The 57,671-nt window shown below is 70.4% G+C and carries 36 protein-coding genes (1 of these 36 running past the window's edge); 20 read left to right on the plus strand and 16 right to left on the minus strand.

Features of this window, described 5'->3' with window-relative positions; translation table 11 throughout:
• Positions 1-663: 663 nt before the first annotated feature.
• Positions 664-1,731: a uroporphyrinogen decarboxylase gene (hemE, locus tag AMK11_RS34845; RefSeq protein ID WP_073732143.1), complete on the minus strand. Its 1,068-nt coding sequence runs from the start codon at positions 1,729-1,731 to the stop codon at positions 664-666.
• A 204-nt stretch (positions 1,732-1,935) separates the two neighbouring features.
• Here hemE and AMK11_RS34850 point away from each other — a divergent pair, with 204 nt between their 5' ends.
• From AMK11_RS34850 to AMK11_RS34870, 5 genes are all read left to right on the plus strand, one after another.
• Positions 1,936-2,571 carry a DUF3000 domain-containing protein gene (locus tag AMK11_RS34850; RefSeq protein WP_241847151.1) on the plus strand — a complete coding sequence of 212 codons (636 nt, stop codon included), beginning with the start codon at positions 1,936-1,938 and terminating at the stop codon, positions 2,569-2,571.
• A 292-nt stretch (positions 2,572-2,863) separates the two neighbouring features.
• Complete coding sequence (locus AMK11_RS34855) at positions 2,864-3,526, plus strand: response regulator transcription factor (protein ID WP_003972894.1); 663 nt, start codon at positions 2,864-2,866, stop codon at positions 3,524-3,526.
• Between the two features lie 163 nt (positions 3,527-3,689).
• Positions 3,690-4,976 carry a ribonuclease D gene (locus AMK11_RS34860; protein WP_073732145.1) on the plus strand — a complete coding sequence of 429 codons (1,287 nt, stop codon included), beginning with the start codon at positions 3,690-3,692 and terminating at the stop codon, positions 4,974-4,976.
• 149 nt (positions 4,977-5,125) lie between these two features.
• On the plus strand, positions 5,126-6,343 hold the full coding sequence (locus AMK11_RS34865) for a thiolase family protein (RefSeq protein ID WP_073732146.1): 1,218 nt from the start codon (positions 5,126-5,128) through the stop codon (positions 6,341-6,343).
• Complete coding sequence (locus tag AMK11_RS34870; RefSeq protein ID WP_073732147.1) at positions 6,340-8,469, plus strand: 3-hydroxyacyl-CoA dehydrogenase NAD-binding domain-containing protein; 2,130 nt, start codon at positions 6,340-6,342, stop codon at positions 8,467-8,469. The genes AMK11_RS34865 and AMK11_RS34870 overlap by 4 nt, the downstream gene beginning before the upstream one ends.
• A gap of 99 nt (positions 8,470-8,568) precedes the next feature.
• Here the strand turns inward: AMK11_RS34870 and AMK11_RS34875 are convergent, their stop codons facing one another.
• Positions 8,569-9,585: a hypothetical protein gene (locus tag AMK11_RS34875; protein ID WP_073732148.1), complete on the minus strand. Its 1,017-nt coding sequence runs from the start codon at positions 9,583-9,585 to the stop codon at positions 8,569-8,571.
• A gap of 70 nt (positions 9,586-9,655) precedes the next feature.
• Between AMK11_RS34875 and AMK11_RS34880 the strand changes: the two genes are divergently transcribed.
• Complete coding sequence (locus AMK11_RS34880) at positions 9,656-10,033, plus strand: NTP pyrophosphohydrolase (protein WP_073732149.1); 378 nt, start codon at positions 9,656-9,658, stop codon at positions 10,031-10,033.
• 99 nt (positions 10,034-10,132) lie between these two features.
• Here AMK11_RS34880 and AMK11_RS34885 read toward each other — a convergent pair whose 3' ends face one another.
• The 9 genes from AMK11_RS34885 to ngcE all read right to left on the minus strand — a co-directional run bounded on the left by AMK11_RS34885 (position 10,133) and on the right by ngcE (position 22,305).
• Positions 10,133-11,662 carry an amino acid permease gene (locus AMK11_RS34885; protein WP_241847152.1) on the minus strand — a complete coding sequence of 510 codons (1,530 nt, stop codon included), beginning with the start codon at positions 11,660-11,662 and terminating at the stop codon, positions 10,133-10,135.
• A gap of 150 nt (positions 11,663-11,812) precedes the next feature.
• Positions 11,813-13,741, minus strand: a complete 1,929-nt coding sequence (gene dxs, locus AMK11_RS34890; RefSeq protein WP_073732150.1) for a 1-deoxy-D-xylulose-5-phosphate synthase — start codon at positions 13,739-13,741, stop codon at positions 11,813-11,815.
• Between the two features lie 252 nt (positions 13,742-13,993).
• On the minus strand, positions 13,994-15,286 hold the full coding sequence (locus AMK11_RS34895) for a sugar ABC transporter permease (protein WP_073732151.1): 1,293 nt from the start codon (positions 15,284-15,286) through the stop codon (positions 13,994-13,996).
• Positions 15,283-16,074 (minus strand): ATP-binding cassette domain-containing protein, encoded by a 792-nt coding sequence (locus AMK11_RS34900; RefSeq protein ID WP_073732152.1) that lies wholly within the window; start codon positions 16,072-16,074, stop codon positions 15,283-15,285. Before AMK11_RS34900 ends, AMK11_RS34895 begins: the two co-directional genes overlap by 4 nt.
• A gap of 163 nt (positions 16,075-16,237) precedes the next feature.
• Positions 16,238-17,341 (minus strand): ABC transporter substrate-binding protein, encoded by a 1,104-nt coding sequence (locus tag AMK11_RS34905; protein ID WP_073732153.1) that lies wholly within the window; start codon positions 17,339-17,341, stop codon positions 16,238-16,240.
• Positions 17,342-17,474: 133 nt separating this feature from the next.
• On the minus strand, positions 17,475-18,686 hold the full coding sequence (locus AMK11_RS34910; RefSeq protein WP_073732154.1) for an ROK family transcriptional regulator: 1,212 nt from the start codon (positions 18,684-18,686) through the stop codon (positions 17,475-17,477).
• Between the two features lie 232 nt (positions 18,687-18,918).
• A complete protein-coding gene (locus AMK11_RS34915; protein WP_073732155.1) occupies positions 18,919-19,827 on the minus strand; it encodes a carbohydrate ABC transporter permease in 909 nt (302 codons plus the stop codon).
• Positions 19,824-20,885 carry a carbohydrate ABC transporter permease gene (locus AMK11_RS34920; RefSeq protein WP_073732156.1) on the minus strand — a complete coding sequence of 354 codons (1,062 nt, stop codon included), beginning with the start codon at positions 20,883-20,885 and terminating at the stop codon, positions 19,824-19,826. Before AMK11_RS34920 ends, AMK11_RS34915 begins: the two co-directional genes overlap by 4 nt.
• A gap of 7 nt (positions 20,886-20,892) precedes the next feature.
• The gene (gene ngcE / locus AMK11_RS34925; RefSeq protein WP_079187891.1) at positions 20,893-22,305 is read right to left on the minus strand and encodes an N-acetylglucosamine/diacetylchitobiose ABC transporter substrate-binding protein; all 1,413 of its coding nucleotides are present in this window, start codon (positions 22,303-22,305) and stop codon (positions 20,893-20,895) included.
• A 612-nt stretch (positions 22,306-22,917) separates the two neighbouring features.
• On the opposite strand from ngcE, the gene AMK11_RS34930 reads away from it, so the two are divergent.
• A complete protein-coding gene (locus tag AMK11_RS34930) occupies positions 22,918-26,721 on the plus strand; it encodes a GH92 family glycosyl hydrolase (protein ID WP_073732158.1) in 3,804 nt (1,267 codons plus the stop codon).
• A gap of 156 nt (positions 26,722-26,877) precedes the next feature.
• Entirely contained in the window at positions 26,878-27,408 is a 531-nt protein-coding gene (locus AMK11_RS34935; protein WP_073732159.1) for a hypothetical protein, read from the plus strand.
• Between the two features lie 73 nt (positions 27,409-27,481).
• On the opposite strand, the gene acnA is transcribed toward AMK11_RS34935, so the two are convergent.
• The gene (acnA, locus tag AMK11_RS34940; protein WP_073732160.1) at positions 27,482-30,196 is read right to left on the minus strand and encodes an aconitate hydratase AcnA; all 2,715 of its coding nucleotides are present in this window, start codon (positions 30,194-30,196) and stop codon (positions 27,482-27,484) included.
• Between the two features lie 307 nt (positions 30,197-30,503).
• Between acnA and AMK11_RS34945 the strand changes: the two genes are divergently transcribed.
• Together AMK11_RS34945 and AMK11_RS34950 are read left to right on the plus strand one after the other, a co-directional pair.
• Complete coding sequence (locus AMK11_RS34945) at positions 30,504-30,713, plus strand: DUF4236 domain-containing protein (RefSeq protein WP_073732161.1); 210 nt, start codon at positions 30,504-30,506, stop codon at positions 30,711-30,713.
• 85 nt (positions 30,714-30,798) lie between these two features.
• Positions 30,799-32,328: a helix-turn-helix domain-containing protein gene (locus AMK11_RS34950; protein WP_073732162.1), complete on the plus strand. Its 1,530-nt coding sequence runs from the start codon at positions 30,799-30,801 to the stop codon at positions 32,326-32,328.
• Between the two features lie 117 nt (positions 32,329-32,445).
• Here the strand turns inward: AMK11_RS34950 and AMK11_RS34955 are convergent, their stop codons facing one another.
• Positions 32,446-32,964, minus strand: coding sequence for a transglycosylase SLT domain-containing protein (locus AMK11_RS34955; protein WP_073732163.1), 519 nt, complete (start codon positions 32,962-32,964; stop codon positions 32,446-32,448).
• A gap of 1,112 nt (positions 32,965-34,076) precedes the next feature.
• Between AMK11_RS34955 and AMK11_RS34960 the strand changes: the two genes are divergently transcribed.
• The 5 genes from AMK11_RS34960 to AMK11_RS38895 all read left to right on the plus strand — a co-directional run bounded on the left by AMK11_RS34960 (position 34,077) and on the right by AMK11_RS38895 (position 49,888).
• Positions 34,077-40,457, plus strand: coding sequence for a protein kinase domain-containing protein (locus tag AMK11_RS34960; RefSeq protein ID WP_073732212.1), 6,381 nt, complete (start codon positions 34,077-34,079; stop codon positions 40,455-40,457).
• Positions 40,458-40,500: 43 nt separating this feature from the next.
• Entirely contained in the window at positions 40,501-43,476 is a 2,976-nt protein-coding gene (locus tag AMK11_RS34965) for a DEAD/DEAH box helicase (protein ID WP_073732164.1), read from the plus strand.
• The gene (locus tag AMK11_RS34970) at positions 43,476-47,651 is read left to right on the plus strand and encodes an Eco57I restriction-modification methylase domain-containing protein (RefSeq protein ID WP_073732165.1); all 4,176 of its coding nucleotides are present in this window, start codon (positions 43,476-43,478) and stop codon (positions 47,649-47,651) included. Before AMK11_RS34965 ends, AMK11_RS34970 begins: the two co-directional genes overlap by 1 nt.
• A gap of 201 nt (positions 47,652-47,852) precedes the next feature.
• A complete protein-coding gene (locus AMK11_RS34975) occupies positions 47,853-48,173 on the plus strand; it encodes a hypothetical protein (RefSeq protein ID WP_241847154.1) in 321 nt (106 codons plus the stop codon).
• A 728-nt stretch (positions 48,174-48,901) separates the two neighbouring features.
• Positions 48,902-49,888 (plus strand): hypothetical protein, encoded by a 987-nt coding sequence (locus AMK11_RS38895; protein ID WP_241847155.1) that lies wholly within the window; start codon positions 48,902-48,904, stop codon positions 49,886-49,888.
• Between the two features lie 59 nt (positions 49,889-49,947).
• Here AMK11_RS38895 and AMK11_RS34985 read toward each other — a convergent pair whose 3' ends face one another.
• A complete protein-coding gene (locus AMK11_RS34985; protein ID WP_073732167.1) occupies positions 49,948-50,139 on the minus strand; it encodes a DUF397 domain-containing protein in 192 nt (63 codons plus the stop codon).
• The gene (locus tag AMK11_RS34990) at positions 50,136-51,017 is read right to left on the minus strand and encodes a helix-turn-helix domain-containing protein (RefSeq protein ID WP_073732168.1); all 882 of its coding nucleotides are present in this window, start codon (positions 51,015-51,017) and stop codon (positions 50,136-50,138) included. Before AMK11_RS34990 ends, AMK11_RS34985 begins: the two co-directional genes overlap by 4 nt.
• Positions 51,018-51,174: 157 nt before the next feature.
• On the opposite strand from AMK11_RS34990, the gene AMK11_RS34995 reads away from it, so the two are divergent.
• From AMK11_RS34995 to AMK11_RS35015, 5 genes are all read left to right on the plus strand, one after another.
• On the plus strand, positions 51,175-51,621 hold the full coding sequence (locus AMK11_RS34995; RefSeq protein WP_073732169.1) for an ATP-binding protein: 447 nt from the start codon (positions 51,175-51,177) through the stop codon (positions 51,619-51,621).
• Between the two features lie 158 nt (positions 51,622-51,779).
• Positions 51,780-53,582 (plus strand): hypothetical protein, encoded by a 1,803-nt coding sequence (locus AMK11_RS35000; protein WP_073732170.1) that lies wholly within the window; start codon positions 51,780-51,782, stop codon positions 53,580-53,582.
• On the plus strand, positions 53,579-53,905 hold the full coding sequence (locus tag AMK11_RS38060; RefSeq protein WP_073732171.1) for a hypothetical protein: 327 nt from the start codon (positions 53,579-53,581) through the stop codon (positions 53,903-53,905). Before AMK11_RS35000 ends, AMK11_RS38060 begins: the two co-directional genes overlap by 4 nt.
• Positions 53,902-54,540, plus strand: coding sequence for a nucleotide exchange factor GrpE (locus tag AMK11_RS35010; protein WP_073732172.1), 639 nt, complete (start codon positions 53,902-53,904; stop codon positions 54,538-54,540). The genes AMK11_RS38060 and AMK11_RS35010 overlap by 4 nt, the downstream gene beginning before the upstream one ends.
• 79 nt (positions 54,541-54,619) lie before the next feature.
• On the plus strand, positions 54,620-57,121 hold the full coding sequence (locus AMK11_RS35015; RefSeq protein ID WP_073732173.1) for an Hsp70 family protein: 2,502 nt from the start codon (positions 54,620-54,622) through the stop codon (positions 57,119-57,121).
• Between the two features lie 64 nt (positions 57,122-57,185).
• On the opposite strand, the gene AMK11_RS35020 is transcribed toward AMK11_RS35015, so the two are convergent.
• Positions 57,186-57,671, minus strand: the 3' portion of a protein-coding gene (locus tag AMK11_RS35020) for a hypothetical protein (RefSeq protein ID WP_241847156.1). It continues 147 nt past the right edge of the window; the window shows 486 of its 633 coding nt (coding positions 148-633); the start codon falls outside the window, past its right edge; it ends in the stop codon at positions 57,186-57,188.

Genomic DNA, 57,671 nt, shown 5'->3' on the forward strand with positions numbered 1-57,671 from the left:
CTCACCTGTTCAAGCACCCAGCAGGCGTGTCACCAACGTCGCGGGACAGCACAACTAGACCAAGTGGAAGTGTCAACAGCCGTAGTGAGCCGCCCAGTTGGCGCCGAGGTGCCGACAGGCCTCCTCTTGACACGTCTGGTTAACCTGGCACGCAACAGCTTGGTCTATACCAAAGCCCCGATCCGAAAGGCACGGTCGATGCCCTCCAGCAGGCCCAGCGGCGAGTCGGCGCGACATAGCGGCCCGGCACGCCTGGATGGCCTGCGCGCTCACCGGCCTCACCGCGGCACAACCGGACACGATCGCGACGGAGACGGGCCCGCCGGGCACCTACGGCACCGGAACGGCCCGGATCTTCACCCACGGCGCGAGTGCCGCTTCGGGGGTGGACGCGGCGTGAGCCGGGCGCGGGACGCGAACGGGCCGCGGGGAGGCCGCCCGCAACCGCGAGGCCGGTCCGGGACACGCTCGGCCTACCGCCCCCGAGTCACGGAACGCCGCGCGCGTCATCCGCTCACCGACCGGGATCGCGGCGGCTGCCCGAGGTCCCGCGGCCCGCGCGAGTGCACGGTCGGGGCGCCGTGCTGCCGGACCCCGGGTGCCGGACGGGCCGCTCGGAGTGTGTCGCCGCCGGGCAGGTTCGGTGCCCGCGTGCCCGCGTCCTCAGCGCGCGGTCTGCGTGTGCACGTACTCCACGAGGCGGCTCAGCGCGTCCGGGTCCGTGTCGGGCAGGACGCCGTGGCCGAGGTTGAAGACGTGGCCCTCCAGGCCGGCCGCCGCGTCCAGGATCTCGCGGGTCCGGGTCTCGACCGCCTGCGGGGTGGAGAAGAGGAGGGCGGGGTCCAGGTTGCCCTGGAGCGCCTTGCCGGGGCCGACGCGACGGGCGGCCTCGTCCAGCGGGACGCGCCAGTCGACGCCGACCACGTCCGCGCCGGCCTCGCCCATGTCGCGCAGGAGTTCGCCGGTGCCGACGCCGAAGTGGATGCGCGGCACGCCGTACCCGGCGACGGCCTCGAAGACCTTGCGGGAGGCCGGCTGCACGAAGCGGCGGTAGTCCGCGGGGGCCAGGGCGCCGACCCAGGAGTCGAAGAGCTGGACCGCGCTCGCGCCCGCCTCGATCTGCACCTTGAGGAAGGCGGCCGTGATGTCGGCCAGGCGGTCCAGGAGGTCGGCCCACAGCTGCGGGTCGCCGTACATGAGCGCCTTGGTGTGCTCGTGGTTGCGGGACGGACCGCCCTCGACGAGGTAGCTGGCGAGGGTGAACGGGGCGCCCGCGAAGCCGATCAGCGGGGTGGCGCCCAGCTCGCGGGTGAGCAGGCCGTAGGCCTCGGTGACGTACGAGACGTCCTCGGGGGTGAGGTCGCGCAGGCGGGCCAGGTCGGCGCGGGTGCGGATCGGCTCCTCGACGACCGGGCCGACGCCGGGCTTGATGTCGAGGTCGATGCCGATGGCCTTGAGCGGGACCACGATGTCGCTGAAGTAGATCGCCGCGTCCACGCCGTGCCGGCGCACGGGCTGGAGGGTGATCTCGGTGACCAGTTCCGGCCGCATGCAGGACTCGAGCATCGGGATGCCCTCGCGCACCTTGCGGTACTCCGGCAGCGAGCGCCCGGCCTGCCGCATGAACCACACAGGGGTGTGCGGCACCGGCTCACGCCTGCACGCCTTGAGGAACGCGGAGTCGTACGTGGCGGTCGGCTGCTTGCCCGCGGGGCTCTGTTCGGCACTCACACCGGCAAGTCTCGCATGCCCCTCGGACGGTGCCCGACCACGGGTGCGACCGCGCGCGAGCCGCGCGGGGGCGCCCGCACGGAACCGCGTGATCCGGACATCGCGCCCGCACGCGGGTGTCCCTCCCTGCGCCGGGGCGCTGTTCCGCTTAACCTTCCCCGCATGGCTGCGGCTCAGGGACGACTGTCGGACGGCGCTGGCGGAATGGACGAGAGGAAGGGTGCCGAGGAGGATTCCCGGCCTTCGGGGAGTACGGTTCCGCCGCCCTTCGCGGCCGCCGTCGAAGCGCTCAGGACCGCGCGGCTGCGGCCGCAGATCGAGGTCGAGGCGGTGCCGCCGCCGAAGCGGCTCGCCCCGTACGCGTACGCCCTGGAGGCGGCGGTCGTCGACGGCGACGAGGACCTGGCGGACGGACGGCTGGTGCTGCTGCACGACCCGGCCGGACACGACGCCTGGCACGGCACCTTCCGGCTGGTGACGCTGGTGCGGGCCGAGCTGGAGCAGGAGATGGCCGCCGACCCACTGCTGCCCGACGTCTGCTGGTCCTGGCTCACCGGCGCGCTCCAGGCACGCGGGCTGACCTACGGCGAGCCCAGTGGCACGGTCACGCGGGCGAGCTCCCACTACTTCGGCGGGCTCTCCGCGCGGCCGTCCGCCTCGCAGATCGAGATCCGGGCGTCCTGGACACCGCGCGAAGGGCTGGGCGGCGTCCCGGACACCGCCGCGCACCTGGCCTCGTGGTGCGATCTGCTGGCGCAGGTCGCGGGCCTGCCGCCGGCCGCGCCCGGGGACGCGTCGATCGTGACGCTGCCGCAGCGCCGCGGCCCGCAGTCGCGCTAGGCCCCGCCCGCCCCTCCACATGCTCCGTACCGGGGCCCGCTCCGGCCCGCGAAACGTTCCGTCACTTTGTCGACACGACCACTTTCGGCCCCGTATCGACAAAGTGCGAAACCGTTCGGTCTTCGAATGATCGACCGCGTGTCCGAATTGCTCGGATTGTTACTCACCAGATCGTGATCATTCTCTAAAGGCGGACGCGTTCGGTGCCGAAGACGACTGTGACCTTGAAAGCACGGTTCGTCCCGGCTTCGTCCCCCACGAGCCGGCCCCGTCCCGCACCCCAGGAGGCCTGGTGTCCGTTCTCCTCGAGCAGCCTGCAAGCCTGGTCGCCTACCGCCCGAACAAGCCGACCGCCATGGTGGTCGTGGCCGACCCGCGCGTCCGATCCACCGTCACCCGCCACCTGTGGGCGCTCGGTGTGCGCGATGTCATCGAGGCCTCGTCCGTCGCGGAGGCTCGTCCCCGCATCGGCAACCCCCGCGACATCTGCGTCGCCGACGTCCACCTCCCCGACGGCTCCGGCCTGACCCTGCTGTCGGAGACCCGCGCCGCGGGCTGGCCCAACGGCCTCGCCCTGTCCGCCGCCGACGACATCGGCGCCGTGCGCAACGCCCTGGCCGGCGGCGTCAAGGGCTACGTCGTCACCGGCACCCGCACCAACGTCGGGCTCCCCACCCGGCCGGGCGCCGCACCCATCGGCGCCGCCGCCGCCCGCCTGCACCGCCGCCCCCCGGGCGCCCCGAGCCACCCGGGCGGCTACCGCGAGCTCTCCGGCCGCGAGGTCGAGGTGCTGCGGCTGGTCGCGGAGGGCCAGTCGAACAAGGCGATCGGCGTCTCGATGGGCCTGTCCGCCCTGACCGTCAAGAGCCACCTGGCCCGCATCGCCCGCAAGCTCGGCACGGGCGACCGCGCCGGGATGGTCGCCGTGGCCCTGCGGACCGGGATCATCCACTGACCACTCCCCCCTCCACTCCCCGCACGCCGTGACCGCCGCCACCGTCCCCCTGAAGCCGATGGAAGCCGATCTTTCACTGACCTGACTGGTTTACGACCCTCCCGCGCCCGCCGACGGAACGTTCCGTCGGCGGGCGCGGTCGATCCACGGATACCCTTGACAGGTGACCGACGCCCACGAAACCGCAGCAGACCGTTCACTGCGAACCACCGGAGGCGCCCCTCCGGACGACGCCGGATCTTCTGCGAGCCAGGCGCCGACACCCTTGCTGGAACCACGCGAGGGCATTCCGCCGGTGATCGCCGACGCCGCGGCCCTCGCCGAGGTGACCGCCGCCTTCGCCGCCGGGCACGGCCCGGTCGCCGTCGACGCCGAGCGCGCCTCCGGCTACCGCTACGGGCAGCGGGCGTATCTGGTGCAGCTGCGCCGCGAGGGTGCCGGCACCGCGCTGATCGACCCGGTGGCCTGCCCCGACCTGTCCGCACTGGGTGCGGCGATCGCCGACACCGAGTGGGTGCTGCACGCGGCCACCCAGGACCTGCCGTGCCTGCGCGAAATAGGGATGGTGCCCACCCGCATCTTCGACACCGAGCTGGCGGGACGGCTGGCCGGTTTCCCGCGGGTCGGTCTCGGCGCGATGGTGGAGAACGTGCTGGGCTTCGTCCTGGAGAAGGGCCACTCGGCCGTCGACTGGTCCACCCGCCCGCTGCCCGAGCCCTGGCTGCGCTACGCCGCGCTCGACGTCGAGCTCCTGGTCGACCTGCGCGACGCGCTGGAGAAGGAGCTGGACCGGCAGGGCAAGCTGGACTGGGCCCGGCAGGAGTTCGACGCGATCGCCTCCGCCCCGCCGCCCGAGCCCCGCAAGGACCCGTGGCGCCGCACGTCCGGCATGCACAAGGTGCGCCGCCGCCGGCAGCTCGCCGTCGTACGGGAGCTGTGGCAGACCCGGGACCGGATCGCGCAGCGCCGGGACGTCTCGCCGGGCAAGGTGCTCGGGGACGCCGCCATCGTCGAGGCCGCGCTCGCGCTGCCGCCCAACGCGCACGCGCTGGCCGCGCTGAACGGCTTCGGGCGGGTCAACCGCCGGCAGCTGGAGCAGTGGCAGGTGGCGGTCGACCGGGCCCGTGCCCTGTCCGAGTCGCAGCTGCCGCAGCCCGGCCAGCCGGTGACCGGTCCCCCGCCACCGCGGGCGTGGGCCGACAAGGACCCGGCCGCCGCGGCCCGGCTCACCGCGGCGCGCGCGGCGGTGACGGCACTGGCCGAGCGGCTGAGCATGCCTCAGGAGAACCTGATCACCCCGGACACGGTGCGCCGGGTGTGCTGGGAGCCGCCGGCCGCCCTCGACGAGGAGTCGGTGGGCGCGGCCCTCGCCGGGCACGGGGCCCGGCCCTGGCAGGTGGAGCAGGTGACGCCGGTGCTGGTGACGGCGTTGGCCGAGGGCGTGTCGTAGGAGGGCGGCGCAATCCGGTGATGTGACCTTCGCCGCTCCCGCCGGGGGGACTGGGCAGCTACGTTACCCACAAGTAGCATGGGGCTGAGCGCGCGCTCAGTGCATGCGTGCCGCAGCAGTGCCATCCCGCACCCTGGAGGAGAGCCATCGTGCCTCGTACCGTCAGGGACGTCGTCTTCGTAGACGGCGTCCGCACCCCGTTCGGCAAGGCGGGCCCGAAGGGCATCTACCACGAGACCCGCGCCGACGACCTGGTCGTGAAGGCGATCCGGGAGCTGCTGCGCCGCAATCCCGGTCTCGATCCCAAGAAGATCGACGAGGTCGCCGTCGCCGCGACCACGCAGATCGGTGACCAGGGCCTGACCATCGGCCGCACCGCCGGCATCCTGGCGGGCCTGCCCACCTCGGTCCCGGGCTACTCCATCGACCGCATGTGCGCGGGCGCCCTGACCGCCGTCACCTCGGTGGCCGGTTCGGTCGCCTTCGGCGCGTACGACGTCGCCGTCGCGGGCGGTGTCGAGCACATGGGCCGCCACCCGATGGGCGAGGGCGTCGACCCGAACCCGCGGTTCGTCAGCGAGAAGCTGGTCGACGAGTCCGCCCTGTTCATGGGCATGACCGCGGAGAACCTGCACGACCGCTACCCCAGCATCACCAAGCAGCGCGCCGACGAGTACGCGGTGCGCTCGCAGGAGAAGGCCGCCAAGGCGTACGCCAACGGCCAGATCCAGGCGGACCTGGTGCCGGTGTCGGTGCGCCGCACCAACGAGGAGGCCGGTGAGACGGGCTGGGGCCTGGTCACCGCCGACGAGCCGATGCGCCCGGGCACCACGCTGGAGAACCTGGCCGGCCTGAAGACGCCGTTCCGCGTGCACGGCCGGGTCACCGCGGGCAACGCGGCCGGTCTGAACGACGGCGCCACCGCCTCCCTCATCGCGAGCGAGGACTTCGCCAGGGAGAACAACCTCCCGGTGAAGATGCGCCTGGTCTCCTACGCCTTCGCGGGCGTGGAGCCGGAGGTCATGGGCTACGGCCCGATCCCGGCCACGGAGAAGGCCCTGGCCCAGGCCGGGCTGTCCATCTCCGACATCGGCCTGTTCGAGATCAACGAGGCCTTCGCCGTCCAGGTCCTCGCCTTCCTGGAGCACTACGGCATCGCCGACGACGACGCCCGCGTCAACCAGTACGGCGGCGCCATCGCCTTCGGCCACCCGCTGGCCTCCTCCGGCGTCCGCCTGATGACGCAGCTGGCCCGCCAGTTCGAGGAGCAGCCGAACGTCCGCTACGGCCTGACCACCATGTGCGTCGGCTTCGGCATGGGCGCGACGGTCGTCTGGGAGAACCCGCACTTCGAGGGGGACAAGTGAGCACCACCGCAGAGCTTCTGAAGGGTGCGGCCGAGCTGTTCCCCGGCGAGGTCGTCACCAGCGCCCACGTGCGCCACTTCGACCTGCCCCTGGGCGCCGGGCGCTTCGCCCTGATCACCCTGGACAACGGCCACGACCACACCAAGCCGACCACGCTGGGCCCGCAGTCGCTGGCGAACATCGACGCCGCGATCGACCGGGTCGAGAAGGAGGCCGCGGACGGCGACATCGTCGGCGTCGGCGTCACCGGCAAGCCGTTCATCTTCGCGGTCGGCGCCGACCTCAAGGGCGTCGAGCTGCTGAAGCGGCACGAGGACGCGCTGGCCATCGGCAAGGGCGGCCACGACGTCTTCAAGCGGCTGGCGAAGCTGGCCGTGCCGACCTTCGCGTACTACAACGGTGCCGCGATGGGCGGCGGCGTCGAGATCGGCCTGCACTGCTCCTACCGGACGGTGTCCGCGGCCCTCCCCGCCTTCTCCCTCCCCGAGGTCTTCCTCGGCCTGGTCCCCGGCTGGGGCGGCTGCACGCTGCTGCCGAACCTGATCGGCGCCGACAAGGCCGTCTCGGTCATCATCGAGAACAGCCTCAACCAGAACAAGCAGCTCAAGGGCAAGCAGGTCTACGAACTCGGCATCGCGGACGCGATCTTCGAGGGCGCGGACTTCCTGGAGCAGTCGCTGATCTGGACCGCGTCCGTCCTCAAGGGCGAGATCGCGGTCGAGCGTCCGGCGATCGACCGCGGCGAGGCGTGGGACCAGGCCGTCGCGCGCGGCCGCTTCATCGCCGACGGCAAGGTGCACGGCGCGGCCCCGGCCGCCTACCGCGCGCTGGACATCATCGCCGCCGCCAAGAACGGCGACCTCCAGCAGGGCTACGACGCCGAGGACCAGGCCCTCGCCGACCTGATCATGGGCGGCGAACTGCGCTCCGGCATCTACGCCTTCAACCTGGTGCAGAAGCGCGGCAAGCGCCCCGCGGGCGCCCCGGACAAGTCGCTGGCCCGACCGGTCACCAAGGTGGGTGTCGTCGGCGCCGGCCTGATGGCCTCCCAGCTCGCGCTGCTGTTCCTGCGCCGCCTGGAGGTGCCGGTCGTCCTGACCGACATCGACCAGGAGCGCGTCGACAAGGGTGTGGGCTACGTCCACGCCGAGATCGACAAGCTGCTCGGCAAGGGCCGCATCAACCAGGACAAGGCGAACAGGCTGAAGGCCCTCGTCTCCGGCGTCCTGGACAAGGCCGAGGGCTTCGCGGACGCGGACTTCGTCATCGAGGCCGTCTTCGAGGAGATGGGCGTCAAGCAGAAGGTGTTCGCGGAGGTCGAGGCGGTCGCCCCGGCGCACGCGATCCTGGCGACGAACACCTCGTCCCTCTCCGTCTCGGAGATGGCGTCGAAGCTGAAGCACCCCGAGCGGGTCGTCGGCTTCCACTTCTTCAACCCGGTCGCGATCCTCCCGCTCCTCGAGATCGTGCGCGGCGAGCAGACCGACGAGGCCTCGCTGGCCACGGCGTTCGGCGTCGCCAAGAAGCTGAAGAAGACCGCGGTCCTCGTCAAGGACGCCCCGGCGTTCGTCGTGAACCGCATCCTGACCCGCTTCATGGGCGAGATCCAGAACGTCATCGACGAGGGCACGCCGGTGGACGTGGCGGAGAAGGCGGTCGAGCCCCTCGGCCTGCCGATGTCCCCGCTGGTCCTGCTGGAGCTGGTCGGCCCGGCGATCGGCCTGCACGTCTCCGAGACCCTGAACCGGGCCTTCCCGGAGCGCTTCACGGTCTCCCCCAACCTCAAGGCGGTCGTCGAGGCCGGCAAGCGCGGCTTCTACCTCTACGACAGCGGCAAGCCCGAGCTGGACCCGGAGGTCGCCGCGCTCCTCAAGCAGGGCGACACCGTCCTGACGGAGGAGCAGGTGCGGGCGCGGGTGCTCGACGCGGTGGCCCAGGAGATCGGCCTGATGCTCGACGAGGGCGTCGTCGCCGAGGCCCAGGACATCGACCTCTGCCTGATCACCGGCGCCGGCTGGCCCTTCCACCTGGGCGGCATCACGCCGTACCTGGACCGCGAGGGCGTCTCCGAGCGGGTGAACGGGAAGCGGTTCCTGGACACCGGGGTGGCTTCGGTTCCCGCGTAGCTCCGGCCTCCAGCAGACCGATGGGCCGTACCGGATTCGTCCGGTACGGCCCATCGGGCGTTCTGTCACTCGTGGTGCCGGCCTGCGCCGGCCCGGCCGTCACACCGCTTCCCACGCCCCCAGCGCCAGCCCCGCCTCGTCCTTCCGCCTCGCCAGCAGCAGCTGCCCGGTCGACGGCGACAGGATCGCGGCGACCACGCGGGCGTCGGTGTCCAGGGTGAGGGACACCGTCGCGTCGGCCGGCAGCACCGGACCCGACTCGGTCCACCAGGCGCCGGCCGACTCCTGTTCGCTGGGGTAGGCCGCGAAGGCGATCCGGCCGGAGGCCGAGCGCTGTGCCAGCAGCGTGCAGTCGTGCCCGTCGAGTTCGCAGCGGACGGCCGCGACCGGTCCGGGGCCCGCCGCGGTGACGAGGGCCACGGGCTCCGCTCCGGGCCGCCAGGCGCACAGAGTGCCGGACGCGTCGGTGAAGAACAGGGTGGTGTTCTCGTCGGAGGTCGCCAGGGCGCGCAGGGTGCCCGGACGGGCCTCCGTCTCCACCGAGTCCCCCATCCGGAACTCGGTGGCCGGCTTCTCCTGGAGCCAGTGGATGAGCCTCCCGGGGCGGTACGCGTAGGCCTCGATGCGTCCGGCCCTGCCCGCCACCGCGACGGGCGCGTCCTGGAGCTGCGCGCCCTTCAGGTCGCGCCACGGGCCCCAGCCGCCCTTCTGCTTCTGGGCCCGCATGCTGAGCCCGCCGCCTTCGTTGCGCACGAAGACGTGGGCACGGCCCTGGTCGTCGACCGCGACGGCGGGCGGACCGGTCCGGTCCCCCGTGCCGTTCGGATGACCGACGGGTTCCCAGTCCAGGGCGGCCAGCAGCGGCCGGAAGTGCGTGCAGTGCACCAGGCCGGACTCGCCGGGGGATGTGGGCCGCCAGGAGACCAGGTGCGCGTAGGCGTCGGCGCCCTGGCCGACCGCCAGCACTGGGTGCAGCCGCTGGTCACCGCCGATCCTGCGCGGGGCGCCCCAGGAACCGCCCGGTGCCTGCTCCGCACGGCACAGGGCGGCACCGTCGGACTCCTGGTAGACGCTGAGTCGGCCGTCCCGGCCGCGTATGAGCCACTCGCCGTTCACCTGATCATTTTATGCGGCCGCGTCCGGGCTCGCTCCGGCCGGGTGGGCCCGCGCGTGCGACCCTGACCTCATGAGCGACAGTGGCCCCCTCCTGGTGATCGTCGACGCCGCGAACGTCGTCGGGTCGGTTCCCGACGGCTGGTGGCGGGACCGGCGGGGGGCCGCGGAGCGCCTGCGGGACCGGCTGGCGGCGGACGGGGTGCCGGGGCTGGACTCTCCGGTGGAGGTCGTCCTCGTCGTCGAGGGCGCGGCCCGGGGAGTGGATTCCGTGCCCGGCGTACGGGTGGAGTCGGCGCCCGGCAGCGGGGACGACCACATGGTCGCGCTGGTCGCGGGGGCCTCCGGTGACCGTGCCGTCCTGGTGGTGACGGCCGACCGCGAGCTGCGCCGCCGGGTGACGGAGCTGGGCGCTCGGGTGACGGGGCCGCGGACGGTCCGTCCGGCGTGACGGCGCCCGGGCCCAGCCACGGCTCCTTCCCGCCCACCTGTTCGGCCCCGTACGCCCCGCCAGAACGGGGCGTACGGGGCCGGGACGGCGGACCCCGGGCTACGGGGCCCCGCCGTCGCCGGACGGCTTCGACGGGCCGCCGGCCTGGGCCTCCTCACCGCGGGCCAGGCGGCTGTGCGTGCGGCTGTAGAGGAAGTACACGACGACGCCGATCGCCATCCAGACGCCGAACCGCACCCAGGTCTCGGCGGGCAGGTTCAGCATCAGCCACAGCGAGGCGGCGACCGACACGATCGGCAGCAGCGGGACCAGCGGGGTGCGGAAGGCGCGGGGCAGGTCGGGGCGGGTGCGGCGCAGGATGATCACGCTGATCGCGACAACGACGAACGCGAACAGCGTGCCGATGTTCACCAGTTCCGCCAGCTCGCTCAGGCTGGTGAAGCCGGCGACGATCGCGATGATCACGCCGAGCAGGATGGTCGGCCGGTACGGCGTCCGGAACTTCGGGTGGACGCGGGAGAAGAAGCGCGGCAGCAGTCCGTCGCGGCTCATCGCGAAGAACACCCGGGTCTGGCCGAGCAGCAGGATCATGCAGACGGTGGTCAGGCCGACGGCGGCGCCGAAGCTGATCACTCCCGCGAAGAAGGGGTGCCCGGTGGATTTGAACGCGTCGGCGAGCGGTGCGTCGATGGACAGCTCGCTGTAGTGCTGCATGCCGGTGACGACGATCGAGACGGCGACGTAGAGCGCGGTGCAGATGAAGAGCGAACCGAGGATGCCCCGGGGCATGTCCCGCTGCGGGTTCTTGGTCTCCTCGGCGGCGGTGGCGACGATGTCGAAGCCGATGAAGGCGAAGAAGACGACCGAGGCGGCGGTGAAGATGCCCATCACGCCGAAGTTGGCCGGCGCCCAGCCGAACATCAGCTGGATCAGGGGCGAGTCGAGTCCCCCGCCCGCCTCCACCGGCTTCGACTCCGGGACGAACGGGTCGTAGTTGGAGCCCTTGACGAAGAAGGCGCCCGCGACGATCACGATGAGGACGACGGTCACCTTGATGGCGACGACGAGCGAGGTGACGCGAGCGGAGAGCTTCATGCCGAGGACGAGGATGCCGGTGAGGACCAGCACCAGGACGGCGGCGAGGATGTCGAAGCCGAACCCCTCGGCGCCGTCCCTCCCGGCCAGCGCCTCGGGCATCTGCCAGCCCGCGTTGTCCATCAGCGACCGGATGTACCCCGACCAGCCGACGGCCACCACCGCCGTGCCGAGCGCGAACTCCAGGACCAGGTCCCAGCCGATGATCCAGGCGGGCAGTTCGCCGAGCGAGGCGTAGGAGAAGGTGTACGCCGAACCGGCCACCGGCACGGTGGACGCGAACTCGGCGTAGCAGAGCGCGGCGAGCGCGCAGACCACGCCGGCCACGACGAAGGCCAGGGCCACGGCGGGCCCGGCGTTGTTCTTGGCGACCGTGCCGGTCAGTACGAAGATGCCGGTGCCGATGATGACACCGACGCCGAAGACCGTCAGGTCCAGGGCGGACAGGGATTTCTTGAGCGCGTGCTCGGGCTCCTCCGTGTCCCGGATGGACTGCTCGATCTTCTTGGTCCTGAAGAGACTGCTGTTGCTCACGGGTACCTCCGAGCTTGTCGTCCCCGACATGATCGAGAGGGGGGCGTACTGCGTATGCCCCGGCGTGAGCGGATTCATACGGATGGGCAGGTTTCACCACTGCAACGAGTGGAGAAGCCTGCCCATCCGGCCGTACGTCGGTCGCGTGCGTCAGTCGCGCGCGGCCTCCACCGAGTCCACGTCGGCGCCCGTGCGCTCGTACCGGCCGTCGAGCTTGGCGACCAGGCCGGTGACCTGCCGGGCGATGTCCGGCGCGGTGAGGCCGATCTCGGCGAGGACCTCGGCGCGCGAGGCGTGGTCGAGGAAGCGCGGCGGGATGCCGAAGTCGCGCAGCGGCACGTCCACGCCCGCGTCGCGCAGCGCCTGGGCCACGGCGGAGCCGACACCGCCGACGCGCGAGTTGTCCTCGACGGTGACGACGACGCGGTGGCGCTCGGCGAGCGGGGCCATGGCCTCGTCGACGGGCTTGACCCAGCGCGGGTCGACGACGGTGGTGGAGATGCCCTGCTTGTCGAGCAGGTCCGCCACCTCCAGGCACATCGGGGCGAGGGCGCCGACGGAGACCAGGAGGACGTCGGGGTCGTCGGTGCCCGGGGCGCGCAGCACGTCCATGCCACCGACGCGGCCGACGGCCGGTACGGCGGGGCCGACGGCGCCCTTGGAGAAGCGGACCACGGTCGGCGCGTCGTCCACCTCGACGGCCTCGCGCAGCTGAGCGCGGACCTGGTCGGCGTCGCGCGGGGCGGCGAGCCGGAGGCCGGGGACGACCTGGAGGATCGACATGTCCCACATGCCGTTGTGGGAGGCGCCGTCGGTGCCGGTGACGCCGGCCCGGTCCAGCACGAACGTCACGCCGCACTTGTGCAGGGCCACGTCCATCAGCACCTGGTCGAAGGCGCGGTTGAGGAAGGTGGCGTACACGGCGAAGACCGGGTGGACGCCGCCGTGGGCGAGGCCGGCCGCGGAGACCGCGCCGTGCTGCTCGGCGATGCCGACGTCGTAGACGCGGTCCGGGAAGGCCTTGGCGAACTTGTCGAGGCCGACCGGCTGGAGCATGGCCGCGGTGATGGCGACGACGTCCTCGCGCTCCCGGCCGAGCTTCAGCATCTCGTCGCCGAAGACGCTGGTCCAGTCGGCGCCGGAGGTGGAGATGGGCAGGCCGGTGTCGGGGTGGATCTTGCCGACGGCGTGGAAGCGGTCGGCCTCGTCCGCCAGGGCGGGCTGGTAGCCGCGGCCCTTCTCGGTGAGGCAGTGCACGATGACCGGGCCGCCGAAGCGCTTGGCGCGGGTGAGGGCGGACTCCAGGGCCTCGAGGTCGTGGCCGTCGATCGGGCCGACGTACTTGAGGCCGAGGTCCTCGAACATGCCCTGCGGGGCGATGAAGTCCTTCAGGCCCTTCTTGGCGCCGTGCAGGGTGTCGTAGAGCGGGCGGCCGACGACCGGGGTGCGCTCCAGGACCTCCTTGGTGCGGGCCAGGAAGCGTTCGTAGCCGTCGGTGGTGCGCAGGGTCGCCAGGTGGTTGGCGAGGCCGCCGATGGTGGGGGCGTAGGAGCGCTCGTTGTCGTTGACGACGATGACGAGGGGGCGGTCCTTGGCGGCGGCGATGTTGTTCAGCGCCTCCCAGGCCATGCCGCCGGTGAGCGCGCCGTCGCCGATGACGGCGACGACGTGGTCGTCGCGGTCCAGGACCTGGTTGGCCTTGGCGATGCCGTCGGCCCAGCCGAGGACGGTGGAGGCGTGGCTGTTCTCGATGACGTCGTGCTCGGACTCGGCCTGCGAGGGGTAGCCGGACAGGCCGCCCTTCATCTTCAGCTTCGAGAAGTCCTGGCGTCCGGTGAGCAGCTTGTGCACGTAGGACTGGTGGCCGGTGTCCCAGAGCACCTTGTCCTTCGGCGAGTCGAAGACGCGGTGCAGGGCGAGGGTGAGCTCCACCACGCCGAGGTTGGGGCCGAGATGGCCGCCGGTCTTGGAGACGGCGTCGACGAGGAAGGTGCGGATCTCCTCTGCCAGCCGGCCCAGCTCTTCCAGGCTGAGCCGGTCCAGATCGCGCGGTCCCGTGATGCGGGTCAGCAGCGGCACCCGTGCCTCCTTGCAGTAGAGCTGTTGCCGGGCTCGTCGAGTCTAATGTTCCGCTCCGGCGGAACGTGTCCGGGCGGTGCGTCGTACGTCACGCGTTCGGCCTTACCCATCCGGAACCTGTTCTACGACTTCTACGTCCCGGGGGCGCGGTCCGCCCGCCGTCCCGGTCGGCGGGCGGACGACGGACCGCCCGCCCGGGGGCTCAGCCCGGGCGGGCGGTGGGTCGGCAGCGACGGGCGCGCTGGGCGCCTCCTAGGCGCGGCCGGCCGTCTTCTGCGTCTTGCGGGTGACCGCGTCGATGACGACGGTCGCCAGCAGCACGCCACCGGTGATCATGTACTGGACCGGCGAGGCGATGCCCTCCAGGGCGAGGCCGTACTGGATGGAGACGATGACCATCACACCGAGCAGCGCGTCCCAGGTGCGGCCGCGGCCGCCGAAGAGGGACGTGCCGCCGATCACGGCCGCGGCGATGACGTTCATCAGGAACTCACCGGTGCCCGCGCCCTGGTTGGCGGAGGCGATCTTCGACGCCACGAACAGGCCGCCGATCGCGGCGAAGGTGCCGGCGATCGCGAAGACCGAGATCCGGACCAGCTCCACGTTGATGCCGGCGCGGCGGGACGCCTCGACGCTGCCGCCGAGCGCGAAGACCTTGCGGCCGTAGGAGGTGCGGCGCAGCACGAAGTCCGTCAGCAGCAGGAAGGCCAGGAAGATCACCACGGCCAGCGGCAGGCCCTTGTACTGGTTGAAGACGATCGCCACGGCGAAGGCCAGCACGGCGAGCAGCACCGTGCGGACGATGACCTCGTTCAGCGGCCGGGACGGCACCCCGGCGGCGGCGCGGCGGCGGTTGTCGAAGAAGGCGGAGACGAAGTACCCGGCCGTCACGACGATCGCCAGGCCGTAGGCGGCGGCCACGTCGCTGAAGTAGTAGCTGGTCAGCTTGACGACGATGCCGTCGCTGTTCAGGTTGATGGTGCCGTTGCTGCCGAGTATCTGCAGCATGAAGCCCTGCCAGAACAGCAGGCCGGCCAGTGTCACGGCGAAGGCGGGGACGCCGATGCGGGCGAAGAAGAAGCCGTGGATGGCGCCCGCCACGGTGCCGGTGAGGATGGCCAGGACCAGGGCCAGGACCTCGTTCATGCCGTGCGTGATGTTCAGCACGGCGAAGGTGGCGCCCGCGACACCGCTGACCGAGCCGACCGACAGGTCGATCTCGCCCAGCAGCAGGACGAACACGATGCCGATGGCGATCATGCCCGTGCCGACCATGGTGACCGACATGTTGGAGAAGTTGCCGGCGGTGAGGAAGTTGGAGTTCAGGCTGGTGAAGATGGCCCAGATGATCAGCAGGCCGGCGACGACCGGGATGGACCCGAGGTCGCCCGCCTTCATCTTCCGCTTGAACTCGGCGAGGTAGCCCGCGAATCCCTGCTCGCGCACCAGCAGCCGCGGGTCGACCGCGGTGGCCGCGCCGGAGGCCGCGGCGGGGTTCTCCGCCGTCTTGTCCTCGGCGGGCGTGGAGGTCTTGTCGATGCTCACTTCTTGATCTCCCCATTGGTGCGCGCCGCACGACGGGTCACGGCGTTCTCCGTGGCGCCCGTGATGGCGGAGATGATCTCTTCCTGCGAGGTCGACTTGACCTCGAAGACGCCGTTGTTGCGCCCGAGGCGCAGGACGGCGACCTTGTCGGCGACCGCCTTGACATCGGCCATGTTGTGGCTGATGAGGATGACGGCGTGACCGCGCTCGCGCAGCCGCTCCACGAGGTCGAGGACCTGCGCGGTCTGCTCGACGCCGAGGGCGGCGGTGGGCTCGTCGAGGATGACCAGCTTGGGCTCGCCGAGCATGGACCGGGCGATCGCCACGACCTGGCGCTGACCGCCGGAGAGGGAGGCGATCGGGATGCGGACGCTGGGGATGCGGATGGACAGCGTGTCCAGCAGCTCGCGGGAACGGCGCTCCATCTCGACCTCGTCCAGGACACCGCGCTTGAGGATCTCGCGGCCCAGGTAGAGGTTGCCGACGACGTCGATGTTGTCGCACAGCGCGAGGTCCTGGTAGACGGTCGCGATGCCCAGGTTCTGGGCGTCGTGCGGCTTGTTGATGCTGACGGCCTTGCCGTCCCACTCGATGGCGCCTTCATCGATGGGGTGCACGCCGGCGATCGTCTTGACCAGCGTGGACTTTCCGGCTCCGTTGTCGCCCACCAGGGCGACCACCTCACCGGCGTGGACCTCAAGCTCTACGTCGGTGAGCGCCTGGACGGCACCGAATCGCTTGGAGACCCCGCGCAACGCCAGCACGGGCGTAGCGGACACGTGAACCATCTCCTTCGCCGCCTGACCCGGCGGGAGGTTGTGCAGAAGTATGAGGGGGGTTGTTCCGTCCGGCGCCCCGCTTAGCTTGCGGGGCTGTTGAGTGCGGGGCACCGGAGGAAACCGGGGGCAGCCGGCCCCGTACGCGCTCAGGCGGTACGGGGAGCGGGACTGCTTACTTGAGGCCGATCTTGTCGCAGGCGGCCTTGTAGTTTCCGGCGCAGATCTCGTCGAGGGTGTAGAAGCCCTCCTTGATGACGGTCTCCTTGATGTTGTCCTTGGTCAGCGAGACGACCGGGACGAGCACCGACGGGACGCCCTTGGTGGTGGCGCTGTCGGACTTGCTGGTGGCGATGGAGTCGAGCGACTCGCCCTTGGCGAGGGCGACGGCCATCTCACCGGCGACCGCGGCCTCCTGCGGGTAGGACTTGTAGACGCTCATGTACTGCTCGCCGGTGATGATCCGCTGCACGCCCGCGAGTTCGGCGTCCTGGCCGGTGACCGGGATGTCGGCGATGCCCGCGCGCTTGAGGGCGGTGATGATGCCGCCCGCCATGCCGTCGTTGGCGGAGTACACGCCGATGATCTTGTCCTTGCCGATGGCGGAGATCGCGGCCTGCATGTTGGCGTTGGCGTTCTCCGGCTTCCACTCCTTGGTGTCGTACTCGCGGCCGATGTTCACCTTGCCGTCCAGGACGGAGTGGGCGCCCTCCTTGAACTGGGCGGCGTTCGGGTCGGTGGAGGAGCCGTTCATCATGACGATCTGGCCGTCCTTGGCCTTGTCGCCCAGCGCCTTCAGCAGGGCCTCGCCCTGGGTCTTGCCGACCGTGACGTTGTCGAACGAGGTGTAGGCGTCGATCGGGCCCTCGGCCAGGCGGTCGTAGGCGACGACCGGGATGTCCGCCTGCTCGGCCTTGGTGATGGAGCCGGCGATGGCCTTGGAGTCCACCGCGTCCACGATCAGCACGTCGACCTTGTTGGTGATCATCGTGTCGACCTGCTGCGCCTGCAGCGTGGCGTCCTGCTTGGCGTTGGCGTAGACGACCTCGCCCTTGCCGTTCGTCAGCTCCTTGACCTTCTTCTCGATCAAGGGCTTGTCGAACTTCTCGTAGCGCGCGGTCTGGTTCTCCGGAAGCAGCAGCCCGACCTTGATGGCGTCGCCCTTCTTGGCGGCCGAGTCGGACGAGTCCTTGCTGTCGTCGGCCTCCTTGGCGCTGCCACAGGCGGCGAGCGAGACTGCCATCGCGGTGGTGGCAACGGCAACGGCGGCACGACGCATACGCGTGTTCACTTCAGAAACCTCCCTGACGAGGCCGCGTCGTTGCGGCCGAGGTGGCTGGAAGTCAACTCGGCCACACGTGCGACGTCAAGAAGTAAATCCTTAACGAGATGACAACGGTGCCATCCGTGCTCTAAGTGAAGGCAGGGGTGGCCACCGGCAGAGCACTGGTCGCAGTTCCGTCCAAGAGGGTCGAATCGCCCATCTCGCTGAGCGCCAGGGCGAGCGCGCCGAGCACCTCGGCGCGGCCCCCGAGGGCCCCGGAGAAGACGGAGAGCTGTCGCGCCGCGCTGGGGATCGCGTACCGGCCGACGGACTCCCGGATCGGCCCGAGCACCAGCTCACCGGCCTCCGCGAGGTCGCCGCCGAGGACGACGCGGCTCGGGTTGAGCAGGTTGCAGAGGTTGGCGACCCCGCTGCCGATGTGCCGGCCCACGTCGGCGATGACCCGCCGGCAGCCCGGGTCGCCGTCCCGCGCGAGCCGCACGACGCCCTCCATCGTGAGGTCGGTGCCGTGGCTCGGCTGGAGCAGCGGGAGCACGTAGCGGGCGGAGGCGAAGGTCTCCAGGCAGCCCCGGTTGCCGCAGCGGCAGACCGGGCCGGCCTCGTCGAGGGTGATGTGCCCGATCTCGCCCGCCGTGCCGCCGGGGCCGCGGTAGATCTTGCCGTTGATCACCAGGCCGGCGCCGACGCCGCTGGCGACCTTGATGTAGGCCAGGTCCCGCACGCCCCGCCCGCTGCCCCAGACCAGCTCGCCGAGGGCCCCGAGGTTGGCGTCGTTGTCCACGTGCACCGGCACGCCGAGCCGCCCCCGCAGCTCCTCGGCGGGCTTGGTGCCGCCCCAGCCGGGCAGGATGGCGGTCGAACCCAGCGTCCCGGACTCCACGTCGATCGGGCCGGGCACGCCGAGGCCCACTCCGGCGATCTTGGAGCGGTCGACGCCGGTCGCCTCGATCAGCCGGCTGACCAGCTGCTCCGCCCGGTCGAAGCCCTGCGCGGCGGACGCGTCCACGTCCAGCGGCTCGGACTCCTCGGCGAGCACCTGGTGGGCGAGGTTGCCCACCGCGACGCGCAGGTGCGTGTGCCCGAAGTCCACGCCGATGACGATGCCGGCGTCCCCGCTCAGCGAGACGCTGCGGGCCCGGCGGCCGCCCGCCGAGGTGGGCGTGACCTCGACCGTCCCGCCTTCCTTCAGTTCCCGGACGATGTTCGAGACCGTGGCCGCGGACAGCCCCGTCGTCCTCGCGATCTCCGCCTGCGTGAGCGAACCGGCGAGACGTACCGCTCGTACGACCCGTTCCAGGTTGGCTCGGTGCAGCGACGACTGCGACCCGGGAGTCTCCATTGACTCTCACCCTCATCCCTGGGTCCGCGTCACCCGGTGTGATGCGGACCTTGTACAAGTTATTAACCCCAAACTCCGCTGGATCGCCCAGTGGCGTCAAGCCCTTGAAAGAAATCGGTTCCACGCCGTGTCCACGGCCGACTACCGGCGGTACGCCACAGGGGTCCGGTCCCGGAGAGCTGTCTCTCCGGGACCGGACCCCTGCGTACGACGGGTGGAGCGGCGGTGGGCGTCAGCGGAAGGTGCCCTGCGACACCGAACCGGCGATCCGCCGCTGGAAGACGCAGTACACGATCAGTACGGGCACCACCGTGACCACGATCGCCGCGAAGAGCGCACCGTAGTCGATGTCGTAGACCTGCGAGGACGCGTAGGCGGCCATGCCCTGGGTGAGGACCCATTTGTCCTGGTCGGTGTTGAGCGCCACCGGCAGCAGGAACTGGTTCCACAGGCCCAGGAAGTTGAAGATCGCCACCGCCGCCATGCCCGGACGGGCCATCGGCAGCATCACCTGGAAGAACGCCCGCCAGTCCCCGGCACCGTCGATCAGCGCGGCCTCGTACACGTCGTGCGGCAGCGACCGGAAGAACGAATAGAGGAAGAACATCGTGAACGGCAGCGCGAACGCGACATAGGTGAGGATCAGTCCGGGACGGGTGTTCAGCAGCCCGAAGTTCTGCAACTGGAAGAAGAGCGGAACGATCGCCAGGAAGACCGGGAAAGTCAGGCCGGCGAGCATCACGTAATAGATCAGCCGGCGTCCGGGGAACTCGAACCGGGCGAGAATGTAGGCGCACATCGCGCCGAGCAGCATCACCAGGACCAGTGCCGAGACCACGACGATCACGGAATTCAGGAAGTATTTCCCGATGTTCGCGTCGGTCCACGCGTTCGCGTAGTTCTCGAACCGCCACTGATCCGGCAGCGAGAACGGCGACGAAAGGATCTCGCCGGTCGATTTGAACGACGACATCAGCACCCACAGCATGGGCACGATCACGATCACGGACCACAGGATCAGCAGGGCGTGCGAGATCGCCGCGAATCTGCGGTCGCTGCTCGCGGCGGCCCTCGTCAGCTTGCGGTCGGTCGCCGGTTTCCGGTCACTGGCCGGCTTCCGGTCGGCGGCGATGACGCTCACCGGGCACCTCCCTTGGCTGCGGCACGCCGAGCCCTGGACCCAGGTGCTTTCCTCTTGCTCTCGCCCTCGCCGCCGCCCGTGAGGCGGTTGACGAGGAACACCAGCGCCGCGAACACCAGGGTGACGACGGCGAGGACGACGCCCATCGCGGTGGCGTAGCCGAACTGCTGCTTGGCGAAGGCGACGTTGAACAGACGCTGGCTGATCGTCAGGGTCGAGTTGGCCGGACCGCCGTTCGGCACCATCGCCTGGACGTAGACGAACGCGTCGAGTGCGGCGATGCCCAGGTAGATGTACGCCGTCTGCACGCTGTCCCGGATCGCCGGCAGGGTGATCGAGATCGTGGTGCGGAACCGGCCGGCCCCGTCGATCTTCGCCGCCTCGTACAGCTCGCCGGGAACGCCCTTGATCGCGGCGATGAAGAGCACCGCGTAGAACCCGACGAGCCCCCAGATGATGACGAACATCACGGCCGGCATCGCGGTGGCCTTCTCGCCCAGCCACGCGAACGTCTCGAAGCGGTCGAGGCCGAGGCCGGTGAGGACGCCGTTGAGCAGGCCGGCGTTCGGGTCGTACATCTGCGCCCAGATCAGACCGACGATGATCGCCGGCACGACGTAGGGGAAGAACGAGATGATCCGGTAGAACGACGCTCCCCGGATCCCTCGGACGGGGCCCTTGCTGGGCCCGCCCAGGGTGATGGCCACGGCGACCCCGAGGGCCAGCGTCAGCGTCACCAGCGGCACGAAGGCCGCGAGGAGCGCGACGTTGCGCAACGCCTTCAGGAAGATGTCGTCCTGGAACATCTTCGTGAAGTTGTCGAAGCCTACGAAGTTGTAGTCCGGGCTGAAGCCGCGCCAGTCGGTCATCCCCCAGAAGATCGCCTGGCCGAACGGGATCAGAACGAAGATCACGAAGATGGCCAGCGGGACACCGAGGAACGCGAGGAAGAACGTCACCCGGTCGAACGTGAGCCTGCGGCGCCGTGGCCGCCCGCCGCGAGCGGCCGGCTCGGGCCGGCGGCTCGCGGCGTCGGAGGTGGTGATGTTTTCTTTCATCGCCGTACTAGCTGATCTTGATCTTGTCGATGGAGTCGTCTTCCTGGACCTTGTCGGAGATCTTCTGCAGGGCCGAGGTGAGGCCCTTGCGGTCGAGGTCACCGGAGAGGAACGAGTTCCACGGCACCAACTGGTCGGTGTTCATGCCGTATGCCTCGACGAACCTCCTCATGTCGTAGATGTTGTCGCCCGCGGCCTCGAGCATCTTCGTCTGGGAGACGAGGGCGGCCGATCCGAAGCCGTCGGCGGGCACCGTGCCCTTGACCACCGTCGGGGCCAGCTTGGTCTTGGAGAAGTTGGCGGCCGCCTTCTCGGACAGCATCGCCCGCAGCACTTCCTTGCCGCCGGCCGGGTTCTTGCCCTGCTTGGGCACGATGAACGGCTCGCCCGCCGCGGCGTGGAGCGACTCGTAGGGCAGCTTCGGCTTGTCCGTGAGCGTCATCTCCGGGAATCCGGTCATCTGGAAGTCCGCCTTGGTGGCGTTCTTCATCTCGTTCTCGATCCAGCCACCGGACGGGTAGAGCAGTGCCTTCTGGTCGTTGCTCCAGATCGCCTGCGCCTTCTGGAACTGGGTGCCGGAGCCGCCGGGGACGAACATCTTCTCCTTGATCATGGTCTCCATGACCTTGAGGACGCCCTGGATGGCCGGATGCGACCAGGCGTTCTTCTCGAGATTGCCGAGAGCGAGCCGGACCTCGTCACCGCCCTCCTTGATCGCTGAGGCGAACAGCATCGTCTGGTAGTAGGTCGCGGCTTCCTTGCCGTGGACGAAGAGGTACTTGCCCTTCTTCTTCGCCTGCTGGCCGAGGTCGAGCGCCTCGTCCCAGGTCTTCGGCGGGGTCCAGCCGTTCTCCTCGAAGAGCGTCTTCGAGTACCAGACGCCGTACACCGTCATCACGTACCGGAGCGCGACGAACTTGCCGTTGTACGTTCCGGGGTCCTTGACGCCGGGGTAGACGATGTCGGCGATCTTCTTGCCCTCGTAGGTGTTGGCCTCGAAGAGGTCGTCGAGCTCCTCCAGCTGGTCGAGGATGCCGAGGAAGCCGATCTGGTCCTCACCGGAGTTGTCGATGAGGTCCGGCGGGTTGCCGCCGACGAAGCGGGGCTGGAGCTGGGGGGCGATGTCGACGACCGGCTTGACCTGGACCTTGAGTCCCTTGACCTGGCTGCCGAGCACCTGGTTGGTGTAGTCGACGTAGTCGGTGCCGTAGCCGCCGTCGAAGATGGCCGCTTCGACCGAGGAGTTCGCGGCGACCCCGAACGGGTTGTTGGCGCTCTTCTCGCCCTTCGGGCCGCCGTCGCCGTCGCCGTCCTCGCTGGAGGGAGAGCTGCACGCGACCGCGAACGAGCCCATCGCCGCGGTGGCGATGGCCCCGCGCAGGAGCGTCCGCCTGTCAAGAGAACCGGCACGAATGGTCATCTCTGCATCCTCACTGATCGATTGGTTCTGTCCGGGTGTGCTGCGTGTGCGGCCGCCGTGACCGGACCGGTCCCGCGCCGGCCGCACGTGAGGCGTTGTCGCCGTCGTCTCGGAGCCGCGGTGCGGCGCCGATGATCAGCTGAGCGATGCCGGCACAACAGTCGCCGGGGCCGGAGCGGCGGTCGCGCTCCGCCTGATCAGTTCGTGATGGCCCACGCCGGTGGTGGATCCCATGCTCAAGTCCTCGCCTTCTCCAGGACTCAGGCGGTGAACCGGATCCTCCCCGGCACCGCGTTCGGGTCAAGCTGGGTCGTGCAGGAAATGCGGCCGTACAAGGTCGGGTGCGGTGAAGATGCCCCGGAGTGCCGACAGGTATAGTCCACTTCCGGCCGACTGAGCAAGATCGAATGCAAGGTTGGCGGTACGTCTTTTCCGAGTTGAGACCTCCCGGAAATATGAGTGGGCTGTGTGCCACTTGCCGGAAGAATCCCCGGCATAAGCCCCGAACGCCACATCCAACACCCTTGACATCACTTGCCACTTGACCCCTACTGGTCCTTGCGCAGTTGAATTGACAACGTTGTCCCCAGGCGCTGGGAGGGTGGTCCGGGCATGCGGTACAGGGTTCGGCACAGATGGGGTCCGGCGGTCGTGTTGACGACCGCCTTCGCCGTGGCGGCGGGTTCACAGGGGGCGGCGGTCGCACTGCCCGCCGCGCCCGCGAAGACCGACCGGGAGTTCGCGTCCTCGTTCGAGGCGGACGACCCGGTTCCGGACTGGCTCGACACCGTGGACACGGGGCCGGGCGGGAAGAAGCGCTCCTCGGGCGTGGACGGCGGCTACCGCACCGGCATACCGGGCAATGTCACCGACCGCGTCACCGAGGTGCGGGCCAGCGCCGAGAACACGGGCGGCGGGGAGGTGAAGGAGAACCTCGTCGACGGTGAGCCCACCACCAAGTGGCTGGCGTTCGAGAAGACCGGCTGGGTCGAGTTCGACCTGGACGAACCAGCGAAGATCGCCAAGTACGCCCTCACCTCGGCCAACGACCACGACGAGCGCGACCCGGCGGACTGGACGCTCAAGGGGTCGGCGGACGGCGAGACCTGGCAGACCGTGGACAGCCGCTCGGGCGAATCCTTCGGCGAACGCCTCCAGACGAAAACGTACGAACTGGACGGACCGGCCGAGTACCGGCACTTCCGGCTGGAGATCACCAAGAACAACGGCGGGGACATCCTCCAGCTCGCCGACGTGCAGCTGGCCACCGCCGACACCGAGACGCCCGTCCCCGAGGACATGCTCTCGCACGTGGACCGCGGCCCGACCGGCTCGCCGACGGCGAAGGCGGGCGCCGGCTTCACCGGCACGCACGCCCTGAAGTACGCGGGCCGGCACAACGCGGACGGCCGGGCTTACTCGTACAACAAGGTCTTCGACGTCAATGTGAAGGTCGAGCGCCGCACCGAGCTCAGCTACAAGATCTTCCCGTCGATGGCGGACGGCGACCTCGACTACGACGCCACGAACGTCTCCGTCGACCTCGCCTTCACCGACGGCACCTACCTGAGCGACCTCAAGGCCACCGACCAGCACGGGTTCCCGCTGACGCCGCGCGGTCAGGGCGACGCCAAGATCCTCTACGTCAACCAGTGGAACAGCGTGCGGTCGGGGATCGGGTCGGTCGCGGCCGGCAAGACCGTCGACCGGATCCTGGTGGCCTACGACTCCCCCAAGGGCCCGGCGAAGTTCCGGGGCTGGCTGGACGACGTGGAGATCGAGCGGGCCAGGCCCGAGCGGCCCAAGGCCCACCTGTCCGACTACGCGCTCACCACCCGCGGCACCAACTCCAGCGGCAGCTTCTCGCGCGGCAACAACATCCCGGCGACCGCCGTGCCGCACGGCTTCAACTTCTGGGTCCCGGTGACCAACGCCGGTTCGCTGAGCTGGCTGTACGACTACGCGCGCGGCAACAACGCGGACAACCTGCCCACCCTCCAGGCGTTCAGCGCGAGCCACGAGCCGAGCCCCTGGATGGGCGACCGGCAGACCTTCCAGGTGATGCCGTCCGCGGCCTCCGGCACCCCGGACACCGGCCGGGAGCAGCGCGAGCTGGCCTTCCGGCACGAGAACGAGACGGCCAGGCCGTACTACTACGGCGTGCGGTTCGAGAACGGCCTGAAGGCCGAGATGGCGCCCACCGACCACGCGGCGATGATGCGCTTCACCTACCCCGGTGACGACGCGAGCGTGATCTTCGACAACGTCGAGGACCAGGCCGGTCTGACCCTGGACGAGGAGAACGGCACCTTCCACGGCTACTCGGACGTCAAGTCCGGGCTCTCCACGGGCGCCACCCGCCTCTTCGTCTACGGCGAGTTCGACTCCAAGGTCACCGGCGGCGGCTCCAGCGGCGTCAAGGGCCACCTGCGCTTCGACGCGGGCAGGGACCGCACCGTGACGCTGCGCATCGCGACCTCGCTGATCGGCGTCGACCAGGCGAAGGACAACCTGCGCCAGGAGATCCCGAAGCGCGCCTCCTTCGACAAGGTCAAGCGCGACGCCCGCAAGCAGTGGGACCGCGTCCTCGGCAAGGTCGAGGTCGAGGGCGCCACGCAGGACCAGCTGACCACCCTGTACTCCAGCCTCTACCGGCTGTACCTGTACCCGAACGCGGGCCACGAGAAGGTCGACGGGAAGTACAAGTACGCCTCCCCGTTCTCCAAGGCGGTCAAGGAGGACACCCCGACCGAGACCGGCGCCGAGATCGTGGACGGCAAGGTCTACGTCAACAACGGCTTCTGGGACACGTACCGGACCACCTGGCCCGCGTACTCCTTCCTGACCCCGTCCAAGGCCGGTGAGCTGGTCGACGGCTTCGTGCAGCACTACAAGGACGGCGGCTGGACCTCCCGCTGGTCCTCCCCGGGCTACGCGGACCTGATGACCGGCACCTCCTCGGACGTGGCGTTCGCCGACTCCTACGTCAAGGGCGTCGACTTCGACGCGAAGGCGGCGTACGACGCGGCCGTCAAGAACGCCACCGTCGTGCCCCCGTCCTCGGGCGTGGGCCGCAAGGGCATGGCGACCTCGCCGTTCCTCGGCTACACCAGCACCGAGACGCACGAGGGCATGTCGTGGGCGCTGGAGGGCTACCTCAACGACTACGGCATCGCGAAGATGGGCGAGAAGCTCTACGCGGAGACCGGCGAGAAGCGGTACAAGGAGGAGTCGGCGTACTTCCTGAACCGCGCCCAGGACTACGTCAACATGTTCGACGCGAAGGCCGGCTTCTTCCAGGGCAAGGACCTCGCGGGCAAGTGGCGCGTGGACTCGGACAAGTACGACCCGCGCGTGTGGGGCTACGACTACACGGAGACCAACGGCTGGGGCTACGCCTTCACCGCCCCGCAGGACAGCCGTGGCCTCGCCAACCTGTACGGCGGCAGGAAGGGCCTGGGCGACAAGCTCGACGAGTACCTGTCCACGCCCGAGACGGCCTCCCCGGAGTTCGTCGGCTCCTACGGCGGTGTCATCCACGAGATGACCGAAGCGCGGGACGTCCGCATGGGCATGTACGGGCACTCCAACCAGGTCGCCCACCACGCCCTGTACATGTACGACGCGGCCGGGCAGCCGTACAAGACGCAGAAGAACGTCCGCGAGGTGCTCTCCCGCCTCTACACCGGCAGCGACATCGGGCAGGGCTACCACGGCGACGAGGACAACGGCGAGCAGTCGGCCTGGTTCCTCTTCTCCGCGCTCGGCTTCTACCCGCTGGTGATGGGCAGCGGCGAGTACGCCATCGGCTCCCCGCTGTTCAAGAAGGCGACCGTGCACCTGGAGAACGGCCGCGAGCTGGTGGTCAAGGCGCCGAAGAACAGCAACCGGAACATCTACGTCCAGGGCCTGAAAGTCAACGGCAAGCGCTGGAACTCCACCGCGCTCCCCCACGACCTGATCGCCCGGGGCGGTGTCCTGGAGTTCGACATGGGCCCGCGGCCGTCCACGTGGGGCACCGGCGAGAACGCCGCGCCGGTGTCGATCACCGAGGACGACGAGGTGCCCACCCCGCGCGCGGACGTGACCGTGGGCGAGGGAGCTCTGTTCGACGACACGTCGGCGACCGAGGCGGCCGTGACGTCGGTGGAGCTGCCGGTGTCCGGCGAGGGTGCGAAGGCCGTCCAGTACACGCTGACGTCGCCGGCCGACGGCGCGAAGGCCCCGGCGGGCTGGAAGCTCCAGGGTTCGGCCGACGGTACGGCCTGGCGGACGCTGGACGAGCGCTCGGGCGAGTCCTTCGCCTGGGACCGGCAGACCCGGGCGTTCTCGGTGAAGTCGCCGGGGACGTACCAGAAGTACCGCCTGGTGCTCGACGGTGAGCACACGCTGGCGGAGGTGGAGCTGCTGGCGTAGGCGGACCCGGCTGGGTGCGGTGGCGGGTTCGGGCAGTGGCCTGAACCCGCCACTTCCGTGTGGGGACCCGTTCCCCGTGCGTGACCGATGCACCAGAATGAGCGCGCCTGAGGCAGCCGCCGCAGGCGCATCGCGCGTCTATCCGAGGGGGAACACGTGCGGACACACATCGGCAGACGGTTCACAGGACTGGTCACGGGCGCGCTCCTGGCCGCGGGGGCCCTGTTCGCGACGGCCGCTCCGGCCCAGGCGTACAGCCCCGACCCCAGTGTCTCCACGTACTACCGCGACACCGGCACCTGCCCGTGCAGCGGTGGCAGCCTCACCGACCCGTTCGACAACACGTACTTCGCGCACGACGCGGGTGGCTGGGCCGTCAAGATGGAGCTGAGCGACGCGGGCTGGTTCGTCGGCAAGGTCGAGTTCCATCCGAGCGGCGAGAAGCTCTGGATCTACGACACCAAGAACGACGGCGACACGTTCTACGTGTCCGTCGCCTACTCGCACAACGGGTCGCGCCACAACCTCGGCACCTTCTCGGCGCCGGGCACCTCGGACGTCGTGGACCTGACGGTCAAGGACTTCAGCATCCCCGACGGCGCGTACGTGGACATCACGCTCTACGACGACTCGGGCCGCTCCGACTACATCGCGGCGGCGAGCGGCACCGGCGGGGCCATCGCCTGACCCGGCACCCGGCACGGCGAGGGCCGCACCCCCGTCACCGGGGATGCGGCCCTCGACCGCTGTGCGGTGCCGCCTACTTGCGGATCAGGCTGCGCAGCACGTACTGCAGGATGCCGCCGTTGCGGTAGTAGTCCGCCTCACCGGGGGTGTCGATGCGGACGACCGCGTCGAACTCCACACCGGTGTCGGTGGTGACCTTGACCGTGCGCGGGGTGGTGCCGTCGTTCAGCTCGGTGACGCCGGAGATGGAGAAGGACTCCTCGCCGGTCAGGCCGAGGGAGGACGCCGACTGGCCCTCCGGGAACTGGAGCGGCAGGACGCCCATGCCGATGAGGTTCGAGCGGTGGATGCGCTCGTAGGACTCGGCGACGACGGCCTTGACGCCGAGGAGCGCGGTGCCCTTGGCGGCCCAGTCGCGGGACGAGCCGGAGCCGTACTCCTTGCCGGCCAGGACGACGAGCGGGATGTTCTGCTCGATGTAGTTGCGGGAGGCGTCGTAGATGAACGACACCGGACCGCCGTCCTGCGTGAAGTCGCGGGTGTAGCCGCCCTCGGTGCCCGGCGCGATCTGGTTGCGCAGGCGGATGTTGGCGAAGGTGCCGCGGATCATGATCTCGTGGTTGCCGCGGCGCGAGCCGTAGCTGTTGAAGTCGCGGCGCTCGACGCCGTGCTCCGTCAGGTACTTGCCGGCCGGGGTGTCGGCCTTGATGGCACCGGCGGGCGAGATGTGGTCCGTGGTCACCGAGTCGCCCAGCTTGGCGAGCACGCGGGCGCCGGAGATGTCCTCGACCGGGGCCGGCTCCATGCCCATGCCCTCGAAGTACGGGGGCTTGCGGACGTAGGTGGACTCGCCGTCCCACTCGAAGGTGTCGCCGGTCGGGATCGGCAGCGCCTGCCACTGGGCGTCGCCGGCGAAGACGTCGCTGTAGGACTTGGAGAACATGTCCTCGCCGATGGCGTTGGCGACGACGTCGTTGACCTCGGCCTCGGAGGGCCAGATGTCCTTCAGGAAGACCGGGTTGCCGTCCTGGTCGGTGCCCAGGGCCTCCGTGGTGATGTCCACCTTCATGGAGCCCGCGAGCGCGTAGGCGACGACCAGCGGCGGGGACGCCAGGTAGTTCATCTTGACGTCGGGGTTGATCCGGCCCTCGAAGTTGCGGTTGCCGGAGAGCACCGAGGTGACGGCGAGGTCGTGGTCGTTGACGGCCTTGGAGACCTCGTCCGGCAGCGGGCCGGAGTTGCCGATGCAGGTGGTGCAGCCGTAGCCGACGAGGTTGAAGCCGACCTTGTCGAGGTAGGGGGTCAGGCCCGCCTTCTCGAAGTAGTCGGTGACGACCTTGGAGCCCGGGGCGAGGGTGGTCTTGACCCACGGCTTGCGGGTCAGGCCCTTCTCGACCGCCTTCTTGGCCACCAGGGCGGCGGCGACCATGACGTACGGGTTGGAGGTGTTGGTGCAGGAGGTGATGGCCGCGACCGTCACCGCACCGTGGTCCAGCTCGTAGGTGGTGCCGTCGGGGGCGGTCACCGGGACCGGGTTGGACGGGGTGCCATTGGTGACGGCCGGGGAGTCGGAGGCCGGGAAGGACTCCTTGCCCGCCTCGTCCACGACGTCCACGTAGTTGAGGACGTCGGTCTTGAACTGCTGGGCGGCGTTGGCGAGGACGATGCGGTCCTGCGGGCGCTTCGGGCCGGCGATGGAGGGCACGACCGTCGCGAGGTCGAGCTCCAGCTTCTCGGAGAAGTCCGGCTCGGCCTTCGGGTCCAGCCAGAGGCCCTGCTCCTTGGCGTACGCCTCGACCAGGGCGACCTGCTGGTCGCTGCGGCCGGTCAGGCGCATGTAGTTCAGCGTCTCGTCGTCGACCGGGAAGATCGCGGCGGTGGAGCCGAACTCCGGCGACATGTTGCCGATGGTGGCGCGGTTGGCGAGGCTGGTGGCGGCCACGCCCTCGCCGTAGAACTCGACGAACTTGCCGACGACGCCGTGCTTGCGGAGCATCTCGGTGATGGTCAGCACGAGGTCGGTGGCGGTGGTGCCCGGCTGGAGCTCACCGGTGAGCTTGAAGCCGACGACGCGCGGGATCAGCATGGAGACCGGCTGGCCGAGCATGGCGGCCTCGGCCTCGATGCCGCCGACGCCCCAGCCGAGGACGCCGAGGCCGTTGACCATGGTGGTGTGCGAGTCGGTGCCGACCAGGGTGTCCGGGTAGGCCTTGCCGTCGCGGGTCATGACCACGCGGGCCAGGTGCTCGATGTTCACCTGGTGGACGATGCCGGTGCCGGGCGGGACGACCTTGAACTCGTCGAAGGCGGTCTGGCCCCAGCGCAGGAACTGGTAGCGCTCCTTGTTGCGGCCGTACTCCAGGTCGACGTTCTGCTTGAAGGCGTCGTTGGTGCCGAACTTGTCGGCGATGACGGAGTGGTCGATGACCAGCTCGGCCGGGGCGAGCGGGTTGATCTTCGCCGCGTCACCGCCGAGCTCCTTGACGGCCTCGCGCATGGTGGCGAGGTCGACGACACAGGGCACGCCGGTGAAGTCCTGCATGATCACGCGGGCCGGCGTGAACTGGATCTCCTGCGACGGCTGGGCCTGCGAGTCCCAGCCGCCGAGGGCGCGGATGTGGTCGGCGGTGATGTTCGCGCCGTCCTCGGTGCGGAGCAGGTTCTCCAGCAGCACCTTCAGGCTGTAGGGAAGGCGCGCGGAGCCCTCGACCTTGTCCAGCCGGAAGATCTCGTACGACTCGTCGCCCACCTGCAGCGTGCTGCGGGCGTCGAAGCTGTTCGCCGACACGACAGTCTCCTTCATTTATGTGCGCGTACCACCGCATCCTGCCGCCACGCCGCCCTGGCCAATCCGCTAAGGTAAGGCTAAGTTAGGTAACCCTTACCGTCGGACCGGCCGGCGTGCGGCTTCGGTGCGCCTCGGCAGATATCTCGATGTCGAGATAACTCTAGTACATAGGGGCGGACTGGTCATGCTCGGGCGCGGTGTGGCGTGCGCCCCATCCCGGGTGACCCCTGCGGCCATCACTACGCCGGACGGGGGTATCCGACTTGTGCCGGGCGCGCGTGCCCGGCACGACTCGGAAGGGGGCACGATGCCGCTCACGTTCCGCAAGAGCTTCCGAATCCTCCCCGGAGTGCGGCTGAACATCAACAAACGCTCGTGGTCCGTCACGACCGGCGGCGGGAACGGCCCGCGCCACACGCGCAGCAGCACAGGACGTCGTACGACATCCATGGATTTGCCCGGACCTTTCGGATGGCGCCGCACGACGACCAGCAAGCGCCGCCGAGGCGGCCGTTGAGTCCCTTGATGCCCCGCCTGATGTCCCGTCACCCGAACGGGCCCCCCGAGAGGCACCATCTCATATCTGAGATAGCCTCAACCTCATGGCAGACGACTACCTCGTACGCATCGGCAAGCTCATCCGTGACGCCCGGCAGCACCGCGGCTGGACCCAGTCACAGCTTGCGGAGGCGCTCAACACCAGTCAGAGCGCCGTCAACCGCATCGAGCGCGGCAACCAGAACATCAGCCTTGAGATGATCGCCCGTATCGGCGAAGCGCTGGACAGCGAAATCGTCTCCCTGGGCTACTCGGGCCCGATGCACCTGCGTGTGGTCGGCGGCCGGCGCCTCTCCGGTGCCATCGACGTCAAGACCAGCAAGAACGCCTGCGTGGCGCTGCTGTGCGCCTCGCTCCTCAACAAGGGGCGCACGGTGCTGCGCCGGGTCGCCCGCATCGAGGAGGTCTACCGCCTCCTTGAGGTGCTGAACTCCATCGGCGTCCGCACCCGCTGGATCAACGACGGCACCGACCTGGAGATCGTGCCGCCGGCCGAGCTGGACATGGAGGCCATCGACGCCGAGGCCGCCGTCCGCACCCGCTCCATCATCATGTTCCTCGGCCCGCTGCTGCATCGCATGGACCGCTTCCGGCTGCCCTACGCCGGCGGCTGCGACCTCGGCACCCGCACCATCGAGCCGCACATGATCGCGCTGCGCCGCTTCGGCCTGGACGTCGCCGCGACCGAGGGCCACTACCACGCGGTGGTCGACCGCACGGTCCGCCCGGACCGCCCCATCGTCCTGACCGAGCGCGGCGACACGGTGACGGAGAACGCGCTGCTGGCCGCCGCCCGCCACGACGGCGTCACCGTCATCCGCAACGCCTCCTCCAACTACATGGTCCAGGACCTCTGCTTCTTCCTCGAGGCCCTGGGCGTCCGCGTCGAAGGCATCGGCACCACCACCCTCACCGTCCACGGCATGCCGGTCATCGACGCCGACGTGGACTACTCCCCCTCCGAGGACCCGGTCGAGGCGATGAGCCTGCTCGCCGCCGCCGTGGTCACGGAGTCGGAGCTGACGGTCCGCCGGGTCCCCATCGAGTTCCTGGAGATCGAGCTGGCGGTCCTGGAGGAGATGGGCCTCGACCACGACCGCACGCCGGAGTACTTCGCGGACAACGGCCGCACGCGGTTGGTGGACCTGACGGTCAGGCCGTCAAAGCTCGAAGCACCGATCGACAAGATCCACCCGATGCCCTTCCCGGGCCTGAACATCGACAACGTCCCCTTCTTCGCGGCCATCGCGGCCTCGGCCCAGGGCCAGACCCTCATCCACGACTGGGTCTACGACAACCGCGCCATCTACCTCACCGACCTCAACCGCCTTGGCGGCCGCCTCCAGCTCCTGGACCCCCACCGCGTCCTGGTCGAGGGCCCCACCCGCTGGCGCGCCGCCGAGATGATGTGCCCGCCGGCCCTGCGCCCCGCCGTGGTCGTCCTGCTGGCGATGATGGCGGCGGAGGGCACGTCGGTGCTGCGCAACGTGTATGTCATCAACCGGGGGTACGAGGATCTCGCCGAGCGGCTGAACTCGATCGGGGCGCAGATCGAGATTTTTCGGGACATCTGAAAGGGCGGGGCCGGAGGGACGTGTCGTCCCTCCGGCCCCGCCGTGCTGCCTGGGCCCCGCCGGCCTCCGCGCGGGACCGGTCGTCCCGGGGGCCCAGGCGGTCGGTGGATCCGCCGGTCAGTAGGCGGAGTCGACGTTGTCCATGGAGCCGTACTTGTCGGCCGCGTAGTTGCAGGCGGCGACGATGTTGGCGACCGGGTCGGTGATGGAGTCCTTCGTTCCCTTGACGTGGTAGGCGTCGAAGGTGGGCTGAATCGTCTGGAGCAGGCCCTTCGAGGGGATACCGTTCTGGGCGTTGACGTCCCAGTTGTTCTGCGCGTGCGGGTTGCCGGACGACTCGCGCATGATGTTGCGGTGCAGGCCCTCGTAGGTGCCCGGGATGTTCTTGACGTCCATGACGTCCAGGGCGGTGCGGATCCAGCCGTCGAGGTCGTCGCCGTGCTTCTTCTCGCCGGCCTTGACGATGGCCTTGATCTTGTCGGTCTGGGCCTGGGTCTGCGCGGTGGAGGCCTTGGCCGGCTCGGCGGCGTGCGCCGGGCTCGGGGCGAGGGTGAGGGTGACGGCGGCGGCGCCGGCGGCGGCGAGGGAGGCCACGGCGGACTTGCGGATGTGGGGGCGGCGCAGGATGGCGTGCATGGGCGTACCTCTCCATTCGGGAACGTGATGGGGAGGCCGACGGGGGGTCGGCGACGCGGTGTCCGCGTTGGACGCGGCTTCGCGTCATCAGGGCCGGTGTCTGGATCACGGACGGGCTCTTCCCGTCCGGTCCCGGCGCTCGGCTCCCCGGTACGCCGAACACATTGCGGAACGCTCGGGCGCCGCGACAAGTGTGTGACCTACTACGCCGCTTCGCAGACCGGCCGCCTGACTCGCCCGGACGGCTGGCGACCGCGCGGGCGAGGGGCCGTCGGCGTCTACTAACCACGGCCCCGTGTGACGTGAGCCCTGTGCGCGCCCTCACAGGGTCGGTCACCCTGCGGCCGCCTTTCGTCACGCTGCGGAGACAGGTGCCTCACTCCACGAAACGGCGCAGTCACCTTTCGGACTCGTCAGGAAGGCCGACGTCCCGGTACCGGGCGAGGTGGCGCACGACGCGCGTGGCGAAGCTGTGTCAGCCGGTACCCGCGGAACACCGCGTCCCGGCGCGGCCGGGGGACGCTCCTCAGGGCCGCGTGCCGAGGACCGTGAGTAGGTCGCTCGGCACCGTTTCCTCCGTGGCCTGGACATCACTCGGCGAGAGCGACGACCGAGGCCCGGGGGCGGCGGGCGGGCCCTTCAGGGGTCTCGGCCAGCGTGGTCACCGCAGCCCGGTATTCCGGCGCCGCGTCCGCCACGGGAAGCTTCGCGCCAGTGGCGTGGCTCTGCGAACCCCGCCCCAGTCGAAATCACCGTGGTGACGGAGGCGGGTCGCAGAAGTCCACTGGGACTTTTCTGGGGCTTTCGGCTTCATCAAGCGGCACGAGCCTGTAACGACTGTAGGTTCATTGGCCCGGACCAGTGACCGATGTCCTCGCATCGTCACAGGTCACTGAGCCGGCCCGCCCCCCCCTGGGCATCTGAGCCACGCTTCGGAAACGACGTCACGTACATCTACCTTGGAATCGCCTGTTGACATTGTCAACGGACGGTGTGATCCTCGTCAACAGGTGAAGGTATACGCTCCTCACGGAATGTACCCACCTTGTGTGCGACGGGTGAATCGGGGAGGGCCAGTGGGCCAGGGGACGGTCGACGGACGATTCCGGATCATGGGGGTCCTGGGACGCGGGAACATGGGCGAAGTGCATCGGGCGGAGGACCTTCGGGCGTCTCCTGACTCCCCGCACCAGGAGGTCGCGGTCAAGACCGTGCTGCGCGCCCGGACCGGTGTCGCCGTCGATGCGTCGGGGTCGAACAAGGAGATCGACCGCTTCCGCCGCGAGGTGCGGATCATGCGGATGCTCTCCCAAGGGCACCCCAACCTGACCCTGCTCATCGACGGCGGCGTGGACGGGGCGCCGGACGGCAGTGGCCTGCCCTACCTGGCCATGGAGCTGCTGGACGGCCATCCCCTCGCGGACCTCATCGACGAGGAACCGCAACTGCCCGTCTCCTGGGTCGCGGCCGTCGGGGCGCAGATCGCCGCGGGTCTCGCCGCCGCGCACACCGCCGGGGTCGTACACCGCGACCTGAAGCCGGCCAACGCGATGCTGACGCGTGACGGCACCGTCAAGGTCCTCGACTTCGGCATGGGTTCGGTCGTCGACGATCCCGACCAGACGCGGCTGACCAGTACGGGCGTCAGTGTCGGCACGGCCCGCTACATGGCGCCCGAGCAGTTCCGTGCCGAGCGGGTCTCCGCGTCGGCCGACCTCTACGCGCTCGGCTGCATCCTGTACGAACTGCTGATCGGGCAGCCACCGTTCTCCGCCAGAACCCCCTTCGAACTTTCCGAGCAGCACCAGCACGAGAAGCCGCCGCGGCTCACCCTGGTACGCCCGGACCTGCCCGCGGAGTTGGTCCGGTTGGTGGAGCGCCTTCTGGAGAAGGACGCCGACCTCCGGCCCGAGAACGCCGCACTGGTCCGTGAGGTCCTGGTCCCGCTCGCCCTCGCACCGGATGACACGGCCGCCCTGCTCGCCCCGCACTGGCGGGTGATGGACCCGGTGGCGCGGCTGCGCACCCTGCTCCCCGAGCCCGCCGCAGCCGCCCCCACACCCGTGCCTCGCAGGGAGCCGCGCCTGCCCGAGGCCATGGACGTCTTCGGCATCCATGCCGACCTGATCAGCGAGTACAAGGACTTCACCAAGAGCGCAACGGTGATCAGGGACGCCCGGATCGGCAACTTCGTCGAGGAGGACCTGGCAGCGAAGTCGCAGTGGCCCGACCCCTGGCTGTCGCTGAACCCATTCTTCGCCGACGGCGGTCAGGTCACCGACCTCGTGCGGGACGGTGTGCTGCATCCGAGGTGCGCGGAGATCTTCCAGGCCGGCAAGAAGGAGACGTCGCCGCGTCCGGACGGCCGCCCGCTGACCTTCCATCTTCACCAGCGGCAGGCGATCGAAGCCGCGCAGGCGGGCGACTCCTACGTGCTGACCACGGGCACCGGTTCCGGCAAGTCGCTGGCGTACATCGTCCCGATCGTCGACCGCGTGCTGAAGGAGCGTCAGGCGGCGGGCCCACAGGCGGGCAGCCGGGTGCGCGCGATCGTCGTCTACCCGATGAACGCGCTGGCCAACTCGCAGCTGGGGGAACTCGAGAAGTACCTGCGCCACGGATTCGGTAAGGGCCGCGAGCCGGTCACCTTCGCCCGGTACACCGGACAGGAGTCCGAGGAGGACCGTCGGAAGCTGCGCAAGGAGCCTCCGGACATCCTGCTGACCAACTACGTGATGCTGGAGCTGATGCTGACCCGGCCCGACGACCGGTCCAGCCTGATCCGCATGGCCGAGGGGCTGCAGTTCCTCGTCTTCGACGAGCTGCACACCTACCGGGGCCGACAGGGCGCGGACGTGGCCTTCCTGATCCGTCGGGTGCGTGAGGCCTGCCGCGCGTCTGCGACGCTGCAGTGCATCGGCACCTCGGCGACCATGTCCACCGAGGGCTCGTGGGAGGACCAGCGGCGCGAGGTGGCCAGGGTCGCCGGCCGGCTGTTCGGTACGACGGTGCTGCCGAAGCGGGTCATCGGCGAGACCCTGGTCCGGGCGACGGAGGAAGCTCCCGATTCCGTACCCGCCGAGCGGCTGCGGGTGCCGGCGGCGCCCCGCTCGTACGAGGCACTGACGAAGGACCCTCTGGCTCGCTGGGTGGAGTCCCGGTTCGGTCTGAAACGCGAGGAGGGCACCGGACGGCTCCGCCGCTGCGACCCGGGCACCCTCGAAGACGCGGCAGCCGAGCTGTCCGGGCAGTCGGGGGTGTCCGAGGAGAGCGTGCGCGAGGCGATCCGCACCACCCTGGAGGCCGGCGCCCAGGCGAAGCATCCGGTGACGGAGCGGCCGCTGTTCGCGTTCCGGCTGCACCAGTTCCTCTCCAAGGGCGACACCGTCTACACGACGCTCGAGGATCCGCTCACCCGGCCGCTCACCCGCACCTACCAGCTGGAGCAGCCGGACAGCGACGGCAAGCCGCTGTTCCCGCTGGCCTTCTGCCGCGAGTGCGGCCAGGAGTACCTGACCGTCTGGCGGACCGAGGACGGCGGTGCGTTCCGGTACGAGCCGCGCCGGGACACCTCCGCCTCCGGAGGCCGCGCGGGCGAGGGCTACCTCTACCTGGGGATGCCCGGCGAGGACTACGAGTGGCCGGCCGATCCGCAGAAGGCCGTCGACGACCGGCGGCTGCCGGAGTCGTGGCTGGAGCCTGACGCTCAGGGCGTGACGGTCGTCAAGAAGGCCTCCAGACCGCGCCTGCCCAAGCGCGTCGTCGTGGACGCCCACGGCAACGAGACGGGCGAGGGTCTGGTCGCTGCGTTCGTCCCGGCGCCGTTCCTGTTCTGCGTGCACTGCCAGGTCTCCTACGAGCAGACCCGCGGCCGGGACTTCGCCAAGCTGGCCACCCTCGACCAGGAGGGCCGTTCCTCGGCGACCTCGCTGATCTCCGCGTCCATCGTGAAGTCCCTGCGGGCGGTGCCGGAGGACAGCCTGGGCAAGGAGGCGCGCAAGCTCCTCACCTTCGTCGACAACCGTCAGGACGCCTCCCTGCAGGCCGGGCACTTCAACGACTTCGCCCAGGTGACCCAGTTGCGTGGCGCCCTGTACCAGGCCACGCTGCGCTCCGGTGAGGAGGGCCTGAGCCACGACGACCTCGCGGAGGCCGTCACCGAGGTGATGGGCCTGGAACCCCGCGAGTACGCCGCCGGCGCCGACCTGCCCCCCTCCATGGAGCGCCGGGCCACGAAGGCCTTCCGGGACGTCGTGGGGTACCGCCTCTACCGCGACCTGGAGCGCGGCTGGCGCATCACGATGCCGAACCTGGAGCAGACGGGGCTGCTGCGCATCGACTACGAGGACCTGGACTGGATCGCCGCCCGTCCCGAACGCTGGCAGTCGGCGCACGCCGCGCTGCGCGATGCCGATCCCGCGCTGCGCGAGGAGGTCGCCCGGACTCTGCTCGACTTCATGCGGCGTTCTCTCGCCATCGACGTGCAGTACTTCCGCGACGACTTCGACACCCTGCAGCGGGCGAGCGAGGAGCGCCTGACCGGGCCGTGGGTGCTCGGCGAGAGCGACCGGCCGGCGGTCGGCACCGCCTACCCGTACGGCTCACGGCCGGGGATGGAGCGGACCGCGCAGTTCCTGTCGGCCCGCGGGAAGTTCGGCAAGTACCTGCGGCGGAACGTGCCCGAGCTGCGCGACCTGCCCCTGGACGACGTGCAGAAGGTCATCGAGGACCTGCTGAAGGTGCTGCGCGACGCGGACCTGGTGCGCGAGGTGGACGCGACTCCGGAACAGTCCGGTCCGGCCTACCGCCGCCGCGCGGCCCAGAAGCGCACCGGCTACCGGGTGTCGGCCGCCGCACTGGTCTGGCGCGCCGGGAACGGCGAGCGGGGCGCGGTTGATCCCCTGGCGCGCACCTACACCAGCGGCGAGGGCCCGCGCGTCAACCCGTTCTTCCGCGATCTGTACCGGACCGCGGCCGCCGAGCTGGCCGGCCTGTTCGCCCGGGAGCACACCGCGCAGGTCACCCCCGAGGACCGCCTGGAGCGCGAGCGGCTGTTCCGGGACGCCGAACTTCCCTTGCTGTACTGTTCGCCGACGATGGAGCTGGGCGTGGACATCTCCTCGCTCAACGCCGTGCTGATGCGCAATGTGCCGCCGACCCCGGCGAACTACGCGCAGCGCTCGGGCCGTGCGGGCCGTTCCGGTCAGCCCGCGCTGGTGACGACGTACTGCGCGACGGGCAACAGCCACGACCAGTACTACTTCCGCAGGTCCCAGGACATGGTGTCGGGGCAGGTGGCCCCGCCGCGCCTGGACCTGGCCAACGAGGATCTGGTCCGCTCCCATCTGCAGGGCATCTGGCTGGCCGAGACCGGGATGAAGCTCGGAGTCGCGATCCCCGAGGTCGTCGACGTCGCCTATGACCCGGACGGTGAGGACCGGCCCGATCCGCAGATGCCGCTGCCGCTGCGTACCGAAGTTCTCAGCCGGTCCCTGGACGAGGATGCCCGCCGACGCGCGGCCATCACCGCCCGTACCGTCCTCGCGCCGCTGATCGCCGACTTCGCGTCGACCACCTGGTGGTACGACGAGTGGATCGAGGACCGGATCGAGCGAGCACCGGGGGAGTTCGACGCCGCGTTCGAGCGATGGCGTCAATTGTTCCGGGCCGCCGTCATCGACCAGTACGAACAGAACAAGCGCGTCGTCGATCACACCCTCTCCCCCGGCGAGCAGACCCGGGCACGCAGTCGCCGACGGGAGGCCGAGACGCAGACGAACCTCCTGCTGAACCGCTCCACCGACAGCAAGTCGGTGATGAGCGACTTCAATCCCTACCGGTACCTGGCGTCCGAAGGCTTCCTGCCCGGCTACAGCTTCCCGAGGCTGCCGCTGGCCGCGTACATCCCGCGCTCCGGAAACCGCCGCAACGCCGACGGCGACTACCTCCAGCGTCCGCGCTTCCTCGCGATCCGCGAGTTCGGTCCCGGCGCGCTCATCTATCACGAGGGCGCCCGCTACCAGGTCACCCGGGTGCAGCTGCCGCCGGACGCCTCGGGCGAGCTGGCGACGGCGGAGGCCAGGCGCTGCGACGGCTGCGGCTACCACTACGCCGTCAGGCCCGGCGCCGACAAGTGCACGATGTGCGGGGAGGAGCTGTACGGCAAGCGCACCGGCCTGCTCCACCTGCACACCGTGTACACGACGCCGCGCGAGCGGATCTCCTCCGACGAGGAGGAGCGCCGCCGGGCCGGCTTCCGCCTGGAGACCTCGTACGCCTTCCAGGATCACGGAGCCCGCAAGGGACGCCTCACCTCGCACGTCACCGACGCCGACGGGGCGCCGGTCCTCACGCTCGACTACGGCGACTCGGCGACCGTCCGGATCACCAACCTCGGACGCGTCCGTGCCAAGGAGGGCGAGCCGGACGGCTACTGGCTGGACCTGGGCGACGGCCGCTGGCTCAACGACCGGGCCGCCGCGGACGCCATCGAGGGCACCGGCATGCCGGTGGTCGACGAGGACGGCAACGAGAAGCGCCGCAAGAAGCGGGTGCTGCCCTTCGTCGAGGACCGCCGCAACATCCTGGTGGTCACCCTCGACGAGCCGCTGCCCGAGCCGGTGGCCCTGTCCTTCCTGTACGCGCTGGAGCGGGGCATCGAGGCGGCGTTCGAGCTGGAGGACTCCGAGCTGACCGCCGAACTGCTGCCGCCGGACGAGGGCCCGAGGCGCCGCATGCTGTTCACGGAGGCCGCCGAGGGCGGCGCCGGCGTGCTGCGCCGGATCCAGCACGACAAGGACACCCTCGCCGAGGCAGCGCGGGCTGCGCTGGAGATCTGCCACTTCGACCCGGACACCGGCGAGGACGAGGGCGGCCCGGCGGTCGGCGAGAAGTGCGCCCGTGGCTGCTACGCCTGTCTGCTCACCTACGCCAACCAGACGCACCACCGCCAGTTGAGCCGGCTCGCGGCCCACCCGCCGCTGGCGCGGCTGGCCCGCGCCCGGACCCGGCGGGAGGACCGCGGCGAGTCCCGCAGCGAGCAGTTCCGCAGGCTGGCCCCGGCGGCGGAGGGCACGAGGACAGCGCAGGGCGGCGCTTCCGACGCCGCCGGCGCCCACGCCCCGACAGACGGTACGGGCACCGCGCCCACCGGCAGGGCAGCCTCGGCGCCCACCCCGGTGGAGGCCGACCTGTCGGCCCTGGTCGCACAGGGTGACCTGCTCGGCTGGTTGAGGGCGAAGGGCTACCGGCTGCCGGACGACGTCGGTGCCTTCGTCGCCGCCGCGGGGGCCCGCCCGGACCTGGTCTTCCACCTGGAGGGCGCCGACCTCGCCGTGTTCGTCGACGTGCCCGGTCATGCGGCCGACTCCACCCGCGACATCGAGGCCGGCTACCGCCTGGAGGAAGCCGGCTGGGACGTCCTGCGCTTCCCGGCGGACGCGGACTGGGACGCCATCGTCGACCACAACCCCTCGTACTTCCAGCTCCGTTGACCGCCGCATCACCCCTTTCGACCTCTAGGAACTGAGACATCCCATGAGCCTCACGTACACGGCCGGCTCCCTGGTCGCCGCCCGCGGCCGGGAATGGGTGGTGCTGCCCGAGAGCGCCCCCGACATGCTGGTGCTGCGCCCCCTGGGCGGGAGCGAGGACGACATCGCGGCGGTCTTCCCCGCGTTCGAGGACGTGCGTCCGGCGGAGTTCGCGCCACCGAGTGCGGACGACCTGGGTGACCAGCGGGCCGCGGGTCTGCTGCGTACAGCGCTCCGTGTCGGCTTCCGTTCGGGCGCGGGCCCGTTCCGCTCGCTGGCGTCGATCGCCGTGGAGCCCCGCGCCTACCAGCTGGTGCCGCTGCTGATGGCACTGCGGCAGCGCACCGTACGGCTGCTGATCTCGGACGACGTCGGCATCGGCAAGACGGTCGAGGCGGGCCTGATCGCCAAGGAGCTGCTCGCGCAGGGCGAGGCGACGCGCCTGGCCGTTCTGTGCTCCCCGGCGCTGGCCGAGCAGTGGCAGGGCGAGCTGCGGGAGAAGTTCGGCATCGACGCCGAACTGGTGCTGGCCTCCACGGTGTCGCGTCTGGAGCGCGGCCTGGAGCTGGGCCAGTCCCTCTTCGACAGGCACCCGTTCACGATCATCTCGACGGATTTCATCAAGTCGACGCGCCACCGCGAGGACTTCGTACGGCACTGCCCCGACCTGGTGATCGTCGATGAGGCGCACACCTGCGTGGCCGCCGACGACCACGCGCAGGGCGCCGCGTCCTCCGCCGCGAACCAGCTCCGGTACGAGCTGCTGCGCCGGGTCTCCGACAAGGCCGACCGGCACCTGCTCCTGCTGACCGCGACCCCGCACTCAGGCAAGGAGTCGGCGTTCCGCAACCTGCTCGGCCTGGTGCGCCCCGAACTGGCCACGCTGGATCTGGATTCCCCGGCGGGGCGGGCGAAGCTCGCCGAGCACTTCGTGGCCCGCAAGCGCGCCGACGTCCGCTCCTACCTCACCAGGGAGGACGGTCTCGCCGACGACTCCCTGGCCGAGCGGACGGCCTTCCCGTCCGACCGCTGGACGAAGGACGAGCCCTACAAGCTCACCCCCGCCTACCGGGCGCTGCTCGACGACGCCATCGCCTACGCCCGCGACCGCGTCGAGGCGGCCGGTGAGCAGGGCAAGCGGGAGGCCCGCATCGCCTGGTGGTCGGTGATCGCACTGCTGCGCTCGATGGTGTCCTCGCCGGCCGCCGCCGCGCAGACCCTGAAGACCCGCTCCGAGTCCGCCGCCGCCCGCACCGCGCACGAGGCCGACGTGCTCGGCGCCCCGGTGGCCGCCGACTCCGCGGACAACGACCGGCTGGAGGGCATGGACGTCGCCCCGGGCGCCGCCGAGACGGAGGACGCGGGCGCCCGGCTGCTCGAACTCGCCCAGCGCGCCGAGAAGCTGGTCGGCCCGGCCGAGGACGCGAAGCTGAAGGCGCTGACCCGGCATCTGAAGGGCCTGATCGCCGAGGGCTACCACCCGATCGTCTTCTGCCGCTACATCCCCACCGCCGACTACCTCGCCCAGCAGCTCGACGGCAAGCTCGGCAAGAAAACGAAGATCGCCTCGGTGACCGGCACCCTCTCCCCGCAGCAGCGCCTGGAACGCATCGAGCAGCTCGCCGCCGAGGCGGCCGAGGCAGGTGACGACCCGGCCGTCCGCCGCGTGCTGATCGCCACCGACTGCCTCTCCGAGGGCGTCAACCTCCAGCACCACTTCGACGCCGTCGTCCACTACGACCTGGCCTGGAACCCGACCCGCCACGACCAGCGCGAGGGCCGCGTCGACCGCTACGGACAGAAGCGCGACCAGGTCCGCGTCATCACCATGTACGGCGAGGACAACGGGATCGACGGCAAGGTCCTGGAGGTGCTGTTCAAGAAGCACCGGCAGATCAAGAAGGACCTCGGCATCTCCGTCTCCGTCCCCGACGAGACCGCCTCCGGTGTCACTGACGCCGTCGTGGAGTGGCTGCTGCTGCACGGCCGGCAGGGCAGTCAGGAGAGCCTGTTCGACCTGGACGGCGGCCAGGAGTCGTTCGCCCGCGTCGAGCGGGAGTGGGCCTCGGCCGCCGAGCGGGAGACGACATCCCGCTCCAAGTACGCCCAGCGTGCCATCCACCCGGAGGAGGTGGCCCGCGAGGTCGCCGCCGTACGGGCCGCGCTGGGCGGTGCCGACGAGGTCCGAGAGTTCGCCCTGGAGGCGCTGCGCGACCTGGAGGCGCTGGTACGCGACCCCCGCGACGGCACCGGCGACTTCACCGCCCAGGTCGGCGGCACCCCGGCCGGTCTGCAGGCCGCGCTCGGTGCCGCCCTGGGCAACCGGCTCGTCGAGGAGGACCGCGAGATCCCGTTCCGCGCCACTCCGGCGATCGCCCGCGGGGAGGCCGCCCTCGTCCGCACCGACCCGGCGGTCGGCGCGATCGCCTCGTACGTGCTGGACTCGGCGCTGGACGTGAAAGCCCTGGGCCCCCGCCCGGCCCGCCGCTGCGGCGTGGTCACCACCGACGCGGTCACCACCCGCACCACGCTGCTGCTGGTCCGCTACCGCTTCCACCTCACCCTGCCGTCCCGCACCGGCGAACGGCAGCTCGTCGCGGAGGACGCGCGGCTCCTCGCCTACGAGGGTCTGCCGCAGCGCGCCCGCTGGCTGGACGACGACGCGGCCGCCTCCCTCCTCGCGGCCCGCGCCACCGCCAACACCCACGAGCAGCGGGCCCGCAACCAGATCGCCCGCGACCTGGACGCCCTCCCGGACCTCGCCGACCACCTCACCGAGTACGGCGTCCGCCTGGCCGCCGAACTCGACACCTCGCACCGCCGGGTGCGCAAGGCCAACGAGGAGATCGTCCGCGGCCTGAAGGTCGTCCCGCAGGAGCCCGCCGACGTACTCGGTGTGTACGTGTACGTGCCGTCGCAGCCTGCCGCGTCCGTCTCCCCCGCCGCCCCCGCCTCTACCGCGACCGGAGCCGAAGCCTGATGTCCGCCGCCACCCGCACCGCCCTGGCCTTCACCGCCGTCACCACGGTCGGCGGACTGCTCCCCGCCGACATGCTGCTGCGCATCGCCGACGCGCGGAACCTGCCGGGCACCAAGCCCGCCGACTACGGCCTGCCCGCCTCCGTCCCCGTACGCGACGAGGCCGAGCGCGCCTGGGAGTACCTCAAGCCGCTCTGGCGCGACCTGCGCGCCGCCCTGCCCTCCGACCCCGTCACCGGCGCACCCGCCGCCGACCCGACCGGCCGGGCCGGCACCGACTGGCTCGCCCAGCTCTTCCGCAAACTGGACTTCGGGGCGCTGACCGAGGTCGGCGCCGCGGGCGTCCCGGCCGACTCCGACCCGGAGAAGCGCTTCCCGGTCTCCCACCGCCACGGCCCGGCCCTGATCCACCTCATCCCCTGGAACCAGGAGCTGGACAAGCGCCCGGCGACCGGTCAGGTCCCGGCCCAGTCCATGCTCCAGGACTCCCTCAACCGCACCGAGGCCCACCTGTGGGCGGCCCTCACCAACGGCCGCCGCCTGCGCCTGCTGCGCGACTCGTCGTCCTTCGCCACGGCCGCCTATGTCGAATTCGACCTGGAGGCCATCTTCGACGGCGAGCTGTTCAGCGAGTTCGTGCTGCTGTACTGCCTGCTGCACGCGTCCCGCTTCACGGTGCCGGAAGGCACGGCGCCCTCGGGGTGCTGGCTGGAGAAGTGGCGCACGGTCGCCATCGAGTCCGGCAGCCGGGCCCTCGAGCACTTCCGCGAGGGTGTGCAGGACGCCCTGACCGTCCTCGGCACCGGGTTCCTGAGCCACCCGCACAATCACGAGCTCCGCGAGCGCCTGGACGTCCACGCCTTCCAGACGGCACTGCTCCGGCTCGTCTACCGCATGATCTTCCTCTTCGTCGCCGAGGACCGCGACGCACTGCTGGACCCGGAGGCGGACGAGCGAACCCGCGACCGCTTCTCCCGCTACTTCTCCACGGCCCGCCTCCGTCGGCACGCCCTGCGCCGCCTGGGCACAGCCCACGACGACCGCTACCGGGCCCTGGAGCTGCTGATCGAGGCGCTGGGCTCCGAGGAGGGCCGCCCCGAGCTGGGGCTGAAGGGACTCGGCGGCCTCTTCAACGACACCCCGGACGACCGGCCCCTGCACGACGTACGGCTGTCGAATTGGCACTTCTTCGAGGCCGTCAAGCACCTGGCCCGCGTGCGCGACGCCGGCTCCGCCCGCTGGCGCCCGGTGGACTATCTGCACATGGGCGCCGAGGAACTCGGTTCGGTGTACGAGGCGCTGCTGGAGCTGGTGCCGAAGCACAGCGCGGCCGACCGGACCTTCGAACTGGTCGACCGCATCGGCAACGACCGTAAGAAGACTGGAAGTTATTACACCCCGACCGCCCTCACCGAGACGCTGCTCGACTCGACGCTGAACCCGGTGATAGACGACGCCGTCAAGCGTGGGGAGCAGCGGGCGAGCGCCGAGGGCCGCGTCGACCCCGCCGACACCATCGTCGAGGAGCTGCTCTCCCTCACGGTCTGCGACCCGGCCTGCGGGTCGGGTCACTTCCTGGTCGCAGCGGCCCGCCGGATCGCCAAGCGGGTGGCTGCGGTGCGCGAGCGCAACCCCGAGCCGACGGCGGACGCGGTGGCGGACGCCCTCCGGGAGGTCGTCGCCCGCTGTCTGTACGGCGTCGACCTCAACCCCATGGCCGTCGAACTGGCCAAGGTATCCCTGTGGCTGGAGGCGATGAAGGCCGGCCGCCCTCTCGGGTTCCTGGACTCCCACATCAAGCACGGCAACGGTCTGATCGGGGCGACCCCGGCCCTGATGCGGGACGGCATCCCGGACCGGGCGTTCAAGAAGACGGAGGGCGACGACGACGGCTGGGCACGGCAGTTGCTGGCCCGCAACACGGAGGAGCGCAGGGGCCAGGGCGGCCTGTTCGAGGTCGAGACGGAGACCAAGGTCGCCAACGCCTCCTTCGCCCGGGGGCTGCGCCGGATCACCGCCGCGCCGGACGGCGACCTCGCCGACGTCCGCCGCAAGGAGTCCGACTTCCGCAAGTGGTCGGACTCGGCCGAGTACCGGCACGCGATGCACGTGGCCGACGCGTGGTGCGCGGCCTTCGTCTGGCACAAGCACCAGGACGCCCCGCCCGCCGTCACGCACAAGATGTTCCGGGGGCTGGAGGACCCGCAGGGCAAGGCGGCACCCGACTCGACCCACGCCGAGATCGACCGCCTGCGGGACCAGTACGCCTTCTTCCACTGGCACCTGCACTTCCCCGAGGTCTTCACGGTCCCGGAGGACGGCGACACGTCGGGGGGTGCGGTCGATCCGGTGACGGGGTGGGCCGGGGGGTTCTCGTGCGTGGTGGGGAACCCGCCCTGGGACAAGGTCGACTTCGAGGACAAGAAGTACTTCAGCGTCGTCGACCCCGACATCGCGGAGATCGCCGGCGCGGCACGGCGTACGCGCATCGCCGAGTGGGAGCGCGAGCACCCGGACGCCGGGAAGCGGTACCGGGAGGCGCGGCGTGCAGTGAAGGGGACGTTCCATTTCGCCGGGGACTCGGGGGTGTTCCCGTTGTGTGGGAAGGGGTTGACGGTCAAGGGCGTCAACTCGCTCCAGACGGACACGTTGTTCGCCGAGCGGATGGCGAACGTGCTCGCGCCCGAGGGCCGGATCGGCGTGATCCTTCCGACAGCGATCGCCACCGGCGCGGGGTCACAGCACCTGTTCGGTGACTTCACACGGCGGGGGGCTCTGGCCTCCCTGTACGACTTCGAGAACCGGCGACCGAAGTCCCCTGCGCTGCCCAAGGGCGACAAGTGGTTCGAGAGCGTGCACTCCAGCTACAAGTTCTGTCTGCTCTCCCTCGCCGGCCGCGCGGCACAGGCGGACGCCAGTCGCGTCGGCTTCTTCCTCTCCGACGTGACGGACCTGGAGGACCCGGACCGGGTCTTCGCACTGGACCCGGAGGACCTGGCCAGGATCAACCCGAACACGGGCACGCTGCCGGCCTTCCGGACTCAGCGCGACGCGGACATCACGGCCGGCGTGTACCGACGTTTGCCGGTGCTGTGGAACGAGGGGCGTCGGGACGGCAACCCCTGGGGCATGGCATTCAAGAACCTCTTCAACATGACCGACGACTCCGACCTCTTCCGCAGCCGCGAGAGACTTGAGGACGAAGGGTGGGAGCTGCGGGGGAACGTCTTCGAGCGGGGGGAGGAGCGGATGTTGCCGTTGTACGAGGCGAAGATGGTCGATTTCTTCAACCACCGTGCCGCCGACGTCGTCAAGAGCTTGACTGCCGTCAATCGCCAGAACCAGCCCAGGTACCTGCTCTCGGAAGAGCTACAGGATCCCGGGCGTCTGGCATTGCCGCTCAACTGGATTCAGCAGGACGGGCAGATCCCCACACGACGCAATAACAAGGGCGTACTGATCAAGGGCATCGAACTGCGCCTCACCGAGGAGCACTGGGACCATGATTGGCTCTGTGGTTGGTGCGACGTAACCGCGTCCACGAACGAGCGCACCGCCATCCCTGCCTTCCTGCCGCGCACGGCCGTCGGCCACACCTACCCGCTGATGCTGCCTCGCGTTGGTCCCCGTCCAGTCGCGGCTCTGATCGCCACCCAGTCCTCTCTGGTGTTCGACTTCATCAGTCGCCAGAAAATCAGCGACGCTCACATGAAGCTCTTCATCTGGAAACAGCTCCCCGTCCCCACTCCCACCACCCTCGAACCCCACCTCCCCTTCCTCCTCCCCCGCGTCCTCGAACTCGTCTACACGGCCTACGACATGACCCCCCTCGCCCGCGATCTCGGCGACGAGGGCCAGCCCTTCCGCTGGGACGAGGACCGTCGGGCCCAGCTGCGCGCCGAGCTGGACGCGTACTTCTTCCACCTCTACGGGATCAGCCGCGAGGACACCGACTACATCCTGGAGTCCTTCCAGTCGGAGTCGGGCGGACTCAAGAACAACGAGATCGCGAAGTACGGCGAGTACCGAACCAAGCGCCTCGTCCTCGCCGAGTACGACCGGATGGCCACCGCCGGCCTGACCCTGGAGACCCCGCTCGACGAGGAGAAGCCCGGCCCCGGCGCCTACCGCTCCCCCCTCACCCCGCCCCCCGGCCAGGGCCCCCGCCACGGCTGACCCCAGCCCGCAGCCCGCGCAGAGGAAGGACCACTCGTGGTACGCCGAAGCCAAACCAGCAATCCCCGTACCGCGGTCGTCCTGACGGGCGGCACAGACTGGCCTGGTCGTGCCGCCCGGGAGCAACGCTCAACCGGTGTCGATTTCCAGCTGCCCCAGGGGGACGCGGCGAAGGTCAAGGCTCTGCGCCGCACGATCAACGTGCTGCGCAAAGCCGTGAAGGCCAAGCACGACACGGCGGCGCGCTACCTCTTCCGCAAGGCCCGCGCCCTCGTCAACGCACTGCCCGCTCACAAGACCAAGCAGGAACGCGAACAACTCGCCGCTCTGCGACAGAAGTCCAGAGCACAGGGCAAGCCACCGGTCACCAGCGTCAAGAAGCCGAAGCCGGCCGCACGCTCCCGCACCAAGACGCCGGCCGCGAAGTCCACTCGGCAGGCCAAGCCTGCCCCCGCTCGGGACCTCGGCGACCGATTCATCAACCGCGCGTCCCTCGGCTACGGACCGCCCGACAAGGCGTAAGAAGCCGAAGGGCCGCCGTACCGAACGCAACACCGCCCAGCCCGGCTCCCCAGTAGGAGTGCTCATGGAACCACGCGGATACCGCATGGTGGTCTCGACCGAACTCAGCTACGTCAAGGCGTGCGGCATAGCCGAGCGGCAGCTGATCGACTGGATCCGCGGCAAGGGATACGACCCCTCCGGGCTGGACGAGGGACGGACCGAGATAGCCCCGCACGCCACCCTTGACCGGGACTCGGAGGGCGGGCGCAAGGGCGCATACAGCCGCTGGCGCATGCGCGAGACGCCCTCCACGGCCTCGGGCACCTGGCAGTCCACGCTCATCGTGCGCTCCGGCCTTGAGGAGGACGGGGGCCGTACGTGGGTGCAGGTCGACATCGAGCACCAGCCTGCCCGCGAAGGCATGGCCCCCAGGCGCGCCAACACACCGCACATCGTCCGTTCCCTCCTGGACGCGCTGGAAGCACGCGACGGCCTCGCCGATGTCGCCTCCGCACCCGTCTTCATCGAGGCCGAGGACGTGGACGACGCCATCGAGGAGCTGTGCGACACCACCCGACGGCTGCCCGTCGTCGTCGCCACGGTGCCGTACGGCAAGAACCCCGACGACTGGTCGCGCTCGGTCGTCGAGCCGCTCTTCCGCTACCTGCACGGACTGGCCGTGTTGTACGTGCTCACCCCGGAAGCACAGACGCGGTTCAACGGCGCGCTGGAGTACCACCCACCCCGTGTTCGGAGGTGGTGTCCGCACCTACCTGCCCGGGCTCGACCCGGCCTGGAAGCCCGACGCGCAACGCCACCCCGTGATGTCGCGCCGGACCATCGAGGCCGACCCCCGCCGCGCCGCCTCCACGCTCGCGGCCCTTCCCCAACGACTGTCCTCCCGGCAGCCGCTGCCCGCCGCTCTGCTCAGCATTCCGCGACAGCGCACCCGCCCCCGCACGACCGCCGACGGCACGGACCTCGCTCAGCTCCGCTCCGACAGTGCGGCACTGACGGCCCTGCTGGACGAGGCGGAGCGCGCGGAGGCGATGCGGGTCGACGAGATCAACGACCTGTACGCGGAACTGGCGAAGGCGGACCAGGCCAGCAACGAAGTGCGCGGCGAGAACGAGGAACTGTACGACAAGGTCCAGGAGTCCCAGCGGCTCATACGCTTCCTGCGCGAGCAGCTGCAGGAGGCAGGACAGTTCGCCCTCGCCCACGCGCCGGCCGACGCCGAGGACATCACCTACCCGGAGACGTTCTCCGAACTGCTGGACCGACTCAACGAGCTGACCGGCATCTCGTTCACCGGGAACCACAAAGTCACCCGGTCCCTCGACAGCCAGTCGGTGGACAACTGGCTTTACGTCGCCTGGGACGGGCTACTGGCCCTCAATCACTTCGCCCAGTCCTCCGCCGACGGCGCGGCCTCCGGTGATTTCCTGAGCTGGTGCAAGTCCGACGCGTCCAGCGCCTTTCCGTTCCCCGCCGCGAAGGTGGCCATGCGCGAGTCGGACACCGTCGCCCGCAAGGCGAAACTGCGCACCGAACGCATGCTCCCGGTACCAGAAGCGGTGTCCCCCGACGGCCGGGTCTTCATGCAGGCCCACCTGAAGATCGGCGGGGGCAACACAATCGCCCCTCGCCTTCACTTCTACGACGACTGTCCTCGCTCAGGGAAGATGTACGTCGGCTACCTCGGCCCCCACCTGCGCAACACCCTCACCTGACGCCTCGGCGGTAGAAAGGAGTGTGCCGTCCGGACGCACCCGACGGCACCCCCGCAAGCTCAGCGCTCCGACGCGAACCGCACGAACGTCCGCCAGCCGTCACGGCCGACCGCGAAGGCCGGGCGGGTCACGTCCTTGGAGTCCCGTACGTGGATGGCCTGCTCGGTGACGGCGACCTCCACGCAACTGTCGCCCTGGCTGCCGCTGTAGCTGGACTTGAACCAGGCGAGTTCCGCCGTAGCACTGTTCATAGCTCTCCTCGCAGTCGCTCCAGCAGGTCCCGCGATTCCTGGGGGTTCAGGGCCTGCGACCGCAGTGTTTCATAGCGCTGGCAGAGCAGACTCATCTCTTTCGGGTCGGAGATCAGCCGTCCGTTCTGCTGTCCCTCGGAATACCCGAGCCGCCGCCCTTCCAAGGTCTCCAGAACCTGCACGGGCCCGTCCAGACACGCATGCAACGCTGCCCCCACCGGCACCACCTGAAGCGTCACGTTGCGCGGAGCGGTCAGCTCAAGGACGTGATCCAACAGGCCGCGCATCGCCTCCGCGTCCCCGAATCGCCGCCGGAACACGTGCTCCTCAACGATGAAGCTGAACGGCACGGTAGGCCGCTCCCGCAGTATCGCCTGCCGTTCCATCCGTGCGGCAAGCTGCTCTTCCAGCTCCTCGTCGGTCCGCAAGGGGATGGTGCCCTCGAACACAGCCCGCGCATACTCTTCCGACTGCAACAACCCCGGCACCAACCGGCACTCATACGTACTCAGACTCACCGCCTCCCGCTCCAGCCGAGCCCACCGCCGGAACCACGCAGCCAGCCCCGCCTCGCCCCGCGTGAGATGCCGCGCGGCCCTCCGCAGCGCACCCGTGTTGCCCAGCGCTTCCTCCGCCCGCTCCACGAACGCCTCGTCCGGCATCCGGCGGCCCAACTCCACGGACTCGACCGTGTGCTTGGAGTACTGGACCATCGCGGCGAACTCGGCCCGGCTGAGCCCCGCGTGCTCGCGCAACGCCTGGACGAACGCGCCGAACGTACGCAGACTGTCAGAAGGGTGGGGTTCCCGCTCCCCCTCCGGAACCGTATGGGCACTGGCGCCGACGCCCACAGCCACCTCGCCTTCGACGATGTCCATCCGCCGCCCCTCTCTCCAGCCCCTCGGACCACCACAGGTTCACCACTCAGCGTGACGGCCCACCATACGTACTGTCCACTCCGCGTGCCCGTACGCTGACTCCGCGTACGGGGTGCGGCGCTCGCGACCGGCCGCACCCGCACGCCACGCTGGCGCCATGAACCAACCCGCTCCCCAACTCAGCACCCCTCACCTCAGCTTCACGCAGTTGCTCTCCCCCACCCGCCGCGGAGCCCGGCTCGCCCGCCTGCTCACCGTGAGCCAACTACGAGCCTGGTGCGCTCCGCAGGACCTCACGGAGCGTGCCGAACTCGTCGTCGCGGAGCTGGCGGCCAACGCCGTCCTCCACGGTCACGTGGCCGGTCGCAGCTTCCGCCTGACCCTCGTGTTCAACGCTGCGGCCTGCCACCTCCGGGTCGACGTCACCGACCCGCGCGGGGACAGATGGCCACAGGCATGCCCGGCGGGCGCCGCACCCGAGGCGCTGCTCCGCGCCGGCGGACGCGGCCTCGCGCTCGTCGACGCGCTCGCCGACCGCTGGGAGACGCTTGCCTTCCCGCCCAGCGGCAAGACCGTACGGGCCGAACTGACCGGTCCGACCTGAGACAGGCGCCCGGCGCAATCCAGCCACCCCTCACCCGGACGCGCGTTGACGTTGCCAACAGGCCCTCCTTACGGTGATCCTTGCGCAAGGCGGGGGATCAAGGGAGACGTCGGATCGTGCGGGTGCGGGACACAGGGGGAGCAGGCCGGACGGCCTCGGTGCGCGATCTGCTGGCCGCAGCCGAACGTGCCGTCCTCCGAGCAGAGTTCCACGTCGCGCACCCCGTACTGCGCCGACTACAGGCCGAGTACGGCGCGCCGGAAGACTACGACGAAGCGGTGCGGTACGACGTCCTCTGGGCCGCGTTGGCCGCTCGGGCCGGCAACTGGCCGGAGGCGGTCCGTCGGTGCCCCGACGCCGATGACCTGACGATGGCGGAGACGGGCGTCGTCCACGCCCTCGCGGTGACTGCCCTCCGCAGGCTCAGCGACGAGGAACGGTCCGCCGACGCCCACACCGCGGCGCTCGTGATCGTGCTGTGGGCGTACCTCCTGGACGAGGACGATCCCGGCGACTTCCGCGGCATGCTCACCGGACGGCGCGGGGCCCCCGTCCCCGACAAGGACTGGGACAAGGCCCGCGACCACCTGCACGGACGGATCACCGACCTGCTGCACGCCCTGGACGTCCGGGCGAGCCGGGACGCACTCGGCGCCTGGCAGACGGCCTGGGAGGCGGAACGCCTCTTCCCTGTCGTCGCCCCTGCCGAGGCCGGGTCGGACGGCCTGATTCCGTTGAAGGACGCCGCCCGGCATCTCATCCGGGGCGGTCGCCGGGTCGAACTCCTCGACGCCTACACCACGCGCCATCCCGACCCCGCCACCTGGATCGAGGACGCACCCGACCACCGGGCCTGTGCGGGGCCGGTGGCCGAGGCCGTGGCGGAGCGCGGCCGGGACCGGGTGCCGGCCGGCGAGTGGAGCGAGGCGCTGTCGGACTTCAGCACGGCGGCACGCCTGGGGCGCAGGCCGGGAGCCAGGGAGACGGCGGCCATCCTCCACGCGGCGAAGAATGTCGGTCGTGGGCGCGCCGGGCACGGATACTCCCCCATCACGCGCATCCAGGGTCTCGAGATCGCACACGCACTGCTGCCGCAGGACACCTCCGTGGCCGCCGAGCTGACCGCCGAGCTGGTGCGGCAAGGGCAGAAGGTCCTGCGGAGCGACCCCGAGCAGAGCCGGAAGCGCTTCGCTCGGGCCCTCGTGGTCACCCCTCGGGACCGGGACGCCAGGTCGGGCCTCGACGACCACCTGAAGGAGGACCTGCGCCGGTCGCTCGACGGTGCGTCGGGCGGGGACAGGCCGCGGGTCGGCGAGGTGCAGGGCCTGCTGGACCGCGACCCGGAGTGCGATGCGGCCCGGCGGTGGCTCCGGGAGCACTTTGCGGGGCAGGCCGTCACGGAGGCTTCCGGGGGTCGGCTCACTCCGGCACGGGCCGCCGTACGGAAGGTGCTCGAGTACGACGGTGCGGGCGGCGAAGGTTACGAGGACGCACTCCTCGATCAAGTGCTCGTCAACCTCCTGGTACTCGCGGCCGGGAGAACCGGCGCCGAGGGCGGGCGTGCCGCCCTGGAGCGTCGCGTCGAGTTGCTGTGCGTCGCCGACGGCCTCGCCGTCCCCGCCGCCCACGGCCACCACGTCAGGGAGGCGCGCGACGAGGCCCTCCTGCACCTCGCGGAGCACTTGGAGGCCACCGCGACCCCGTCGGACGTCATCGAGTTGTTCCTCCAGGACCGGATGCGGACCGGTGTCAGCGCACGGTTCGACCAGACCGTGGAGACCGCCTACCTGAAGCGGGCCCGGGCGCGTGAGCGCGCCGGCGATCCGGGCGGGGCGCGGCGCGACCGCGCGTGCGCGGCACGGATCGGTGCCGGGCTGCCCGAGCAGGGTCTGCTCTTCGGGCCCGGTCCCCGCCCTCGCAGAGCGAGTCACGACGACACCGGCCAGGAGGCCCTCTTTTGACCGCCACCGCAGGCAAATCCGCCCGGGACAGGCCGGTCGGGCCGGGCAGTGAGGACCCCTCAGTCCCCCCGATCCCCTGGTTCGGCCCCACGCTCCACGAACTCGTGCCCGGCATCCCACCCGGCACCCGGCCCTTCCCCCTGCGCAGACTGGCGGCGAAGGCGCTCACCGAGGCCCGTCGGGACCCGGCCCGGCACCAGCTCCTCCAGCATGCCGACCGGTCCTCCAGCAGCCCCGTCACCGCCCTCGTCGCCGAAATGCTCACCCCTCCCCTGCCACCGCCCGCAGCCGAGACCGGGCACGCCACCGAGGAGCAACCGTGACCGACCCCGCTCGGGCCGCCACCGCCGGCCCGCCGTCCGAACTCGACAAGCTGCGGCGCCGGGTCGAGGCGCTGTCCGGCAAACGGGACGAGGCGGAGGCCCGGTTGCGCGCCCTGCTGGACGCCCTGCTGCCACTGGACGACGTGCTCGCCGACACCCGCCGCCGGGCAGGTGCCCTCCAAGGGGCCCGCTCCGCGCGCGAGACGGCGTCGGCCGCCATCGCGCTGGGCGAGCAGATCGACGCCGCGCACCGGATGCTGCGCGACGAGTTCGCCCGGCACGACGTCGCTCCGATGGACGTCGTGGGCTACGCGGCCGACCCCGCGACCATGCGCGTCGTCGGTACCGAGCCCCATCCGACCCGGCCGCACGGCACGGTACTGAGGGAGAAGATCACCGGCTTCCGCATGGGTGCCGCCACCCTGAGACCCGCGGAGGTGGTCATCGCGGTGCCCGGCCCCGCACCCGTACCCGAGTCCGGGACGCCGGAAGAGGCGGCCGCGGACGCCTCCGCCCCCGCGACACTCCCGGTTGGCGGAAAACGGTCACAGCCCCGGCGCACCACCCGCGCCCAGCGAAGCCTGCCGTACAAGCCCTCGGCCGGGCGCGGGCGCCGCTCCCGCCGCCGCGCCTGAACCGACGGCCGCACCGCCCGGTGCCCCGTACCGCACTTCCCGTCCACGGCACTCCACGACGATCAGGAAGCATTCCTCCATGCACCGGACCCTCGGCATCGACCTCGGTACCACCAACTCCGTCACGGCGTGGCTGCACGACGGTGCCCCCGCCGTCCTGCCCAACCGGCACGGCGAACAGGCCACGCCGTCGGCGGTCGGGGTAGACGCGAGCGGCACCCTGCTGATCGGCAGGGAAGCCCTCAACTGGCGGGACGGAGACCCTCGCTCGGTGATCACCGAGGTCAAGCGTCTGATCGGGCGGCGGTGGGACGACGCCCTCGTGCAGCAGGCCCTCAGCACACGGCCGGACGACGCGCCGTCCGTCCGGGCCGCCGCCGACGGCTCGGTGGAGATCCGGCTCGGCGAGCACTACCTCTCCCCGGTGCAGGTCTCCGCCGTACTGCTCCGGCGGCTCAAGAAGGACGCCGAGGACGCCGCGGGCGTGTCGTTCCGGCGTGCCGTGATCACCGTTCCCGCGTATTTCGCCGAACCGCAGTTCGCCGCCGTACGCGAGGCGGGACGGCTGGCCGGGCTGCACGTGGCGCGGATCGTGGAGGAGCCGACCGCCGCTGCGCACGCCTTCGGAGTCGGACCGGGCGGTGACGTGAGCGAGCCCAGCAGCATGCTCGTCTTCGACCTGGGCGGCGGCACCTTCGACGTGTCGATGCTGACCCTGGGCCCCGGCTACTTCTCGGTGAGTGAGCTGGGCGGTGACAACCTCCTCGGCGGCGCCGACTTCGACGCACTGCTGGACAGCCACCTTCGCCGGCAGCTCGGCGGACGCGACCACAGCGGCGAGACCGACGCCTTCCGCATCCGGGCGGCCGCCGAGCGCGCGAAGGTCGAGCTGTCCACGCGGGACACCTTCGACGTGACCCTCTCCCCGCTCGGACGCGAAGGTGGCTCCTGGTCGGGCACGGTGCGGCGCGCCGACTTCGAGGGGCTCCTCACCGATCACCTGCGCAGGATGCGGGAGACGGTCGAGTCGGTGCTGACGGGGAGCGGCGCGCTGCCCGAGGACGTCCAGCGGGTCCTCCTGGTCGGCGGCTCCACCCGCGTCCCGGCCGTCCGGCGCGGCCTTCAGGACCTGTTCGGCGAGGACAAGGTGTCGGACGCGGTGGATCCCATGCTGGTCGTCGCGCACGGCGCGGCCGTGGAGGCCGGTCTGCTGGACACCCTGGACTGCCCCGCCGAGACGTGCACCATCGAGGGAATTCCCGTCTCCGAGGACGCCTGCCCGGGCTGTGACACCCCGCTGCTGGGGAGGGCCACGGTGGAATGCCCCGGCTGCCACGTTCCCGCACCCGAGCTGACCGCCGCCTGCCCGGTGTGTCAGACGGACCTGTCCGGACTGCGGGCCGCTCCCACGACGGTCACCCGCATGGAGTGTCCGGAGTGCGGCCGTGACGACAATCCCGCCACCGCCACCAACTGTCTCGACTGCGACGCGCGGCTGGACCTCGGCGGCCTCAAGTGCCCGGGCTGCGGGATGGTCAACGGCCCCGGTCTCACCGCGTGCTCCTTCTGCGGCGGCGACTTCGGCACCGCTCTTCCCCAGCAGGTGACGGCGCAGCACATCGGACTCGAACTCAAGGACGGCACCGTCGAGGTGCTCTTCCCCGCCGGAACCCCCTACCCGACCGAATGGCACCGGGTGGAGGATCTCGCGGTACGCAGGAACCGCGACGAGGCGGTGCTGTTCCGTGTCTGGGAAGGGCCGCATCTGGGCTCCGCACAGCGCAACGAGTTCTGCGGCGCCCACACCGGCCGGGACGTCGACGAGACCCGTGGTGACGTGCCGATCGCCCTCCAGGTACGGCTTGACCCCGACCGGACCGTCGACCTGCAGTACCGGATCGCCTCCGGCGCATGGCAGGGCGCCCGGCTCCGGCGCAGCACCGTCTCGTCCACCGTCGGACGGAGGGCAGCCGAACTCCACGACCGGTACGCCGGCTTCCTGTCCGACTTCGAGCGTGAGTTGACTCCCGCCGAGCGCGACACGCTGACCGAGCTGCGGAAGGACCTGGCGGCGCTGGGCCAGGGGGAGACCGTGGGCCGTTCCCTGGACGGGCTGCTGGACTCCGCCCGTGACACCCTCGACCTGTGCAAGCGTGCGCGAGGCGTCCATGCCCAGGCTGTCCTCGCGCACCGCAACGGGCCCGGGCTGCTGCCGACTGCGGTACGGGAGGAGCTGCGGGCCGCGGCGGAGGCGGTCATGGACGCGCGACGGGCCATGCGCACCGATGCGCTGCGGAGCGTCACGGAGCGGGCCGAGGACCTGTGGACCGGTCTCGACCCGGCGGTCCGCACGGCGATCATCACCGTCGCCCTCGCCGAACAGGACTCCTACCCAACGACCCTCCGCAAGGAGGTCCTGACCGCTCGCGACGCGCTGCGCGACGCCGTGGAACGCGGCGACCAGGCGGCTCAGGACACCGAGCTCGTTCTCCTCGGCCGCCTCGCCGAGCAGGGCCGCAGCCAGTTCGCGGACGTACGCGTCCCCTCCACCGCGGCGAGCGTTCTGCCGTCCCGGCGGTGACGGACCGCATGCTCCGGTGTGGTGCGGGCCGTTTCGACCCTGCACCACACCGGCGCCGCGGCAATCACCAAGTCCAGCTCGCCGGTGGCTGCCCGAGAACGGACCGTGCGTACTTGATCGTCAGTCGCCCGAGCACATGGTCGCCACCCGCGCCGATCACGGCATCGACACCACGTGGCACGTGCTTGTCCAGCACCAGGACTCCCTGCTTGCTGCCGGACCTCGTGATGAACCGCGGACCAAGCACCTTGTTGGCCCGCTTGATGGCGCTCGCGGGGATCGCCCCGGCACCGCGCCGCCCCCAGTAGGGACCGGTTCGATCGACAACTTCACCCAGGGCACGTCCCGCTCCGTGGACAAGGAGGACGATCAAGCCCAAAGGCTGTCGTCGCTCGAAGTCCTCAGGATGCAGGCCATGCACCTCGGCCAGCGACAGCAGATACTGCACTGTCGCTTCGGTGAAGGCCCTGGCATCAGCCCGAGCTGTCGGGGCCTCGGAGCCGGGCACGATCCGGGCGGCACGGGATGCGGTGATGCTGGTGAGGTAGGC

The sequence above is a fragment of the Streptomyces sp. CB02414 genome (genome assembly GCF_001905385.1).
In the GTDB taxonomy this organism is placed as follows: Bacteria; Actinomycetota; Actinomycetes; order Streptomycetales; family Streptomycetaceae; genus Streptomyces.

What these genes read in the sequence shown, in the direction of transcription:
- AMK11_RS34850 (WP_241847151.1), top strand. Translation starts at nt 1,936, where the DNA reads ATGGACGAGAGGAAGGGTGCCGAGGAGGATTCCCGGCCTTCGGGGAGT.
- AMK11_RS34880 (WP_073732149.1), top strand. Translation starts at nt 9,656, where the DNA reads ATGAGCGACAGTGGCCCCCTCCTGGTGATCGTCGACGCCGCGAACGTC.
- AMK11_RS34900 (WP_073732152.1), bottom strand. Translation starts at nt 16,074, where the DNA reads ATGGTTCACGTGTCCGCTACGCCCGTGCTGGCGTTGCGCGGGGTCTCC.
- AMK11_RS34905 (WP_073732153.1), bottom strand. Translation starts at nt 17,341, where the DNA reads ATGCGTCGTGCCGCCGTTGCCGTTGCCACCACCGCGATGGCAGTCTCG.
- AMK11_RS34910 (WP_073732154.1), bottom strand. Translation starts at nt 18,686, where the DNA reads ATGGAGACTCCCGGGTCGCAGTCGTCGCTGCACCGAGCCAACCTGGAA.
- AMK11_RS34920 (WP_073732156.1), bottom strand. Translation starts at nt 20,885, where the DNA reads ATGAAAGAAAACATCACCACCTCCGACGCCGCGAGCCGCCGGCCCGAG.
- ngcE (WP_079187891.1), bottom strand. Translation starts at nt 22,305, where the DNA reads ATGACCATTCGTGCCGGTTCTCTTGACAGGCGGACGCTCCTGCGCGGG.
- AMK11_RS34930 (WP_073732158.1), top strand. Translation starts at nt 22,918, where the DNA reads ATGCGGTACAGGGTTCGGCACAGATGGGGTCCGGCGGTCGTGTTGACG.
- AMK11_RS34945 (WP_073732161.1), top strand. Translation starts at nt 30,504, where the DNA reads ATGCCGCTCACGTTCCGCAAGAGCTTCCGAATCCTCCCCGGAGTGCGG.
- AMK11_RS34950 (WP_073732162.1), top strand. Translation starts at nt 30,799, where the DNA reads ATGGCAGACGACTACCTCGTACGCATCGGCAAGCTCATCCGTGACGCC.
- AMK11_RS34955 (WP_073732163.1), bottom strand. Translation starts at nt 32,964, where the DNA reads ATGCACGCCATCCTGCGCCGCCCCCACATCCGCAAGTCCGCCGTGGCC.
- AMK11_RS34960 (WP_073732212.1), top strand. Translation starts at nt 34,077, where the DNA reads ATGGGGGTCCTGGGACGCGGGAACATGGGCGAAGTGCATCGGGCGGAG.
- AMK11_RS34965 (WP_073732164.1), top strand. Translation starts at nt 40,501, where the DNA reads ATGAGCCTCACGTACACGGCCGGCTCCCTGGTCGCCGCCCGCGGCCGG.
- AMK11_RS34970 (WP_073732165.1), top strand. Translation starts at nt 43,476, where the DNA reads ATGTCCGCCGCCACCCGCACCGCCCTGGCCTTCACCGCCGTCACCACG.
- AMK11_RS34985 (WP_073732167.1), bottom strand. Translation starts at nt 50,139, where the DNA reads ATGAACAGTGCTACGGCGGAACTCGCCTGGTTCAAGTCCAGCTACAGC.
- AMK11_RS34990 (WP_073732168.1), bottom strand. Translation starts at nt 51,017, where the DNA reads ATGGACATCGTCGAAGGCGAGGTGGCTGTGGGCGTCGGCGCCAGTGCC.
- AMK11_RS34995 (WP_073732169.1), top strand. Translation starts at nt 51,175, where the DNA reads ATGAACCAACCCGCTCCCCAACTCAGCACCCCTCACCTCAGCTTCACG.
- AMK11_RS35015 (WP_073732173.1), top strand. Translation starts at nt 54,620, where the DNA reads ATGCACCGGACCCTCGGCATCGACCTCGGTACCACCAACTCCGTCACG.